48 protein-coding genes and 6 pseudogenes (1 of these 54 only partly in view) are annotated in these 56,325 nt (G+C 69.9%); 34 read left to right on the forward strand and 20 right to left on the reverse strand.

All coding sequences use genetic code 11. The annotated features are described in order from the left end of the window. Positions 1–302: 302 nt before the first annotated feature. Together ACZ5SK_RS42755 and ACZ5SK_RS42760 are read right to left on the reverse strand one after the other, a co-directional pair. Positions 303–1,775 (reverse strand): class I adenylate-forming enzyme family protein, encoded by a 1,473-nt coding sequence (locus tag ACZ5SK_RS42755; RefSeq protein WP_468577650.1) that lies wholly within the window; start codon positions 1,773–1,775, stop codon positions 303–305. A 36-nt stretch (positions 1,776–1,811) separates the two neighbouring features. Next, positions 1,812–2,735, reverse strand: a complete 924-nt coding sequence (locus ACZ5SK_RS42760) for an alpha/beta hydrolase (protein ID WP_468577652.1) — start codon at positions 2,733–2,735, stop codon at positions 1,812–1,814. A gap of 121 nt (positions 2,736–2,856) precedes the next feature. On the opposite strand from ACZ5SK_RS42760, the gene ACZ5SK_RS42765 reads away from it, so the two are divergent. The 7 genes and pseudogenes from ACZ5SK_RS42765 (at position 2,857) to ACZ5SK_RS42795 (ending at position 8,655) form a co-directional block, all read left to right on the forward strand. After that, a complete protein-coding gene (locus tag ACZ5SK_RS42765; protein WP_468577654.1) occupies positions 2,857–3,810 on the forward strand; it encodes a nuclear transport factor 2 family protein in 954 nt (317 codons plus the stop codon). A 258-nt stretch (positions 3,811–4,068) separates the two neighbouring features. After that, positions 4,069–5,007, forward strand: a pseudogene (locus tag ACZ5SK_RS42770) (NADP-dependent oxidoreductase); the annotation flags it as partial. Positions 5,008–5,037: 30 nt separating this feature from the next. Further along, positions 5,038–5,805 (forward strand): annotated as a pseudogene (locus tag ACZ5SK_RS42775) (nuclear transport factor 2 family protein); the annotation flags it as partial. A 38-nt stretch (positions 5,806–5,843) separates the two neighbouring features. Continuing rightward, positions 5,844–6,578, forward strand: coding sequence for an MBL fold metallo-hydrolase (locus tag ACZ5SK_RS42780; protein WP_457495310.1), 735 nt, complete (start codon positions 5,844–5,846; stop codon positions 6,576–6,578). A 59-nt stretch (positions 6,579–6,637) separates the two neighbouring features. Beyond that, entirely contained in the window at positions 6,638–6,979 is a 342-nt protein-coding gene (locus tag ACZ5SK_RS42785) for a transposase (RefSeq protein WP_468417256.1), read from the forward strand. A 45-nt stretch (positions 6,980–7,024) separates the two neighbouring features. Next, entirely contained in the window at positions 7,025–7,501 is a 477-nt protein-coding gene (locus ACZ5SK_RS42790; RefSeq protein WP_334574083.1) for a DUF6924 domain-containing protein, read from the forward strand. A gap of 248 nt (positions 7,502–7,749) precedes the next feature. Then, complete coding sequence (locus ACZ5SK_RS42795; protein ID WP_334574082.1) at positions 7,750–8,655, forward strand: oxidoreductase; 906 nt, start codon at positions 7,750–7,752, stop codon at positions 8,653–8,655. Between the two features lie 381 nt (positions 8,656–9,036). Here ACZ5SK_RS42795 and ACZ5SK_RS42800 read toward each other — a convergent pair whose 3' ends face one another. The 5 genes from ACZ5SK_RS42800 to ACZ5SK_RS42820 form a co-directional block, all read right to left on the reverse strand. Beyond that, positions 9,037–10,248, reverse strand: coding sequence for a cytochrome P450 (locus tag ACZ5SK_RS42800; RefSeq protein WP_334574081.1), 1,212 nt, complete (start codon positions 10,246–10,248; stop codon positions 9,037–9,039). A gap of 40 nt (positions 10,249–10,288) precedes the next feature. Beyond that, the gene (locus tag ACZ5SK_RS42805) at positions 10,289–10,741 is read right to left on the reverse strand and encodes a flavodoxin domain-containing protein (protein WP_334574080.1); all 453 of its coding nucleotides are present in this window, start codon (positions 10,739–10,741) and stop codon (positions 10,289–10,291) included. Position 10,742: 1 nt separating this feature from the next. Beyond that, entirely contained in the window at positions 10,743–12,047 is a 1,305-nt protein-coding gene (locus tag ACZ5SK_RS42810; RefSeq protein ID WP_468417241.1) for an FAD-dependent oxidoreductase, read from the reverse strand. 140 nt (positions 12,048–12,187) lie between these two features. Further along, positions 12,188–13,603 carry an APC family permease gene (locus ACZ5SK_RS42815; protein WP_457495309.1) on the reverse strand — a complete coding sequence of 472 codons (1,416 nt, stop codon included), beginning with the start codon at positions 13,601–13,603 and terminating at the stop codon, positions 12,188–12,190. 242 nt (positions 13,604–13,845) lie between these two features. Then, the gene (locus ACZ5SK_RS42820) at positions 13,846–14,829 is read right to left on the reverse strand and encodes a C-terminal binding protein (protein ID WP_457495308.1); all 984 of its coding nucleotides are present in this window, start codon (positions 14,827–14,829) and stop codon (positions 13,846–13,848) included. A 220-nt stretch (positions 14,830–15,049) separates the two neighbouring features. On the opposite strand from ACZ5SK_RS42820, the gene ACZ5SK_RS42825 reads away from it, so the two are divergent. The 4 genes from ACZ5SK_RS42825 to ACZ5SK_RS42840 all read left to right on the forward strand — a co-directional run bounded on the left by ACZ5SK_RS42825 (position 15,050) and on the right by ACZ5SK_RS42840 (position 20,233). Next, on the forward strand, positions 15,050–15,976 hold the full coding sequence (locus tag ACZ5SK_RS42825; protein ID WP_334574074.1) for a LysR family transcriptional regulator: 927 nt from the start codon (positions 15,050–15,052) through the stop codon (positions 15,974–15,976). 233 nt (positions 15,977–16,209) lie between these two features. Next, on the forward strand, positions 16,210–17,832 hold the full coding sequence (locus ACZ5SK_RS42830; RefSeq protein ID WP_334574072.1) for a flavin-containing monooxygenase: 1,623 nt from the start codon (positions 16,210–16,212) through the stop codon (positions 17,830–17,832). A gap of 33 nt (positions 17,833–17,865) precedes the next feature. Next, positions 17,866–19,236 (forward strand): NAD-dependent succinate-semialdehyde dehydrogenase, encoded by a 1,371-nt coding sequence (locus tag ACZ5SK_RS42835; RefSeq protein ID WP_334574071.1) that lies wholly within the window; start codon positions 17,866–17,868, stop codon positions 19,234–19,236. Between the two features lie 61 nt (positions 19,237–19,297). After that, entirely contained in the window at positions 19,298–20,233 is a 936-nt protein-coding gene (locus ACZ5SK_RS42840; RefSeq protein WP_468158801.1) for a fumarylacetoacetate hydrolase family protein, read from the forward strand. Positions 20,234–20,342: 109 nt separating this feature from the next. On the opposite strand, the gene ACZ5SK_RS42845 is transcribed toward ACZ5SK_RS42840, so the two are convergent. Next, positions 20,343–23,060 (reverse strand): FAD-binding and (Fe-S)-binding domain-containing protein, encoded by a 2,718-nt coding sequence (locus tag ACZ5SK_RS42845; protein ID WP_334574067.1) that lies wholly within the window; start codon positions 23,058–23,060, stop codon positions 20,343–20,345. A 227-nt stretch (positions 23,061–23,287) separates the two neighbouring features. Here ACZ5SK_RS42845 and ACZ5SK_RS42850 point away from each other — a divergent pair, with 227 nt between their 5' ends. The 7 genes from ACZ5SK_RS42850 (at position 23,288) to ACZ5SK_RS42880 (ending at position 31,093) form a co-directional block, all read left to right on the forward strand. Beyond that, positions 23,288–23,938, forward strand: coding sequence for a TetR/AcrR family transcriptional regulator (locus ACZ5SK_RS42850; protein WP_334574065.1), 651 nt, complete (start codon positions 23,288–23,290; stop codon positions 23,936–23,938). 10 nt (positions 23,939–23,948) lie between these two features. Continuing rightward, positions 23,949–24,344, forward strand: coding sequence for a cupin domain-containing protein (locus ACZ5SK_RS42855; RefSeq protein WP_468158802.1), 396 nt, complete (start codon positions 23,949–23,951; stop codon positions 24,342–24,344). A gap of 122 nt (positions 24,345–24,466) precedes the next feature. Then, positions 24,467–25,714, forward strand: a complete 1,248-nt coding sequence (locus tag ACZ5SK_RS42860; protein ID WP_334574061.1) for an MFS transporter — start codon at positions 24,467–24,469, stop codon at positions 25,712–25,714. A 409-nt stretch (positions 25,715–26,123) separates the two neighbouring features. Continuing rightward, positions 26,124–27,800, forward strand: coding sequence for a CocE/NonD family hydrolase (locus ACZ5SK_RS42865; protein ID WP_468577660.1), 1,677 nt, complete (start codon positions 26,124–26,126; stop codon positions 27,798–27,800). Between the two features lie 16 nt (positions 27,801–27,816). Beyond that, positions 27,817–29,358, forward strand: a complete 1,542-nt coding sequence (locus ACZ5SK_RS42870) for a class I adenylate-forming enzyme family protein (RefSeq protein ID WP_468577662.1) — start codon at positions 27,817–27,819, stop codon at positions 29,356–29,358. Positions 29,359–29,375: 17 nt separating this feature from the next. Beyond that, on the forward strand, positions 29,376–30,494 hold the full coding sequence (locus ACZ5SK_RS42875) for a GAF domain-containing sensor histidine kinase (protein ID WP_468577664.1): 1,119 nt from the start codon (positions 29,376–29,378) through the stop codon (positions 30,492–30,494). Continuing rightward, positions 30,488–31,093, forward strand: a complete 606-nt coding sequence (locus tag ACZ5SK_RS42880; RefSeq protein ID WP_334574055.1) for a response regulator transcription factor — start codon at positions 30,488–30,490, stop codon at positions 31,091–31,093. Before ACZ5SK_RS42875 ends, ACZ5SK_RS42880 begins: the two co-directional genes overlap by 7 nt. A 28-nt stretch (positions 31,094–31,121) precedes the next feature. Here the strand turns inward: ACZ5SK_RS42880 and ACZ5SK_RS42885 are convergent, their stop codons facing one another. After that, positions 31,122–31,313, reverse strand: a complete 192-nt coding sequence (locus ACZ5SK_RS42885) for a hypothetical protein (RefSeq protein WP_334574053.1) — start codon at positions 31,311–31,313, stop codon at positions 31,122–31,124. Positions 31,314–31,687: 374 nt separating this feature from the next. Here ACZ5SK_RS42885 and ACZ5SK_RS42890 point away from each other — a divergent pair, with 374 nt between their 5' ends. From ACZ5SK_RS42890 to ACZ5SK_RS42910, 5 genes and pseudogenes are all read left to right on the forward strand, one after another. After that, positions 31,688–32,641, forward strand: a complete 954-nt coding sequence (locus ACZ5SK_RS42890; protein ID WP_334574052.1) for an FHA domain-containing protein — start codon at positions 31,688–31,690, stop codon at positions 32,639–32,641. A gap of 14 nt (positions 32,642–32,655) precedes the next feature. Further along, positions 32,656–33,048 carry a hypothetical protein gene (locus tag ACZ5SK_RS42895; RefSeq protein ID WP_334574050.1) on the forward strand — a complete coding sequence of 131 codons (393 nt, stop codon included), beginning with the start codon at positions 32,656–32,658 and terminating at the stop codon, positions 33,046–33,048. 59 nt (positions 33,049–33,107) lie between these two features. Continuing rightward, positions 33,108–33,507 (forward strand): annotated as a pseudogene (locus ACZ5SK_RS42900) (mycothiol transferase). A 394-nt stretch (positions 33,508–33,901) separates the two neighbouring features. Next, entirely contained in the window at positions 33,902–35,023 is a 1,122-nt protein-coding gene (locus tag ACZ5SK_RS42905) for a DUF4037 domain-containing protein (protein ID WP_334574049.1), read from the forward strand. A 218-nt stretch (positions 35,024–35,241) separates the two neighbouring features. After that, positions 35,242–36,024, forward strand: a complete 783-nt coding sequence (locus ACZ5SK_RS42910; RefSeq protein WP_468577668.1) for a phosphotransferase enzyme family protein — start codon at positions 35,242–35,244, stop codon at positions 36,022–36,024. Between the two features lie 155 nt (positions 36,025–36,179). Here ACZ5SK_RS42910 and ACZ5SK_RS42915 read toward each other — a convergent pair. Next, positions 36,180–36,342 (reverse strand): annotated as a pseudogene (locus ACZ5SK_RS42915) (NADP-dependent phosphogluconate dehydrogenase); the annotation flags it as partial. A gap of 858 nt (positions 36,343–37,200) precedes the next feature. Further along, positions 37,201–37,975 (reverse strand): annotated as a pseudogene (locus ACZ5SK_RS42920) (MBL fold metallo-hydrolase). Positions 37,976–38,104: 129 nt separating this feature from the next. Between ACZ5SK_RS42920 and ACZ5SK_RS42925 the strand changes: the two are divergent. After that, positions 38,105–38,275 carry a hypothetical protein gene (locus ACZ5SK_RS42925; RefSeq protein ID WP_468158810.1) on the forward strand — a complete coding sequence of 57 codons (171 nt, stop codon included), beginning with the start codon at positions 38,105–38,107 and terminating at the stop codon, positions 38,273–38,275. A 197-nt stretch (positions 38,276–38,472) separates the two neighbouring features. Then, the gene (locus ACZ5SK_RS42930; RefSeq protein ID WP_468419165.1) at positions 38,473–41,427 is read left to right on the forward strand and encodes a helix-turn-helix transcriptional regulator; all 2,955 of its coding nucleotides are present in this window, start codon (positions 38,473–38,475) and stop codon (positions 41,425–41,427) included. A gap of 469 nt (positions 41,428–41,896) precedes the next feature. Here ACZ5SK_RS42930 and ACZ5SK_RS42935 read toward each other — a convergent pair whose 3' ends face one another. Next, complete coding sequence (locus ACZ5SK_RS42935; protein WP_361703645.1) at positions 41,897–42,046, reverse strand: hypothetical protein; 150 nt, start codon at positions 42,044–42,046, stop codon at positions 41,897–41,899. Positions 42,047–42,246: 200 nt separating this feature from the next. Continuing rightward, on the reverse strand, positions 42,247–42,996 hold the full coding sequence (locus ACZ5SK_RS42940) for a DUF6585 family protein (RefSeq protein WP_361703642.1): 750 nt from the start codon (positions 42,994–42,996) through the stop codon (positions 42,247–42,249). 286 nt (positions 42,997–43,282) lie between these two features. Between ACZ5SK_RS42940 and ACZ5SK_RS42945 the strand changes: the two genes are divergently transcribed. Together ACZ5SK_RS42945 and ACZ5SK_RS42950 are read left to right on the forward strand one after the other, a co-directional pair. Next, positions 43,283–45,157, forward strand: a complete 1,875-nt coding sequence (locus ACZ5SK_RS42945) for a WD40 repeat domain-containing protein (RefSeq protein ID WP_468577672.1) — start codon at positions 43,283–43,285, stop codon at positions 45,155–45,157. Positions 45,158–45,333: 176 nt separating this feature from the next. Further along, positions 45,334–46,209 carry a DUF3592 domain-containing protein gene (locus ACZ5SK_RS42950; protein ID WP_334574038.1) on the forward strand — a complete coding sequence of 292 codons (876 nt, stop codon included), beginning with the start codon at positions 45,334–45,336 and terminating at the stop codon, positions 46,207–46,209. Here the strand turns inward: ACZ5SK_RS42950 and ACZ5SK_RS42955 are convergent. Genes ACZ5SK_RS42955 through ACZ5SK_RS42970 form a run of 4 tightly spaced genes read right to left on the reverse strand, consistent with a single transcriptional unit; the run spans position 46,202 to position 51,698 of the window. Then, positions 46,202–47,407: a CHAT domain-containing protein gene (locus ACZ5SK_RS42955; protein WP_468577674.1), complete on the reverse strand. Its 1,206-nt coding sequence runs from the start codon at positions 47,405–47,407 to the stop codon at positions 46,202–46,204. The genes ACZ5SK_RS42950 and ACZ5SK_RS42955 overlap by 8 nt on opposite strands. 56 nt (positions 47,408–47,463) lie before the next feature. Further along, positions 47,464–49,125, reverse strand: coding sequence for a tetratricopeptide repeat protein (locus tag ACZ5SK_RS42960; RefSeq protein WP_334574034.1), 1,662 nt, complete (start codon positions 49,123–49,125; stop codon positions 47,464–47,466). 3 nt (positions 49,126–49,128) lie between these two features. Beyond that, a complete protein-coding gene (locus tag ACZ5SK_RS42965) occupies positions 49,129–50,337 on the reverse strand; it encodes a hypothetical protein (RefSeq protein WP_468577676.1) in 1,209 nt (402 codons plus the stop codon). Then, positions 50,337–51,698, reverse strand: coding sequence for a hypothetical protein (locus tag ACZ5SK_RS42970; protein WP_361703632.1), 1,362 nt, complete (start codon positions 51,696–51,698; stop codon positions 50,337–50,339). Before ACZ5SK_RS42970 ends, ACZ5SK_RS42965 begins: the two co-directional genes overlap by 1 nt. A gap of 112 nt (positions 51,699–51,810) precedes the next feature. On the opposite strand from ACZ5SK_RS42970, the gene ACZ5SK_RS42975 reads away from it, so the two are divergent. Together ACZ5SK_RS42975 and ACZ5SK_RS42980 are read left to right on the forward strand one after the other, a co-directional pair. Beyond that, complete coding sequence (locus ACZ5SK_RS42975) at positions 51,811–52,236, forward strand: hypothetical protein (RefSeq protein ID WP_334574028.1); 426 nt, start codon at positions 51,811–51,813, stop codon at positions 52,234–52,236. Continuing rightward, a complete protein-coding gene (locus ACZ5SK_RS42980; protein ID WP_334574027.1) occupies positions 52,233–52,514 on the forward strand; it encodes a hypothetical protein in 282 nt (93 codons plus the stop codon). Before ACZ5SK_RS42975 ends, ACZ5SK_RS42980 begins: the two co-directional genes overlap by 4 nt. 54 nt (positions 52,515–52,568) lie before the next feature. Here the strand turns inward: ACZ5SK_RS42980 and ACZ5SK_RS42985 are convergent, their stop codons facing one another. Further along, entirely contained in the window at positions 52,569–52,697 is a 129-nt protein-coding gene (locus tag ACZ5SK_RS42985) for a hypothetical protein (protein ID WP_334574025.1), read from the reverse strand. 167 nt (positions 52,698–52,864) lie between these two features. Here ACZ5SK_RS42985 and ACZ5SK_RS42990 point away from each other — a divergent pair. Beyond that, positions 52,865–53,128, forward strand: a pseudogene (locus ACZ5SK_RS42990) (hypothetical protein); the annotation flags it as partial. On the opposite strand, the gene ACZ5SK_RS42995 reads toward ACZ5SK_RS42990, so the two are convergent. Continuing rightward, a complete protein-coding gene (locus ACZ5SK_RS42995) occupies positions 53,116–53,328 on the reverse strand; it encodes a hypothetical protein (RefSeq protein ID WP_457495303.1) in 213 nt (70 codons plus the stop codon). The pseudogene ACZ5SK_RS42990 and the gene ACZ5SK_RS42995 overlap by 13 nt on opposite strands. On the opposite strand from ACZ5SK_RS42995, the gene ACZ5SK_RS43000 reads away from it, so the two are divergent. Continuing rightward, on the forward strand, positions 53,327–53,470 hold the full coding sequence (locus ACZ5SK_RS43000; RefSeq protein ID WP_457495302.1) for a hypothetical protein: 144 nt from the start codon (positions 53,327–53,329) through the stop codon (positions 53,468–53,470). The genes ACZ5SK_RS42995 and ACZ5SK_RS43000 overlap by 2 nt on opposite strands. 71 nt (positions 53,471–53,541) lie before the next feature. Here ACZ5SK_RS43000 and ACZ5SK_RS43005 read toward each other — a convergent pair whose 3' ends face one another. Further along, entirely contained in the window at positions 53,542–54,276 is a 735-nt protein-coding gene (locus ACZ5SK_RS43005; RefSeq protein WP_334574019.1) for an SDR family oxidoreductase, read from the reverse strand. Between the two features lie 71 nt (positions 54,277–54,347). On the opposite strand from ACZ5SK_RS43005, the gene ACZ5SK_RS43010 reads away from it, so the two are divergent. The 3 genes from ACZ5SK_RS43010 to ACZ5SK_RS43020 form a co-directional block, all read left to right on the forward strand. After that, positions 54,348–55,295 carry a LysR family transcriptional regulator gene (locus ACZ5SK_RS43010; protein WP_334574017.1) on the forward strand — a complete coding sequence of 316 codons (948 nt, stop codon included), beginning with the start codon at positions 54,348–54,350 and terminating at the stop codon, positions 55,293–55,295. 251 nt (positions 55,296–55,546) lie between these two features. Then, on the forward strand, positions 55,547–55,681 hold the full coding sequence (locus tag ACZ5SK_RS43015; RefSeq protein WP_334574015.1) for a hypothetical protein: 135 nt from the start codon (positions 55,547–55,549) through the stop codon (positions 55,679–55,681). Between the two features lie 561 nt (positions 55,682–56,242). Then, positions 56,243–56,325, forward strand: partial view of a hypothetical protein gene (locus tag ACZ5SK_RS43020; protein WP_334574013.1) — the 5' end (the start) only. The gene runs 442 nt beyond the window's last position; 83 of the gene's 525 nt are visible here — the first part of the coding sequence; it begins with the start codon at positions 56,243–56,245; its stop codon lies beyond the right edge, outside the window.

Raw genomic sequence — 56,325 nt, forward strand, 5'->3', positions numbered from 1 at the left:
ACGGGACTATCCAGGACGGCTCCGACGCCGTGATCACACCAGCCACAGCAAGATCATCTCATCTGTGACCGGCAGTTACGGGACAACCCTTAGGCCGCCCCCTGACCGGGAACGGGCCCGAGCGGGCTGGGCGGTGGCGGTGAGGGTCGTCACAGCCCAGCCCTCAGTCGTACGCCCCCTCCGAGCGAATCCCTGGGAGCCGCCCGCACCGACTGTCGTTCGGAAGGACGACCAGGCCCGTCCCCACCCCGGCACAGTGAACGGCCCCCGGCGTCCAGACGGAGGCCGTTCACCCACATTGATCAGGGCCGGGCCGAGAAGGCGGCGTGGCCGGCCCGCAACGAGGTCTTGTCGATCTTGCCGACCGCGTTCTTCGGGATGGCTTCCACCACGAAGAACGCGGTCGGGCGCTTGTAGCCGGTGAGGCTGCGCGTGCAGAGGGCCTTCAGCGCCTCGACATCGACAGCCGAACCCGGCCGAGGCTGGACGTAGGCGACCACCACCTCTCCCCACTTCTGGTCGGGTACGCCGATCACCGCGGCCTCGAGCACCGAAGGATCGCCGGCGAGCACGTCCTCGATCTCCTTGGGGTAGATGTTCTCCCCACCCCGGATGATCATGTCCTTGGAGCGCCCGACCAGGGTCAGATAGCCGTCGGCGTCGAGATGGCCCACGTCGCCCGTGTGCAACCAGCCGTTGACGATGACCTTGGCCGTTTCGTCCGGGCGGCCCAGATAGCCGCGCATGACATTGGCCCCCCGTACGACGACCTCACCGTCACCGCCCGGCGCCACCTCGACACCGTCGGCGCCGACGATCCGGATCTCCTGGCCGGGGAAGGGCAGTCCCACGGTTCCGGCGCGTCGAGGGCCGGCGACGGGATTGATGGTGGAGCCGCAGGTCCCTTCGGACAGCCCGTACCCCTCGACGAGCGGAAACCCGTACCGGGCCTCGAACCGGGTCAGCAGCTCGGCTGATGCGGGCGCCGCGCTGCAGACCCCGAAGCGCAAGGACGAGGTGTCGGGGCGGACCTCGTCCGGGAGCGCCGCGAGCATGCTGTAGATCGTCGGCACCGCGCTGAAGAAGCTCGGACGCTCCCGCTCGACGAGGTCGAAGAAGGTGCGGGGATCGAACCGGCCCGCGATGACGACGCTCGCCCCCACGAGCAGAGGCATGAGCACGCTGACCACGATGCCGTTGACGTGGAAGAGCGGCAGGATCAGCAGGCACCGGTCGGCCGGCCCGACCTCCAGCGCCTGGCGTCCCATCTCCACCATGGCGTCGATATTGGCGTGGTCGAGCATCACACCCTTGGGCACGCCGGTCGTACCGCTGGTGTAGATGAGCAGGGCCAGCGTGGCCGGGCCCAGAAGCGGTGCCTGATCCGGCTCTACCGTTCCTTCGTACAGTGCGCCGACGGAGAGTACGGCAACGCCCTGCGCCACAGCGGCCGAACCGTCCTCGACCACCAGCAGGCGCGCACCGGAGTCCTTCAGCTGTCGGTCCACTTCGGCGTTGGTCATGCTCGGGTTGACCGGTGTGACGGTGGCGCCGAGCCGCCAGGCGGCGAACAGCAGGAGCACGAACTCGACGCGGTTGGTCAGCTTGAGGGCCACGACGTCACCGGGACCTGTTCCGAGGTCCTGGAGCTGACGCGCCGCCGCTCGGACCCGGCTCAGCAACTGGACGTTGGTGAGGGCCTGGTGGCCGTCGGAGACCGCGGCGCCGTGGGGGTCGAGGGCCGCGCGGCGGTCGGGCAGAGAAGCGAAATTCATGGCGCGGCGTACCTGTCTCGGTGTGATGCGATCCGGTCACGGAGCCGACGCGGCTGCTGCCGGGACCAGTTGGCGGGCGAGGAACTCGGTCTGGTCGCGCACCAGCGCCTCGAAGGTCTCGCCGGTGTAGAAGTCGAAGTGGCCGGCGTCGTACCTCTTGACCTCTCCGCGGGGCGCGGTGCGCGCGTACCGGAGGGTCTGGGCGGGGGGCGTGACCGAGTCGGTGTTGCTGACGCAGAAGAGGATCGGCATGGCGACCTTCTTCGCCGCGCGCCCGGGCCGGTAGGCGGCGATGGTCGGGATCACCCGCGCCGCTACCTCGTTGCGGAACGTCGTCCCGGCGGGCTGCAGTGCCTGGTATCCGGGCAGGGCGTCCGAGGCGTTCATGAGGGCCGGCGAGCCGGGGGCGGCGGCGATGGGAACCATCGCGGGCGCTTTGCCGAGCACTCTGGCCGCCAGGTCCCGGGCGAGTACGGGGGTCATCCTGAGGGAAGCGACCGGGCCGAGCGCGAGTGCGGAGGCGAGACCGTCGGTGAAGGGGCACTGGGCCACGGCCGCACGCAGTTCGGGATGGCGTGAGGCGACCGTGATGGCGTGGCCGCCGCCGAAGGAGCTGCCCCAGACCGCAACGCGTGTCCGGTCGATGTCGGGGCGGGTCTTGACGTGGGCGAGCGCGGCATCCCAGTCGGCGAGCTGACGCCTGATCGACAGGAGCTGGCGCGGGCGGCCGCCGCTGTCGCCGAAGTGCCGGTAGGTGAAGGCCACGGCGGCGATGCCGGCCTGTGCGAAACGCTCCGCGAAGGCGTCCAGCCGCATCTCGCGCGTGGCGCCCAGTCCGTGCCCGAGGACGACGACGGGCGGGGAGGTGACGCCCGTGGGGAGGTAGAGCCACCCCGCACAGCTGCTGTCGCCGGAGGGGAACGTGATGTCGTGACGGGTGAAGGAGTGCACGGTGGTCATCGTCGGCTCACCGTCCGCTCGTCGAGCCGTGCCCGGGCACACTGCCCGAGGCGAGCGCCTGCGCGTAGGTGTCCGGCCTGTAGAGCGGGACCGTTTCCCCCAGTCCGGAGAAGAGACCGCTGTGAAGACCACCGCACCCCTCCGCCGTCGTACCCTCGCCGCCACGCTCATGGCCGTCGCCCTCACCGCGTCCGCCCCCTCGGCGGTCGCCGCCGCACTCCCCGAGAGTCCCGGACACGTCCGAGCGGGGAAGGTTTCCGTCGCCGGGCATGGCGAGAGCGCCCGCCTCGGCTACCAGAAGGCGGTCGTCGTCCAGGTCATGAGGGGCGTGTTCGAGCGGGGCGACACCTCGGTGGTCGACCGTTTCGTGCGGCCGGACTACATCCAGCACAGCCCGCTGGCCCCCGACGGCGCCGAGGCCCTCAAAGCCTTCGGGGCCGCCTTCCGAGGGCAGTACCCGGATGCCAGGTTCGACATCAGGCGGGTCATCTCCGAGGGTGACCTGGTACTCGTGCACTCCCACGTCGTCCTGACTCCCGGCACGCGCGGTATCGCCGTGTTCGACATCTTCCGCTTCCGGGGCGGCAGGATCGCCGAACACTGGGACGTGGTGCAGGACGTGCCGGCGACCACGGCCAACGGCAACGACATGTTCTCCACGATCAGCCGGCTGCAGACCGAGGCGCCGGGCCCCGCGCGGCTCACCGAGTACAACAAGAAGCTGGTCACCGCGTTCGTCGAGCAGTACTTGGTGAAGAAGGATCTGGCCGCCATCGACACCTATGTAGGCCCCGAGTATCACCAGCACAACCCGTACATCCCCGACGGTGTGGCGGGCGCGAAGGCCGGACTGGGTGCCTACTACGCACAGTTTCCGCAGCTGGTGGCCACCCCCAAGCGGGTGATCGCCGAGGGCGACCTGGTGGCCGTCCACAGTCTCACCGTCAACGTGCCCGGCCAGCGAGGCCAGGCGGTCGTGGATCTCTTCCGGGTGCGGGGCGGAAGGATCGTCGAGCACTGGGACGTCGTGCAGGACGTCCCCGCGCACTCCGCGAATGACAACACGATGTTCTGACGGCCGTCGATGAGAGCCGGCCGTTGAGGCGCGGCCCAGGCCCGGGCTCCCGGCCGAGCCCCCCCCGTCCTGCGGTCCGGCGCGGGCGGGGGTCCTCATCTGCTGCGCCTCGCGGGAGGACCAGGGTGTCTTTCAGGCGGGCAGGAGCACCAGGGCGTGATGGTGGCGTGATCCCGTTGAAAGTTGGCATTCATGCCATGGTGGTGAGACGTGGCAGGCGGCGACGCTTGACGCATGACGAACGACACCACCCCCACCATGCGTGCCATCCGCCAGGAGACCCACGGTTCCCCCGAGGTTCTCCAGGTGGCCGAACTTCCCCGTCCCGAGCCGGGCCTGAGCGAGATCCTGGTCGCCGTCCGCGCGGCCGGCGTCAACCCGACGGATTGGTACAACCGCGCTCGGCCCCTGACCATCGACCGTATGCCGCTGGTCCTCGGCTGGGACGTCTCCGGCGTGGTCGAGGCCGTCGGTGTCGGCGTCACCCTGTTCAAGCCGGGCGACGAGGTCTTCGGCATGCTGCCCTACCCGCACGGGGCCGGAGCCCATGCCGAGTACGTGACCGCCCCTGCCCGGGCCTTCACCCACAAGCCCGAGAACATCGACCACGTCCAGGCCGGCGCCCTCCCGCTCGCCGCCCTCACCGCCTACCAGGCCCTCGTCGACACCGCCGACGTCCAGCCCGGCCAGCGCGTCCTCATCCACGCGGCCGCCGGCGGCGTCGGCCATCTCGCCGTCCAGATCGCCAAGTCCCGCGGCGCGTACGTCATCGGCACCGCCAGCGCCGGCAAGCACGACTTCCTGCGCTCCCTCGGAGCCGACGAGCTCATCGACTACCACGCGGTCGACTTCACCGAGGTCCTCAAGGACGTCGACGTGGTCCTCGACCCGATCTCCCTGGACTCCGCGGCCCGTGCCCGCTCCCTGGCCGTCCTTCGCCCGGGCGGCACCCTCGTCTCGATCCTGCCCGTCCCCCTCGAGGCCGACGAACTCGCGAAGATCGCAGAGCTGGGCATCCGCTTCGAGTCCCTCCTCGTCGAGGCCGACCAGGTCGGCATGCGTGCCATCGCCGCCCTCGTCGAGGCCGGCGCCCTGCGCGCCCACGTCGAGGCCGTCTTCCCGCTCGCTCAGGCCGCCAAGGCGCACGCCCCGGGCGAGACCGGTCGTACCACCGGCAAGATCGTGCTGACGGTGGAGGGGGCCCGGCCGGCGGACCTCGTCGCCAGGGTGCTCCGCGCCGCCTTCGAAGCGGGCGACACGAGCGTCATCGACCGTCACATCCGGCCCGACTACATTCAGCACAACCCGCTCGCCGCGGACGGCCCCGAGGCCATGAAGGCCTTCGGCGCCGCATGGAAGCAGCAGTACCCGGACGCCACGTACGAGGAGAAGCGGGCCATAACCGACGGTGACATGGTGCTCCTGCACTCCCATGGCGTCCTGGCCCCCGGCAACCCCGACGTCCCCGAGCTCGCGATCTTCGACCTCTTCCGTTTCCAGGACGGAAAGATCGCCGAGCACTGGGACATCCTCCAGCAGGTGCCCGCCGCCACGGCCGACGGCCACGACCTGTTCTCCACCCTCAGCGAGCCGCGGACCCGCAAGCCCGGACAGCCGTGGCTCACCGCCTACAACAAGAAGATCGTCACCGACTACGTCGAACGGCTCCTGGTGAACCAGGACCTGAGCGCCATCGACGCGTACTTGAGCCCCGAGCGCCACGAGCACAACCCGGGCGTCCCGGCCGGTGCGGCGGAGTTGAAGGCCGGACTGCAGGCGTACACCGAAGAGTTCCCGGAGCTGAGGATCAGCCTGAAGCGGGTCATCGGCGAGGGCGACCTGGTGGCAGCCCACCTCCACGTCGTCAACACCCCCGGCGAGCGCGGCAAGTCGGTCATCGACCTCTTCCGGGTGCGGGACGGAAAGATCGTCGAGCACTGGGACGCATCGCAGGACGTGCCGGAGACCGCCGCGAACGACAACACGATGTTCTGACGGCCGCCGGTTCGCAGCGCCCCAGAGAGGACAGATCCATGACCGGACTGCGGCACGACGTCTTCGTGACGCCCGCTGTCCCGCAGAGCAGCGGCACCCTGAACCTTCCCGACGGGGAGCCGATGGTGTGGTCGCCCCTCGCGACGACCCTGATTCACGGCGAGTACGACGCCGTCCTCGTCGACCCGCCCTTCACCACTGACACCACCCGCGAGGTACTGGCCTGGGTGGAGAAGACCGGCCGCGATCTCACGGACATCTGCATCACGCACGGCCACGGCGACCATTGGCTCGGCGTTCCCGTCCTGCTCGAACGCTTCCCGGAGGCGGTGGTCCGGGCGACGGCGGGAACCAAGGCCCACATGACCGCTCTGGCCACGCCCGAGGCCCGCGGGTCTTCGTTCACTCCACAAGGACGGAGCTCCGCGCGCAGCCGGCGCCTGGGCGCTTGCCGGCCCACGTCGGCTGCGGCCAACGCGGAGCCCGGGAGGGCGCCGGGACAAGCAGCCCGACGGCGTGAGGCTGCCCACCCCTCCTTGTTGCCCGACCGCAGACCATCGGGTTGCGCACAAGCCGACGCTCCGGCCGGGCAACTCCCCGCCCCCCCGTGGCGAGCACCCACTGGGCGACATCTGCAGGCCGACCGTGACGGCTTCCCCGCGAACTGGTCCAACTCCTTCCACCCAACTGCCGTGAGAGAGCGCGATGCCGCATTCCCGATCAGCGTCGGCGTCACCCCTCACGCGAAGACCGTGGTGAGGGGAAGCCCATGAACAGACCTGACGACTCGGACGAGCGACGTGAGGTCGGTGAGAGCCCCCGGGTGGACGCGATGACAACACGCGTCTTCGCAGAAGCCCAGAACGGTCAGCGCACGGACATCACCCGGGCCTGCGACCTCGCCCGCGCCTTCGCCGACCTGGTCCGCCACCAGCGCGGATACCTCCTGCTGAAGTGGATCCGGCAGGCCGAACAGGACGCGCCGAAGCCCATGAAGCGCTTCGCCGGCTTCCTCCGCCAGGACCTCGACGCCGTCACCGCCGGACTCACCCTTCCCTGGAGTTCCGGCGTCGCCGAAGGACACGTGAACCGGGTGAAAAAACTCAAGAGAGCAATGTACGGCCGAGCGTCGTTCGAACTGCTACCGACCCGCATCCTCGAAAACGGCACGTGAGACAGTCGGGCACGGCTCACCGATCGTCACCGAGGAGAAGGATCCATGAGAGCGTTGCCCGCCGTCACCGGCCGTGATGAGTTCGACGTCCTGGTCGTCAGGACCGACTACCACGACGACCAGGCGTGGCAGGACGTGACGGCGGCGCTGATGGAGCCCTGGGGGGACAGGCAGTACGAGGCACACGTCCACTTCATAGACGACCCGGTCTGGGCAGGAGCGACCGTCGACGAGGCGCTGAACGCGGTCCGCGCCGACGAGAACCTGGCCGTGGTCTTCCTCGCCGACCGGACAACCATGCAGGCCGAAAGCCACGCGTTGCTGGCGGTCACCACGCTGACGCGGGAGGAGTGCGTGGACGACGAGGACTACGAGCAACTGACCGAGTTCGGCCGTGAGTTCCGCACTGTCCCCGCAGGGGTCCACGACGTCCACGCAAACCTGAGCATCGGCAACCTGGGCTTCGAGGAGTACGCCGCATGGGCTCACGATGATCCCGAGGGGACCTACCGGCCCTTCTGAACAGGTCTCACGGAATTGCGGACAGAGCCTTGAAATTCCCCACCCTGTACTCAGCTCGGGACGGACCTGCTCGCCTCGTCTCCCCAACTGCGTCCTGACCGGCGCTCTCTCGTCAAGTCCAACGGCTTTGGGACGATGGGTGGTTCCGGATAGGGACGTGATGTTTCGCCCAGTACGTTGACCTGTCGCAGCACACCGAGACGGCCCCATACTCCAGGACCTGACGAACCGACGGGCGAAGGAGCACGGTGAGCGCAGCGGCGACAGCAGGGACCTGGAAGCTCGGGGACCTGGAGGTGAATCGCATCGGCTACGGCGCGATGCGGCTGACGGGCAACGGCATGATGGGGAACTCCGACGGCACGCCGGTCGACCGCGATGCCGCCGTCGACCTGCTGCACAGTGCGTTCGAGCAGGGCGTCAACCACATCGACACGGCCGCCTTCTACTTCTCACCGCTGCGGTCCGCGAACGAGATCATCAACCGCGCCCTCTCGTCCTGGCGCGGTGACGTGGTCGTGGTGACCAAGGTCGGCCCGGCACGCGATCCCTCCGGCGAGTGGCTCTACACGGTCCGACCCGACCAACTGCGCGGCCAGGTGGAGGAGAATGTGCGCCAGCTCGGCCGGGACTACCTGGACGTGGTGAACCTGCGCGCCGGCGGCCCCCGCACAGCCTCGATCGCCGAGCACTTCGGCGCCCTCGCCGAGCTGCGCGATGCCGGCCTTGTCCGGCACCTCGGGCTCTCTGCTGTCCTGCCCGAGCACGTGGCCGAGGCCCAAACCATCGCACCCGTGGTCTGCGTGCAGAACTCCTACGGCCTGGACTGGCGCCGCGCCGACGAGAGTGGGCTGGTGGACCTGTGCGGGGAGCAGGGCATCGCCTTCGTCCCGTTCTTCGCGGTCTCCGGCCTGCGGCGCGAGGCAGCCGCAGGCCAGGAGCAGGACGCGCGCGTCCAGGCCGTTGCCCGCGCCCACAATGCGACGCCGGCCCAGGTGCGGCTTGCCTGGACCCTCCACCGCGGTCCGCACGTGCTGGCCATTCCCGGCACCAGGAACCCGGCGCACCTGGCAGAGAACATCGCCGCAGGAGCCCTGCGCCTGACCGAGGAGGAGTTGGCCCTCCTCGACAAGCCGGACGAAAGCATCGCCTGAGCTTCTGCCTGCATGCTCGGTGAACTACTTCCCAGTCCAGTACGAGTTGCAGCAACCTGGCGCTGTGAGCCAGGAATGGCTCCGGGTCGTCCTCCATGCTCGCCCGGCGCGCCGCCCTGCTGCTGGTCCTCGTCCAGATGCCACAGCCGGGGCACCACGCCGAAAGGCCGACGGCGTTCGCCCGTTCCAGGGTGCCCAGACCGAGGCTGGCATACGTGGCGTACACGGTGACCCGACAGACCCTGGCCGACATGCGCAGGACGACCCATTCCCGTCACGAATGGGTGGCGGACTGCGGTGGTCTCCTCGACGTGGCGTACGACCGCCGGGCGCCGCTCGGCCTCACGGGCGAGCGGCGCCCGGCGGGGTGGACAGTGCGGCTCAGGAGAGCCGGACAGGCAGCTTGTTGAAGGCGACCAGCCGGTCGGTGCGGACCTCGAGCGGATCGCCGGCGAGTTCCACCGAGGAGTACCGCTCGGCGACGAGGCCGAGGATCACGTTGGTCTCGGCCCGGGCCAGCAGTTGTCCGGCGCATGCGTGGGTACCGAGCCCGAACGTCAGGTTCCGGCTCGCGTCCGGCGGTCGGTTGTAGTCGAACTCGTGGGGGTTGTCGAACACCGCAGGGTCCCGGTTCGCAGCTCCGATCGGGTACTTGATGCAGGACCCGGCGGGGATGTGCACGCCTTGGATCTCGATGTCTTCGTCCGGGAAGCGGGTGATGATGAGCTCGACCGGGTTCAGCCGTGCCAGTTCGTTGATGAACGCGTCCCGGATCTCGGGCCGCTGACCGAACTCCGCCATCAGGTCCGGTCGTTCGGCGAACAGCTTGAATCCGGCGCCGATGAGGTAGGCGGGGTTCGGGCCGCCCGACATGTACAGCAGCACGGTGGTCTCCAGGACCTCGCGCCAGGTGAGCTCACCGCGCCCATGGGCCGCGAGGAGTTCGTCGACCAGGCCGTTTCCGGGCTCCTCGGCGCTCTGCTTCTCCCGCACGTACCGCTCGGTCTCGGCGAACATGAAGTTCATGCCGGCCAGCGACTTGGCGTGGATGCCCTCACCGGGTGCGGTGGCGTTGATGAGCATCGCGTCCCACAGCGCCCAGAACATGCCCTCCACGTCACCCACGGGCATGTCGAGGATGCGGCACATCGTCAGGTGGGTCGGCATCACGCCGAGGTCGAAGTGGGCGTCCACCACCTCGCCGGGGGCGAGCCGGTCGAGCGCCTCGACCGTGAAGTCATGCGTCAGCCGGGCCCAGGCGCCGATCCTCTTCGGCGTCAGCCAGCGGTTCGTGAGCCGCCGCATCCTGGTGTGCTCGGGTGCGTCCTTCGACAGGACCGTGTTGTCGAACGCGGTCCACGGGTGCGGCGGCCCCCCGGGGGCGCCGAAGGACGGCGGCTCCGCGATCCGCATACACGGAAGTTTCGCGTTGTGCATGGTGTCCGCGTGGTTCAGCACCACGTAGGTGTTCTCCGTCGTCCGGTGCACCGGCGCGATCGCCCGCGCCCGCTCGTACGTCGGATACGGGTCGGCCCGGAACTCCTCGTCGTTCCACGGGAACAGCGCCGAGGCGTCCTCGATGGTCAGGCTCATCTCCGGTAACTCCTTCGAATCTGGTCTGGCCGGGGCAGGGTCAGACGGCCACGAGCGTCAGGAGGTCACGGGCCCACGCGTCGGCGAGGTCCGTGGCCGGGGTCGTCGAGGCGGCGTCGTGCCTGGCCGTGGTCCCGATCTGCTCCGCGCCGAGCTCCAGGAGAGCCGCACGGAGGGTGTCGATGGCGTTGTTGAACGTTTCGTAGACGCTGTCGCCGAGACCGAACGCCGCGAACCGCAGGCCGGTGAGATCGGGGCGCTCCGCCATGAGCGCGTCGTAGAACGGCGCCGCCGTCTCCGGCAGCCCGCCCTCCCCGTAGGTGGAACTCACGAACACGGCGATCTCCACGGCCGCCAGGTCGTTTACCTCGACGTCGGTCAGTTCCGCGGTGACGGTCTCGAATCCCTGGCCGCCGAACGCGGCGGCGATGTCGTCGGCGACCATCTCCGCGTTGCCCGACTCGGTCCCGAACAGGACGTGTACGACAGTCATCTCACTTCTCCTGGGTTGCCGATGGCCCGGTCGTAGCCAGCGGGATGGAAGACAGGGCATCGGAACCCGCCGCCGCAGCGAGGAGTTCGTCCCTGGTCCTGAACTTCGTTCGGCACCTGTCGGGCCGGGCACGCCGGATCTCCGCGTCGTCGATGCGCCGCCACGCCTCGAAGTCCACCGCCGAGGCGGGCAGCAGGCCGCGCAGACCATCCAGGCCCGTACGGTGGCGCTGCTCCTGGCCGCGGAGGAAGGCGAGGACGTCCTTCGCCGTGTCCGCCGCCAGTCTCCGGTTCTCCGCCAGATTGCCCAGTCGGCCGGTGGCCGGGCCGCCCACCCGGAACACATTCGGGGCCGCAAGGGAGCGGAACAGGGCCACGTGTGCCGCCGAGGAGTCGAATCCGAGCGCCGTGACGACGGTGTCGGCGTCCACATGCTCGATTCGGCCGCTGTCGCCCGCATGGTGCGTCGTCACGCGGATCCGGCCGTCGTGCCGCCGGATGGAGGCCGGTACCTGCTGGAACCGTACGTTCACCGTCGTGCGCGGGGGCGCCGTGGCCTTGTCGAACAGAGACGTGCCGTCCACGCGTACATGGACACCGACGACGTGGGCGAGCTCCTTCACCATCGACGCGTCCCACTTCGCCAGGTGCGACGGACACCGGCCCAGGATGTGGATGGTCCGCACGGGGTTCGGCGCCATGGCGCGCAGTGCGTCGTCATCGACGTCAGAGGCGATGAAGTCGAGGTCGGACTTGGACAGCAGTCGCGCGACGTCCATCGCGACGTTCCCGGTGCCGAGGATGACGACCTCGGAGCCGAGGCTGTGGAGACGGTCTGGCCGGTGGCGCAGACGGGCGTCCGGGTCCGAGTTGAGCAGCCGGATCAGGTCACCGGCGCCGACGACCCGGGCGTCCGGATCCTGGTCGATGCCAAGGCGCCGGTCCGCCCCCAGCCCGGTCGCCAGCACAACCGCGTGGAAGCTGTCGAGAAGCGACTCGAAGCCGACGTCGGTCCCGACGGACACGTTCCCGACGAACTCCACTCCCGGCTGTGCGAAGACCCGCTCGAACTGGCGCGACACGGCCTTGGCGCCCTGGTGGTCCGGCGCGATGCCGTACCGGACCAACCCGAACGGCGTCGGAGTTGAGTCGAGGACGGCGATCTCGATGTCCGGCTGCCCCTTACGCAGAGCCTGGGCTGTGTAACACCCACTGGGGCCGGCGCCGACGACCGCGACCCGGAACGGGACTCCGTCGCCGGTGGCGGCGGCCGATCGGTCCGGCGCTGTCTGTGCCGGAGTTTTCATGGCTACCTCGGTTGCTGCGGAAGAGTTCGACAGATGCAGGGAACAGTAACTAACTAACGCTCGTTAGCATGGCGCGCCGACCCCGACGGGCGAAGGAGGTGATCGCTTGACCGGGGCCGGCCGCCGTCAGCGGGAGGTCGTCACAGTTCCTGACGGCCGATGCGCTGGTAGACCTCGGGGCGCCGGCCGCGCAGAACCCGTGCGTGGACCATCCCGACGAGGAACAGGGCGAAGGTGAAGAACAGGAAGAAGGACGTGAAGAAGCCGGATCCGCCGAGCAGGTCCGAGTAGTTCGCCACCGCGAGGTACGCCACCACACCGATTCCGACGGCTGACAGGAGCGGTGCCACCGCTGTCTTCCATGCGGGCTCGGAGGACGGGTTGCGGCGGAAGTAGAAGAACACCGCCACGCTCGCCGCGAACAGGAGCAGCAGGATCGCGAAGGAACCGATGCCGGACGCCCGCGCGTACAGGACGTTCGGGTCACTGCCCAGTGCCACGAACAGGACCACGCCGATCGCCCACAGCGCCCCGATGAGGGACGCGGCCACGTACGGCGATCCGTGCCTGGGGTGCACCTTGCCCAGTGCCCTCGGCACCACCCCGTCGGTGCCGAGGGAGTACATGTACCGCGCCGTGACGTTGTGGATGGACAGCATCGACGCCAGGATCGAGGTCATCAGCAGGACGGTGACGACGTCCACCACGGTCTTGCCGACCAGCGCGGTCAGCGCGTCGGTGAACATTCCGCCGGTGTTGGCCGTGGCGGCCGACTGAGCCTTGTCGGCGCCGGTGAAGGCGATGTAGGCCCACGCGGCCAGGGCGTAGAAGACACCGATCCCCGCCACGGACAGGTAGGTGGCCCGGGGGATCGTCCGGTCCGGGTCCTTGACCTCCTCACGGAAGATGACGGTGGCCTCGAAGCCGAAGAAGTTGCCGACCACGAACAGGAGGGCGACACCGATGTTGGGGTCGGTGACCCACGGCAGGCTCAGTGAGGCGCCCCCGGTACCGGCCGGGGCCCCGTGCGCGAAGGACGCGACGTCGAAGACCACCACGACGACGACTTCGAGCACCATGACCGCGGTCAGCACCTTCGCCGAGAGGTCGATGCGCCGGTAGGCCAGCGCGGTGGTCACCGCGACGATCGCCAGCGCGTACCAGCCCCAGCCGATGTGGGGACCGCCGAGGTTCTTCTGGACGTAGCTCTGGATGGTGATGGCGAAGAACGGCGGGGCGAAGAACCCGATCATGAAGTAGCCGAACGTCGCCAGGAACGCGCCGCCCAGACCGGCCGAGCGGCCGAGACCCTGCGTCACGAAGGCGTAGAAGCCGCCGGGGTTCGCAACGGTACGACCCATCACGGTGAAGCCCACACAGAAGACCAGGAGTATGACCGTCGCCACGACGTAGATCGCCGGCCCGGTCTTGCCGCCGAACATCAGCAGCACCGGGATGAACCCCGCCACCGTGGTCAGTGGCGCGGAGAACGCGAGCACGCTCATGGCGAGCTCTCCGACGCCCATGTTGCCCTGCAGTCGTCGCGGCTGTTCCACGACTTCCGCCTTTCGTCTTTCACCACTCACGGTGGGGACCTGCTCGTGTCGTGCCATGAGTTTCTCTTCCTGATGGGGCCCACCCGAGCTACCGCGGGGCCGGTTGGGGTTGGTGTCGCCTCCCCGTGGGGTGCCGTCCCGTTCAGGTACGTGCTCACCGCGTGGAGCTCGCTGCGTCGGCGCCGGTGCCCACGCAGACGTTCTGGTGTGGGGGGAGGTGGCCGCCGCGGATCCCGGTCCGGTCAGGTGACCAGGTCCGACAGCGGCCGGCCCGTCAGTGCCTGCCGGGCGCGCAGCACGACGGCCTCCTGGAGCGCGTCCATCGCCAGGTCGGACCGCCACGCGACGTGCGGGGTCATCACCAGGTTCGGCACGCCGCGCAGTACGTGATCCGCCGGCAGCGGCTCGGTCGTGAAGGTGTCCAGACCCGCACCCGCCAGATGGCCGGAGCGCAGCGCGTCCGCCAGCGCGGCCTCGTCGACGAGCCCGCCGCGCGAGACGTTGACGATGACCGAGCGCGGCCGCATGCGCCGGATGACCTCGGCCGACACCAGGTTTCGGGTCTCGGCCGACAAGGGCAGGTGCAGCGACACCACGTCGGACTGTTCGAGCAGTTCCCTCAGTGGCACGGCCGGTACCGAGGTGAAGGTCGCGAACGGGTCGTAGGCGCGGACGTTCGTGCCCAAGGCCGCGTACCACCGGGCGACCTGGCGGCCGATCCGGCCCATGCCCACGACAGCGACGTCCAGCTGGGAGAACCGTGGCGTGTCCATCCCGACGCTGCCCGCCCACTGTCCGGCCTCGATGGCCGACTGCCCCGCCGGGATGCGTCGCGCCAGCAGCAGCCCCATGGTGAGCGCGTGCGACGCGACCTCCTCGGTCGCGGCACCCGGCACGATCGCCACCGGCACGCCCTTCGTCCGGGCGGCCGCCACGTCGATGTTGTCGTAGCCGATGCCGTACCGCACCACGGCGATGCACTTCTTCATCGCGGCGAAGTCCTGGGCCTCCACGGATGCGTACGGGGTCACCATCACGACGGTCGCCTGTGGGATCGAGTCACGGAACGCCTGCCGGTCCGGCGCCACCACGAAGTCCAGCCCGAACTCCTCGGCCAGTGCCCGCTCTCGCTCCAGGCTCGGGTATTGCTGAGGACCGACAAGGAGCAAACCACCGGCAGGAGCGGCGGTGTCAGCCGGGAGTTCGGTGCTGCTTGCAAGAGACATTTCAACAGCCGCCTAAAACTGTTCGCGGGGAAAGTGAAATGAAACGTAAGGACCGCCGAACTGCCAGTCAACGGGTCCCGCGCCATGGGATCGGAATACATCCGAACTGGAAACAGTGTGTTGTCGGAACCGGATTAATCTCGTTGGCACGAGACTCTAGCTAACTAACGGCCGTTAGCATATGGTGGGTGCCGAGCATCACAAGCGGAGGTGTACGACCGTGAACGTGCGACAACTTCAGGCTTTCCTCGCGGTCGCCGAGCACCTGCACTTCGGACGCGCCGCGGAGCAGCTCTTCATGGCCCAGGCGCCCCTGAGTCGGACCATCCAGGCGCTCGAGGGGGAGTTCGGCAGCCGCCTGTTCGAACGCAACACCCGCTCGGTCTCCCTCACTCCTGCCGGCAAGGCCCTCATGGGGCCGGCCCGTGAAGTGCTCGCGGCGGTCGCCGTCGCCGAAGCCGCCGTCGGTGCCGCTGTGTCCGGCGAGTCCGGCGCCGTCCGGGTCGAGTTCTGTGGGGTCGCGGCGCACCCCCTGGTGGCCGCCCTCTCCCGCGGCATGCGTGCCGAGCGCCCCGGCATCCGGCTCGATCTCACCTCGCAGGCCGTCTCCAGGCCGACGATCCGCCGCCTGCTGGACGAAGAGGTGGACGTCGGACTCGGCCGCTTCGACAACCTGCCCCCCGGCCTCGACAGCGAGGTCCTGATCAACGACTCGCTCGTGGTCGCGGTACCCCGGACGCATCGGCTCGCCGGCTGTCAGGTCGTGTCCTTCGCGGACGTGGCCGCCGAGCCGTTCGTGTCCCTGCCCTACGCCACCGGGTCGGTCACCACCGACCGGCTGTGGCGCCTCGGCTACGCACACGGGACCGGCGGCGTCAACAACGTTCAGTTCGCCCCCGACACCTCCTCCTGTCTGGCCCTGGTCGGAGCCGAGGTCGGCTGCCATCTCGCCCTGCGATCCGTCTCCCGCTCGACGGCCAATCCCAACGTCGTCTTCATCCCGCTGGCCCGACGCGAATGCGAACTCGTACCCGATGTCCACCTGCGCGCGGCGTGGCGATCAGGGTGCGCGGACCCGCCCGTCGAGGCCGCACTGGGACACCTGCGCCGCTGTCTGCACCACGGGCGCCCGACCGCCGTCGCCTGAAACAACCGCGTCGCCGTATTGATCGTTTCAGTTCCGGAAACAATCGTCCGCCACCTTCGCATCAATGGCGTCTGGCGATCAATATTTCCCGGACGTAACGTCACGTTGTCGAAATCGCACTCGACTCTCGTCCGGCAATCTCTGTGAAACGAAAAGCGCCGCGTTCAAGCGTGTGCTGTCACCTGCCGACCGAGTCGCTTTTCTGTGCGCGAGATCCCGCAAAGGAGCAATAGATGGGCAGCGAAGAAACGGTGCGTGAGATCGATGCACTCGTCGTGGGAACCGGTATGGGCGGCGTCATGGCACTGCACACCCTCACCGCCGACGCCGGTCTCGACGCGATCGCCATCGACAAGGCGCCGAAGGTCGGCGGTACTTGGTACTGGAACCGCTACCCGGGCGCGCTCTCCGACACGCAGAGCTTCATGTACCAGCTGCCCTACGACCGAGAACTGTTCCAGCGGACCGACTGGCGCACCCGCTACGTTCCCGGTCCCGAGATCCGCCGGTACGTCGAGGACGCCGTCGACTTCTGGGACCTGCGCTCCCGGATCCAGCTGGAGACCACCCTGGTCAGCGCGGCCTTCGACGAGGAGAGCGCGCACTGGCACGTCGCCACCGACAAAGGCGAGTTCCGTGCCCGCTTCCTCATCACCGCCGCCGGTCTGCTCTCCCGGATCAACATCCCCGACTTCCCCGGCATCGACCGGTTCGAGGGCCGCATCGTCCACACCGCCGACTGGCCCGAGGACCTCGACATCACGGGCCTGCGCATCGGCGTCATCGGCAACGGCTCCACCGGCATCCAGTTCATGACCGAGGCCGCCAAGACCGTCGCCCATCTGACCTCGTTCCAGCGCACTGCGCAGTACACCGTGCCGGCCGGCAACCGCGAGTGGTCCGAGGTCGAGCTGGAGCAGTTCAAGGCCACGTGCGAGGACCGCTGGGAGGAGTTTCGCACCTCCAAGATCGGCTTCGGCATCGACGAGACCACGCGCAGCATCTGGAGCGTCTCGGAGGAGGAGCGCGAAGCCATCTTCGAGTGGGCCTGGCGCAAGGGCGGGAACTACACCTTCGCCAACGAGACCTTCTGCGACGTCACCAGCGACCGCGCCGCCAACGAGCTCGCCGCCGACTTCATCAAGAGGAAGATCAAGGAGACCGTCAAGGACCCGGAGACGGCGCGCAAGCTCACCCCGACCGAGCTGTTCGCCCGGCGCCCCATCTGCGACTCCGGCTACTTCGAGATCTTCAACCAGCCCAACGTCACCCTCGTCAGCACCCGGGAGAACCCCATCGAGGAGTTCGTGCCCCGCGGCGTCGTCACGGCGGACGGCACCCTCCACGAGTTCGACGTCCTGGTGCTGGCCACCGGCTTCGACGCCGTCGAGGGCAGCTACCGGAACATGGACATCCGCGGCATCGGCGGCAGGACCCTCAGGGAACACTGGGCCGACGCCCCCCGCAGTCACATGGGCATGACCGTGTCCGGCTTCCCGAACCTGTTCATGGTCCTCGGACCCAATGGCCCGTTCGTCAACAACCCCTCCGCCATCGGCGTCCAGGCCAAGTGGATCGCCCAGGCCGTCAAGAGCGTCAAGGACACTCCCGGCGCCTCCATCTGGCTGCGCGAGGAGGCCGAGGAGAACTGGCTCCAGACCTGCCTCGACGCGCTCAAGGGCTCTCTGTTCCTGGAGACCGGCTCGTGGATCTTCGGAAACAACATCCCCGGCAAGCGCAAGGCCCGGACCGCCAACTTCTACGTCGGCGGCCTCGACCGGTTCATCGCGATCTCCGAGGCCGAAGCGGCCCAGGGATACCCCAGCTACGAGGTCCGCGTCCCCTCCGCGGTCTGACCCCTACCCCCAAGCGGTTTGGAGAAATAACCCATGCCCACCTACCAGACCATCTCGCCGCTCAACGGCGAGGTGCTCGCCGAGTACACGATGATGACCGACGCCGAGGTCGCCGAGGCGCTCACCCGGGCCACCGACGCCTACCGCGACTGGGGCCGGAACGGGGTCGAGGACCGGGTAGCCGTGCTGGCCCGTATCGCCGAGCTGCACCGGGAGCGTAGTGCCGAACTCGCCGAGGCGATGGCGACCGAGATGGGCAAGCCGCTCGCCCAGGCCGAGGGCGAGGTCAACCTGTCGGCGTCGATCTACGACTACTACGCCACCGCCGGCGCCCGGCTGCTGGCCGACGAGGTGATCGAGGTCGGGGCCGGGGGACGGGCCGTCGTCCGGACGGCTCCCACGGGCCCGGTGCTCGGGATCATGCCGTGGAACTTCCCGCTCTACCAGGTGGCGCGGTTCGTCGCCCCCAACCTGCTGCTGGGCAACACGGTCCTGCTCAAGCACGCTCGCTCCTGCACCCGCACCGCCCTCCTCATCGACGCCATCGTCGCCGACGCCAACGCTCCGAAGGGCGTCTACGAGAACCTCATCGTGTCCTCCTCGCAGGTCGGCCCTCTCATCGCCGACGTCCGCCTGAAGGGCGTCTCGCTGACCGGCTCCGAGGAGGCAGGCCGGATCGTGGCCGAACAGGCCGGCCGACATCTCAAGAAGTGCGTCCTCGAACTCGGCGGCTCCGACCCCTTCATCGTCCTGCCCGACGCCGACCTCGACCTCGCCCTCGACCTGGCCGCGACCGGCCGGTTCAGCAACGCAGGCCAGTCCTGCACGTCCTCCAAGCGCATGATCGTCCACAGCGAGGTCTACGACCGTTTCCTCGAAGGGTTCCTCGACCGCGCGAAACAGTGGAACACCGGCGATCCGCTGAACCCGGAAACCCGCATCGGCCCGATGGCGTCCCAGTCCGGCCGACAGGAGATCGCCGAGCAGGTCGAGGACGCCGTAGCCAACGGCGCCGAGCTGCACCTGGGCGGCGTGCTCCCCGACGGCCCCGGCGCGTTCTACCCGGCCACCGTCATCACCGGGGTCACTCCGGACATGCGCGCCCACAGCGAGGAACTCTTCGGTCCCGTCGCCGTGCTGTACAAGGTCGACTCCGTCGAGGAGGCCGTCGAGCTCGCGAACGACTCCCGGTTCGGGCTCGGCTCCGCCGTCTTCACCCGCGACGAGGACCTCGCCGCGGACATCGCCGAGCGCCTGGAAGTGGGCATGGTCGGCCTCAACACCCTCATCCGCAGCCAGCCCGACCTGCCCTTCGGCGGCGTCAAGGCGTCCGGCATCGGCCGCGAGCTCGGCCGTCTCGGCCTGGACGAGTTCGCCAACAAGAAGACCATCCGTCTCTCCTGACCGGTTCCACCCCTCATACGGCGCCCTGCCCGCAACCCTCCCCGGCGGGCAGGGCGCAGCCATGAACGGCACATACACCGCCCTGCGACTCACCCCTGAAGGACATGACATGAAGCTCGTCTCCTACGACCGCGGCACCGGCTGGGAGCCGGGCCTGCTCCACGGCGACCAGGTGTTCGGCCTCAACGCCGCGCTCTGGGCCGCCGGCCGCCGGGCCTCCACGGACCTGCCGTCCGTCCGCGCCTTCCTCCAGGACCACGGCGGCCAGTTGCCCCAGATCGCCGCTGCCGTCGGACCCGTCCTCGACGGCGGTGCCCTGGAACCCGTGGGGGCCCTTGACTCCGTGAAGCTCGGCCCACCCGTCACCGACCCGACCAAGGTTCTTTGCGTGGGCCTGAACTACTCGGACCACGTCGGTGAGACCGGCCGTGCCATGCCGGCCCATCCCGACCTGTTCGCCAAGTTCGCCAGCAGCCTGATCGGCCCCTACGACGCCATCGACCGGTCCGACGTCACCGACAACCTCGACTTCGAGGGCGAACTCGCCGTCGTCATCGGCAGGGAGTGCGGCCGGGTCGACGAGAGCGACGCCCTGTCGTACGTGGCCGGCCTGTCCGTCCTCAACGACGTCACGGCCCGCGACCTCCAGTACCGCGGCACCCAGTGGCTCGCGGGCAAGGCCGTGGACCGGGCAACGCCGTTCGGGCCGACGATCGTCACCCTGGACGAGACCGGTGACCCGCAGGCCCTGGACATCGAGACCTACGTCAACGGCACTCGCGTCCAGAGCTCCAACACCAAGAACATGATCTTCTCGGTCGCCAGGATCATCTCCTACATCAGCCAGTTCCTCACCCTCAGCCCCGGCGACGTGATCGCCACCGGTACCCCCGAGGGCATCGGCGCCAAGCGAAACCCGCCCCTGTGGCTGCGCCCCGGTGACAAGGTCGAGGTCGTCCTGGAGAAGGTCGGGATCCTCCGCAACGAAATCCACTGAAGCGCACCGCGTCGTACGTCTGCGGAGCCGAGCCCTTGGGCCGGCTCCGCAGACGTTTCGCCAGGAACTGACGGCCGCCGCGGATGGCGGCGGCCGAAGTGACCGGATTTCAGACGCGGGATGCGAACAGCTCCGCCAGATGCCGCGTCGGCACCTGGGCCAGGTCGTCGAGCTGGACGCGGCAGGACATGCCGTCCGCCAGGAACACCGCATCCGCGTGGTCGCGCACCGTCGGGAGCAGGTGCGTCTCGGCGACCGCGACGCTGACCTCGTAGTGTCCCTTCTCCACCCCGAAGTTGCCGGCGAGGCCGCAACAGCCCTGCACCTTGACGACCGTGGCGCCGGCCTTTTCCAGCAGCCGCTGGTCCGTGTCCCAGCCGATGACGGCGCTGTGGTGGCAGTGAGGCTGTGCGACCACCTCCACACCGGTCAAGTCGGGCAGCGGCAGGTCGAGTCGTTCGACCAGCTCGGCGAAGCTGAGCACACCCGACGCCACCACATCCACGTCCTCGGCGACGCACAGCTCTCTGGAGTCGCTGCGCAAGGACGCGAGACACGACGGCTCCAGCGCCATCACCGGGACTCCGCTACGGACGTAGGGGACCAGGGTCCGCACGGTCCGGCCGACGATGGTCCGCGCCTGGTCGAGCTGTCCGGTCGTGATCCAGGTGAGGCCGCAGCAGGCGTCCTCCTGGATGACGCGGACCGTGAGGCCGTGCGACTCCAGGAACCGGATCGCCGCCAGGCCGGACTCGGGGAAGAAGTGGTCCGTGAAGGAGTCCGCCCAGATCCATATGTGGGGCGGCGCGGCTTCCGCGTGTGACGTGTCCGTCGCCTTTCTCAGGGTGGGGGAGGCGAACCGTGGTACGGACCGTCTACGGTCGATTCCGGCGGCCCACTTGGCCAGAGCAGCGAGTGGCCTGACACGCAGGAGCAGGTTGGCAGGCCGCGCCAGCGGTGCCGTGAGCCGGGCCCACATCGGGAGCCGCCCGAGGAACAGGTGCGACCGTGGCCGGCGAAGTCCGGCGACGTCGTGCCGCTGGTGCAGTACCTCGCTCTTGTAGGTGGCCATATCGACGCCGCTGGGACAGTCGCTCGAACACCCTTTGCATGCGAGGCACAGGTCGAGTGCCTCGGCCACGGCCGAGTTCTCCAGACCACCGCGCAACAGACCGCCGTCGAGCGCCTCCTGGAGCACCCGGGCACGGCCGCGGGTCGAGTCTCGTTCGTCCTTCGTGGCGAGATAGGACGGGCACATCACCCCCGCGGTTCTCGGCGCCACGCACTTCCCGACACCGGTGCAGCGGTGCACGGCGGTACCCAGGTCCCCGGCGTCGTGCACCAGCCGCAGACCGGAACGCACCGGCGCCTGAGGCCGTACCGGGCGCAGGTCGTCGGTGATCGGAACGGGATCGGCGATGATGCCGGGGTTGAGGATGTCGTCGGGATCGCAGACGGCTTTCACCTGGCGGAACAGGGCGAGGGACGTCTCGTCGTACATCAACGGCAGCAACTCGCCGCGGACCCGGCCGTCGCCGTGCTCTCCCGACAGGGTGCCCCGGTAGTCGCGCAGCCGTGTCGCACAGGCGGTCATGAAGTCGCGGAATATTCCGGCCGAGGCGGGGTCACCGGGCCGGAACGGGAAGTCGATGCGGCAGTGGACGCAGCCGTCGCCGAAGTGGCCGTACGGGATGCCCCGTAGGTCGTGCGCCTGCAGGAGCTCCTCGAAGTCGCGCAGCCACGCGCCGAGGTGCTCGGGTGGAACGGCGGCGTCCTCCCAGCCGCCGTATGCCGGCGTCGGCAGGGACCGGCCCGCGAGCCCGGCGCCGTCCTCGCGGATGTGCCACAGTGCGGCCGCCTCATGTGGGTCGTCGACGAGCCTGGTGTCCAGCGCGGCACCGGTGGAGACCAGTCGCCGCGCCACATCCGTCGCGTCTTCGCCCGCTACCTCCACGAACAGCCAGCCACCTCCCCGCGGCAGGTCGGGCACCGCAGAGCCCTTCTCCCGCACCAGATCCACGATGCGCGCATCCATGCCCTCGCACGCGACGAGACGGCCGGGCGCCGCCGCGAGCAGCGCCGGTACGGCATCGGCCGCGTCGGCCATCGTCGGGTACCCGAGCACCAGCATCCTGCGGTCGACCCGGTCGTCCACCAGACGGACGGTCGCCTCCAGGACCGTGGCCAGTGACCCCTCGCTGCCGACCAGGAACCGCTCGACGCGGCGCCGCTCGGGCAGCAGGTGCTCCAGGCCGTAGCCGCTGACCTGGCGGCCGAAGCGGCCGAACTCGGTACGCAGGTGAGCCAGGTTGGCGTCGCCGACGGCCGCCAGCCGCGTCGCGGTCTCGCCGACGGCGCGGCCGCCCTGTTCCCGGGCGAGTTCGCCGTTGCCGTACAGCACGCGCAGCGACTCGACGTTGTCCACCGTCCGGCCGTAGCCCAGTGCCCGCGAACCACAGGCGTTGTTGCCGATCATTCCGCCGATCGTGCAGCGGCTGTGCGAGGACGGGTCCGGCCCGAACCGCAGCCCGTGCAGGGCCGCCTCGCGCTGCAGGTCCGCATGCACCACGCCCGGTTCCACCCGCGCCGTGCGTGCGACCGGGTCGATGTCGAGCACCCGGTTGAACCGACGGGTGTCGATGACGATGCCGCTTCCGACCGCGTTGCCGGCGATGCTGGTGCCCGCGCCGCGCATGGTCACCGGGATCCGCAGCTCCCGCGCCACCTCATGGGCCGCGATCACGTCGTCGTCGCTGCGCGCCTTCACGACTGCGGACGGCACGACGCGGTAGAGGCTCGCGTCCGACGAGTACAGAGCTCGTGTCAACGCAGAGGCGTCGAACTCGACACCCGCGGAGCGGAGAGCGGCGGCGAGGTCATCGCGGGACCCCGTCGACGAGTCGTCCGGGATCCCGCGGGATGGTGGCTGTGCTTGAACGGGCATACTTCAGGCTAACTAACGTAAGGTAGTTTCGCTACTGCCCGGGGCCGTGGGAGGCTGACTAACGTAAGGTAGTTTCCCGGGTCGTGTCGCATGCAGGCGAAGGAGGAGCCGTGGCCGAGGAGTGGTGGCCCCGCGCGGTCGAGGAGTTCGACAAGCACCTCGGCGAGCTCGACTGGAGCCGCCAGAGCGCCTCCCGGCGGGCGATCCTGGAGGCGTTCCTCCGGCTGGCCACCGAGAACGGGTTCAACTCGGTCACCATGCGGATGATCGCCAAAGAGATGTCCATCAAGGCCCCGAGCCTGTACAACCACTTCCCGGACGGCCGCGACGAGATCGTGGCCGAGTCCCTCCGCTGGCACTTCTACAAGTTCGGTGTTGCCGTACTCGACGAGGTGCGCACGGTCTCGGACCCCAGAGAGGGCTGGCGCCGGATGGTGCACGTGCACCTGACCCGGCAGATCGAGCTTCCCGAAAGTAACCTGTGGGACCTGCTGGTGGCGACCGACCAGGTGGTGCACTTCCTTCCGTCGGCGCTCCGTGAAGAAGTCGACGCCTGGGTCGATCTGTACGAGGCGCTCTACCGGGCCGCGGCCGAGGACATGGGCTTCGGGCCGTCCGTCCAGCAGGTCAAGCTCGTGATGACGGTCCTCGAAGGCGCGAACCGCTGGGCAATGTGGGACGGCAAGCGACGGTCGCTCGCACCGCTGGTCGAGAAGGCGAACAGCGCGACCCTGGCCCTGCTGGAACTCGCGAAGGAATGAAGGGACGACGATGGCGCCGCGGAAATACCCCTCCAGCCCCCTCGTCCGCCGGGAAGGACGGCCGCAAGGTCACGCCTTCGTGCCGCCAGGTGAGGGCAGTCGGCCGGGAGTCGCCCTCATGGAGTGGGAACTCCGGGGCGCGTCGTGGACGGACGAGCATCCTCACGACGAGTTCAACTACGTCCTGGAGGGCCACCTGTTCGTCGCCTGCGACGGTGAGACCGTCGAGGCCGTGACGGGCGACGTCGTCCAGGTGCCGGCCGGAAGCGTCGGCCGCTACTGGGCGCCCGAGTACGCCCGCATGCTCGCCGTCTACGGCCCGAACCCGCGGGGACTTGAAAGCCGCGTGCACGCCTACACGCGCTGGGAGACGCCGACGGAGGACTCCAGCGGATCCGCCTCATAGAGCGCCACGTCAATGTGAAAGCGCTCTCTGCGATGCTGAAATGGCATGTACATTTATCCGAGCCGGGTGGGGTACCGAGGCCCGGCCGGGAGCCGCCCCACTCCGGACGGAGAAGCATTCTCATGGATCAGGCCGTGCGTCGGCGGCGACACGCGCTGTTCCTGCTCTTCCTGCTGGCCGGCATCGCGATGTCCTCCTGGGTGACACGCACGCCCGCGATCAGGGACCGGCTGGAACTCTCCACCGCGCACATGGGGTTGGTGCTGTTCGGGTTATCGCTCGGCTCGATGGCGGGCATCACCTGCTCGGGACATCTGGTGTCCAGGTTCGGGACGCGGCCCGTCATCGTCTGGGGGACATGGCTCCTCATCGCGGGGATGGCCACGATCTGCTGGGGAAGCGGTTCCGCGTCGGTTCCGACGGTGACCGCGGGCCTGTGCGCCTTCGGCGCCGGGTTGGGCGTCGGCGACGTGGCGGTGAACGTCGACGGCACGGACGTCGAGCGGGTCGGCGGCAGGACCACCCTGCCCGCTCTGCACGGCTGCTTCAGCCTGGGCACGGTGCTGGGCGCCGGGGCGGGCATGGCGGCGACGGCGGCCGGCGTGCCGGTGCACTGGCACCTCGCGGCGGTCGTCCTGCTCACCGCCGGCCTCCTCCTCTACGCGCTACGTGCCATCCCGGAGGGCACCGGCCGTGCCGCGCCCGAAGAGGCGCACGAAGCGGGCGTTGGCAGGCATCGCCCGGCGGTGTGGAAGGACGGGCGGCTTCTGCTCATCGGCGCGATCGTTCTCGCGATGGCGCTGGCCGAGGGATCGGCCAACGACTGGCTGCCCCTGCTGATGGTCGACGGCCACGGCATGGACGCCACGGCAGGCTCCCTCGTGTACGCCGGTTTCGCCGCCGCGATGACGCTGGGCCGCTTCGCCGGCAGCTTCTTCCTCGACCGCTTCGGCCGCACCGTCGTCGTACGCGCCAGTGCCCTCTCCGGTGCGCTCGGTCTGCTCATCGTCATCGTCTCCGACAACGCTGTCCTGGCCGGAGCCGCCGTACTGCTGTGGGGACTGGGCGCATCGCTCGGCTTTCCTCTCGCGCTCTCGGCCGCCGGGGAGTCCGGCCCGGACCAGACGGCCCGGGTCAGCCTGGTCGCCGTCATCGGCTACATCGCCTTTCTCGTCGGACCACCCGGACTCGGCTCTCTCGGCGGCCAAGTCGGACTGCGCCCCGCCATGCTCGTCGTTCTGGCCTGTGTCGTATGCGCCGCCTTTCTGGCCCCGGCGGTGGAGACCGGGGCCCACGCCAAGGGCCCGGCCGCGAGGCACGCCACCGATGCCGACGTCCCCGCCACCGCCGACGACGCGGGCTCGGCGTAGACCGCACTCAACACCAGCGGCGCGGACAGGTCGGGGCTCGCGGGCCGGTGTTCGTCAGCGTCGTACCCACGCCACGCCTCGCCAGGCGAGCGGCAGCAGTCGTCGCCTTCGGGTGAGACTCTTCTGAAGGGAGGCCGCCCTCCTGGCTCCTGAGAGTTGGCCGTCGGAACCTGTGAGGCTGTCGCCCTCAAACAGCGGCGAGGGCCAAGTCATGGACCAGAATGTGCACTCCCGTCGAACATTACTGTCTCCAGCTGACCCTTGACGCGGGCTGAAGGATTGCCGAGCCGATTCGGCAGCGTCACCGCCCGAAGACCGCCGTGGTCACACCCATTCGGGTGTGGTGCGTGTGGCAGCCCCGGCTCGACCATGTCGCGAGACCGCGTCGTGGCAGGCAAAGGAGCAGCACATGGCGGAGATCCAGATCGAGTTCGATGTCCCTGCGGAGATGCGTGACGGCACCGTGCTGCGTGCGGACGTCTACCGTCCCGGCGGCACGGGACCGTGGCCGGTGCTGCTGACACGGCTGCCGTACGGCAAGCAGTCGCCCATGGTGGCCTTGATACTCGATCCCGTGGCGGCGGCGAAGCGCGGCTTCATGGTCGTCATCCAGGACACCCGCGGCCGGTTCGCTTCCGAGGGGGAGTGGGAGCCGTGGACGTACGAGGAGAACGACGGCTACGACACCGTGCGGTGGGCCGCCGCCCTGCCCGGCTCGAACGGCTCGGTCGGCATGATCGGTGGCAGCTATTTCGGCAACACGCAGTGGATGGCGGCGCTGTCGAAACCGCCGGAGCTGAAGGCGATCGCCCCGCTGATCACGTGGTCCGATCCTGACGACGGCCTGTGGGCACGCGGTGGCGCCATCGAACTCGGCATCACCGTGCCCTGGTCCCTCATGCAGGGCGCCGACACCCTGATGCGCCGTCACCGCACCGACCTCGAGGGGCTTGTCAGCGGCGTCACCGGGCTCGTACAGAATCTCGACGGGCTGGCCAGCGGCGGTTACGGGGAACTGCCCGCCGGGCGGTTTCCCGCGTTCGCCCGGCACGATCTTCCCGAGCTGGGCTACGAGCGTTCCCGGCGGGAGCCGGAGTGGGCGCGCTCCTGCCGCGTCGCGGGCCGGCACGACGAGGTCGACCTGCCCACCTTCCAGGTCGGCGGCTGGTACGACATCTTCACCCAGGGCACGCTCGACAACTTCGCCGCCATGCGCCGCGCCGGCCGGTCCGCCACGCTGGTCATGGGCCCGTGGACTCACACCAACTGGCGCAACGTGGTCGGCGACGTCAACTTCGGGTTCGCCGCGAACTCTGACTTCATGGGCATGCGGGGACGTCTGACCGACATGCAGTTCGACTGGTTCCAGCGCACGATCGGCGACGGTGAGGCGCTGGAGCCGGACACGGGCCAGGTGCTGCTGTTCGTCATGGGGATCAACCAGTGGCGCGAGGAGACCGAGTGGCCTCTGTCGCGGGCGGTGGACACGGACTTCCACCTGCGCGCCGACGGACGCTTGACACTGGAGCCGCCGTCCACCGCCGAGCAGCCCGAGGAGTTCACCTACGACCCCATGGATCCGGTGCCCACCACGGGCGGCGCGCTGCTGATGGCCGACGAGTTCCGTCCGGGGCCCCTCGACCAGGCAGTGGTGGAGGCGCGCGACGACGTGCTGGTCTTCACCACTGAACCGCTTGCCGAGGACACCGAGGTGACCGGCCGGGTCCGGGCGGTGTTGTTCGCCTCCACCGACGGGCCCTCGACGGACTGGGTGGCCCGCCTGTGCGACGTCGACGAGCACGGCGTCTCCCGCAACGTGGCCGACGGCATCGTGCGGGTGCGCGCGGCGACTCCGGGCGAGGCGGCCGAGCACGTCGTGGACCTGTGGTCGACCAGCATCGTCTTCCGCGCCGGCCACCGCATACGGGTCCAGGTCACCTCCAGCAACTTCCCCCGCTGGGACCGCAACCTCAACACGGGAGAGCCCGAGGAGACCGCGACCACGGCCCGGGTGGCCCGGCAGCAGATCTTCCACGACCCCGACCGCCCCTCCCGCATCGTCCTGCCGGTCGTCGCGGCCCGATAGGAAGCGCGGGATGCACATGGCCGACGTCATTTCGCCGGGGGCGATTCTTCCCCTGGCCGCGGCACGTTTCGGGGACAAATCCGCTCTGGTGACTTCGACGCGGACGCTGACCTTCCGCGACCTCGACACGGAGAGCGACCGGGTCGCGGCGGCGCTGATCGCCCGCGGGGTACGGCCCGGTGATGTGGTGTCGTTGTACGCCCAGAACCGGTGGGAATGGATCGTGTCCTACCACGCCGTGCTCAAGGCCGGCGCCGTCGTCAATCCGGTGAACGTCATGCTCACCGCGGAAGAGCTGACGTTCGTGCTGCGCGACTGTGACGCGGCGGCGGTGTTCACCAGCGCCGAGCAGGCCGCCGACGTCGTTGCCCTGACGCGGGATCTTCCTCGCCTGTCCGTCGTCGTCGCGTTCGGGGAGGCGGGGGAGGCGCCCGAAGGCGCCGTCGCCTTCGCGGATCTGACGGCCTTCGACGGACCGGTCCCTGCGGCCTTCGGCCCCGACCCGGTCGCGCCGTGCACGATCGGCTACACCTCCGGCACCACCGGCTACCCCAAGGGCGCAGTGCAAAGCCATCGGGCGGTGGCGCTGAACTGTGCGCTGACCGCGACGATGCACGGCCGTACCGAGCGCGACGTCGTGGTCACCGCGCTGCCCGCCGCCCACGTGTACGGCAATGTGGCGATCAACGGGACGTTCCTCGCCGGTGGCACGGTCGTGCTGATGGAGCGCTTCACGCCCGGCGAAGCGCTGCGGCACATCGAGGAGCACTCCGCCACCATGTTCGAGGGTGTGCCGGCCATGTACGCGACCATGCTCGCCGACCCCGCACTGGAGTCGGCCGATCTGTCCGGTCTCACCCGCTGCACCGTGGGCGGGCAGACCATGCCCGTGTCCACCATCGAGCGCTGGCAGGCCCGCAGCGGCGCCCCACTGATCGAGCTGTGGGGGATGACGGAGATCTCCGGTCTGGGAACGACCCACGCCGTGCACGCCCCGCCCGTGCCGGGCTCGGTGGGGGTGTCCCTGCCCGGGATCGAGGTACGCATCGCCGATCTGTCCGACGTCACCAAGGAGGCGCCGCGCGGCGAGGCGGGCGAGCTGATGGTCCGCGGTCCGCTCGTCATGCTCGGCTATCACGGCAACCCCGAGGCGACCTCCGAGGCCATCGAGCCCGACGGCTGGCTGCACACCGGCGACATCGCCTCGATGACCGACACCGGGCACGTCTTCGTCGTCGACCGCCGCAAGGACATGATCATCACCGGTGGGTACAACGTCTACCCGGCCGAGATCGAACGGGTACTGGCCGCACACCCGGCGGTCGCGATGGTCGCCGCCGGACCCATCCCGGACCCGGTCAAGGGCGAACTGGCCTGCGCCTATGTGGTCCTCGGCGAGGGCGCGAAGGCGACCGAGGAGGAGCTGATCGCCTTCGCTGGCGAATCCCTCGCTGCCTACAAACGCCCCCGCCTGGTCCGCTTCGTCGACGACCTTCCCAAGACCTCGACGGGCAAGATCATGCGGCGCGAACTCATCAAGTACGGCGGCAGCGGGTGACACGGCGGAGGGCGCAGGTGTCTGATGGCGACATGCCCGACCAGCCGCTCGCCGACCTCGCGGGACAGTACGCCGAACTCGTCGCCGTACTCGACCGCGGTGAAGTCCTGCGCAAGGCGATCGCGGCGATGGCGGGACCGGGCGAGGCGGCCTGGGCGGCGTCTCCCACCGCGTTCGGGCCGCTGAGCCTGGACCACGTCGTCGGCGACCGGACGGGCCTGCTGCGCGGCCTGGAGGTGCCCCCGGGGACGGGCCTGACGGGCAAGGTCCACCGCGGCGGAGGCCCGGACTGGGTGGACGACTACTTCCGCAGCTCGAAGATCACGCATACGTTCGACGAGCACATCCGGGCCGAGGGCCTGCGGCGGGTACTGGCGGTGCCGCTGATGCACAACGGATCGGCGATCGGTGTGCTCGCCCTCGGACGACGCGTGGACGGCGCCTTCGGCGGCCGCGACGTCGAACGGGTCTCGGCGCTGGCCGCCCAGGCGGCGCTCGCCGTCTCCGTCGCCGAGCGCGCCCGACTGGCCCGGGAGATAGCCGTGCACGAGGAGCGCGAGCGCCTCGCCGCCGCACTGCACGACAGCGTCGGCGCCCTGCTCTTCGCGATCGGATCCGGGATGCAGGACCTCGCCGAAGTCGCCCACGACGACCACGAACTGCGGGAGAGGCTCGACCGGTTGCGGCGACAGGCCGCCGACGCGAGCAGTGCGCTGCGCGAGTCGCTGCGCACCCTGCGCGCCTCACCCTCGGCGCTCGCGCTGGGGGTCGCGCTCCGCGGTGACTGTGCGGCGTTCTCCGACCGCACGGGCATTCCCGCCGAGCTCGTCGTCCTCGACCAGGCCCCGCCCGCATTGCCGCCGTCGCGCTCCGAGGCCCTGGTCGCCGCCGTACGCGAAGCACTGCTGAACGTCGAGAAACACGCGCGGGCGGGTGCGGTCGTGGTCACCGTGGGGCGGTTCGGGTCGTCGCTCACCGTGGCCGTCCACGACGACGGGGTGGGGCTCGGCCACCACCATCGGCCCGGGCTCGGACTGACCAGCACCGCCGAGGCCCTCGCCCGCCTGGGCGGCTCGCTCACCGTCGAATCCGAAGCCGACGGCGGCACGGCCTGGCGGGCGCGGCTGCCATGTTGACCACCACGCCCATCCGCATCGTCGTCATCGACGACCACCCGGTCGTCCGGGACGGAGTCGCCGCGCAACTCCAGCACCACCGCGACATGACGGTCGTCGGATACGCGGCCACCGCCGCCGACGGACTGCGGGTCTGCGCTTCCGAGCGCCCGGACGTCGTCCTCCTCGATCTCCGCCTGCCCGACGCCCCCGCCGCGGAAGTGGTCACCGCGCTGAACCGCACCACCCCCGAGTGCCGCGTACTGGTGTTCACCGCCTTCCCCGAGCATGCCGCCGTCGCCCCCACACTCGCCGCAGGAGCCTGCGGGCTACTCGTGAAGGACGCGAGCGGCATCACCGTCCGCGACGCCATCCGCAGCGTCGTCCGCACCGGCACCTACCAGGCCGCTCACACCGCGTCCTCCGTCTCACCCGTCTCCGCCCGCGAGTACGACGTCCTCCGCCTCGTCGCCTCCGGCCACACCAACCCCGAGATCGGGGCCGAGCTGAACCTGTCCGTCAACACCGTCAAGACCTACCTGCGCGAGGTCATGCACAAGCTCGGCGCCCGCAACCGCGCCCAACTCATCATGAACGCACGGTCGAGCGGATTGCTCTGATCCCCTTTCGGCCTGGCCGGCTGCGGGATCAGGTCCGGTCACCGTTCCTCTGGGGCTTTGCGCACGAGGTGCGCAAAGCCGTGGTGGGCTTGTTCGTGGCGTCGTCGGCTGTGCTCGCGGTAGTACCGCTCGCCGGCGCCGACCAGAGCGAGACCGTCGCCTGCTGCGGTCCTTTGCCGCCCAGCATCCCGTAGAGGTCGCCCACCTGTACCTGCCTCACGCTGCTTGTGGCACTGGTGCTGCACCGGATCACCGACGCCGACTTGGCTGCCTGACGAGCGGGCCGAGGCGAGCGGGCAGGCAGTACAGACGGTGACCTGACCCGCGGCCCAGCCTTCGGCGCGATCACGGCGGGCGGCCGGACGGACACGGGCCGGAGTCGCGGAGACCGGCCTGTCGGGATCGGAGGGCTGCGGACCGAGGGGACGGCGGCCGAAGACACTGCCGAGGCCCGGCCGCCCGGGACGCTGTGGCAGGACGGGACCGATCGGCCTTTACTGGAAGGTGAGGATCACCAGAAGAGGCGTTCACCAGAAGAGGCGACCGAATCATTTCGCCGACGCCGGATGCTTCGCCAAGGCGGGAGGTCGTGCCATGGACCCACCTCCGCGAGAACGCAACGTACCGCACCTCGTGGTCGATCGCCCGGACCGGCTGCGCGGCCGTGTCTTCGTCCTCGACGACCAGCCGATGCTGGTCGGGCGGGACTCCACCTGCCAGATCCAGGTGGGCGATCCGGGCGTCAGCCGGCGGCACGCGGTGGTGTGGCGGGCCTCGGGCCGGACCACCGTCGAGGATCTCGCCTCCACCAACGGCACCATGCTGAACGGTCACCCCGTGCTCGGGCAGCAGGTGCTGCACTCGGGCGACGTGCTGGATTTTGGGCCCTTCGAGGTGCATTACGAAGAGCCGCGCCCCGCCGACCGGACCGTTCAGGCCCCGAAGTCCGGAGCCGGCGGCACCCCGGGCGGTACCTCGGACACCATGCCGGGCTGGGGCCCCGCTGCTGAGCCCGGGCCCACGCCTCACGGCGCCGCCGCCGCAGGGCCGCCACCCGCTGGCCCGCCGGGCCGCCCGGCACCGCGCGAGGCCGGCCGTACGCCGCCCGGCGGCGAGCGGCGGTTCGACATCGAAGGGCAGGAAGCCGACTGGCTGAGCAACGTCGCCGGGGACCAGTACAACTACGTTCAGCAGGCGCAGCGCGAGAACTTTTTCAAGGAGATCGCCGCGACCCGTACCAGGGCGCGACACCTGATCATGCTCGGCTTCCTGCTCTTTGTGGTCGGGGGCGGGATCTACGGCTGGGTGATCATTCGATTCATTGCCAGGAGCAACGACGATTTTTCGTCGGGGAGTTCGAACTTCGACTCCTCCCCGGAGCTGCTCGGACCGAAGGTGGCCGGGGTGCCGGTAGGGGCGGTCGGGTTCGCGATGGCGGCTATCGGGACGGTTCTGACGATCATCGGGATCGTTCTGCACATCGTGACGACGTCCCGGCGCCGCCGCTTCGAGGATGCCGAGCGGCAGGCGTCCTGGCGGCAGCGGTGAGGAGATGGGGAGCCATGTCCTTCAACATCGGCAACCAGCAGGGCGGCGTGGTCAACAACGTCGCCGGGAACCAGACCGTTCACGGTGGCCAGTCGGCCGTCTTCACGGCAGGCGGGCAGGAGGTGCGCGGCCTGGTCCGGGATCTGAGGGCATCGATCGAGCGGACGGCGCTGCCGCCGGCAATCGAGCCCGAGGTGCGGGCCGAGCTGGACTCGCTGGACGAGGAGGTCGCCCGGCCGGAGCCGGGCCGGGAGGCCGTGGCGGGCCGGCTCGGCCGGATCACCCGGCTGCTGTCCTCGGCGGGTGCGCTGGCCACGGCCGGCACCGGGCTGATCGGGCCGCTCGGAGCGCTCGCGGGCTGGCTCGGCGCACTCGGCCAGCCGATCTTGCGGGCGATCGCAGGCTGATGGGAGGAGGCTGACGGGGAGGGCATTGACCCACCCGGGTTCGGTCCGCCCGTGACGCTCTGTTGTGGAATCTCGAAGGGCTCTCGGAGTACGACATCCGTCGTCCGCCGACACTGACCGGCACCAACCTGCTGGGCCTGGTGAAACACGTGGCCGGCATGGAGCTGGGTTACCTTGGCGATGCCTTCGGACGACCGTCCGGCGAGCCGTTGCCCCGGCTTGAGGCCGGTGCCGAGATCAACGCGGACATGTGGGCTACCGCCGAAGAGTCACGCGAGTACATGGTGGAGCCAGACGCACCAGCACGCCGGACACGCCGACATTGTCCGGGAGCTCATTGACGGTGCCCTAGGGCTGACCAAGGACAACGCGAGCATGGCGCCGGGCGACTCGGAGTGGTGGGAGAACTACCGAAGCCGGCTGGAGCGTTCAGCTCAGGAAGCCGACCGAGACGCGTGACTTCGTACCGGATCGTCGACGGGACAGGTACACAGGACCGTTGGCCATGGGTTGCGTCGAGCCCGTATCGGCAGGACGCGGCGGGGCAGAGGCCGGGACTTGTCGCCGGCGCGGTGCGAGGAGATCATCGCCGGAGACCGGGAACTCATCGAGGTCGACACGAAGATGCGGTTTGCACCACTCAATAGCAGGGATGAACAGGACGCACAGGCAGCTGTCCGGGTACGCCACGATGTCCCCAAGTGCGTACGGATGAACGCGGTCGGATTCTGATGTCGGGCGGCGGGTAGTTGCCGTTGGCGGCTCGGGCTGGCCGTACGCATAGTCGACCGTGGTCTGCTGGGAGTGGAAAAGCCTTCGACCGGTCACACGCCGATCCGGCACCCTCCTCAGCATGACCACGCCGTCTTTCATCCCCGGACTGCAACTCTCGCGTCGCTTCTACCTCGAAGCCGTACGGCCCCTGTTGGACAAGGCCGTCCCAGGGATGACGCACTCCGCCGCCCGTCTCGGCAGCGGCTCGGAAGTCCTCGGATTCGACACCGCGCGCTCCGCCGACCACGAGTGGGGGCCCCGCCTGCAGGTCTTCCTGCACCCGCAGGACATCACCCGTCACGGAACGAAAATCACGGCACTGCTCTCCGACCGCCTGCCGAAGACCTTCAGCGGCTACCCGACTCACTTCGCCGCCACCGGCGAATCGGGCATCGGCGTCATGCGGGCGACCGACGGGCCGGTGCATCACCGAGTCGAAGTCACCGACCCGAGCACCTGGTTCACCGCGCAACTGGGCTTCGACCCGGGCAAGGACATCACCTTGGCGGACTGGCTGGCCACCCCCACCCAGCGCCTCGCCGAGGTCACTGCCGGTGCCGTCTTCCACGACGGACTCGGCCACCTCGTACCGGCCCGAACCGCCCTCGACTGGTACCCCCATGATCTATGGCTCTACCTGCTCGCCTGCCAGTGGCAACGCATCTCCCAGGAAGAAGCCTTCGTCGGGCGCTGCGGCGAAGTCGGCGACGAACTCGGCTCCGCCGTCGTCGCCGCCCGTCTGGTGCGCGATCTGATGCGGCTCTGTCTGCTCATGGATCGCCGCTACCCGCCCTACAGCAAATGGATCGGCAGCGCCTTCGCCCGTACTCCTCAGGCACCCGCCCTCACCCCGGTCCTCACCGCGGCCCTCGCCGCCAACGACTGGCACACCCGCGAACATCACCTCGCCCGCGCCTACGAGACCGTCGCGGCCACGCACAACCAACTCGGCCTCTCCGACCCTGTCGACCCCGCCACACGGCCCTACCACGACAGGCCGTTTCAGGTCCTGCACGCCGAACGCTTCGCCGAGGCGCTGACCACCCGCGTCACCGACCCGGCCATCCGCGCCCTGCCTACGATCGGCACTGTCGACCAGTTCATCGACAGCACCGACGTCCTCAGCCGTCCGGAACTGACACGCGCGGCCACCCGCGCAACGGTCAGCTCTCCCCCTGAAAACTCCGCCTCCAGGCAATAAGGGAAGAGCGCGAAGCGGCCTGACCGTTGGGGATGTTCATCTGTACACGGCTGCGGAGCAAAAACCGTACGCCGACAGCAGCCCCGCTTCACGTGACACGCCTACGGCGGATAGTGCCGCACACCCCACACCCCACACCCCGCTCCGGGTCGGGTTTGTCGTCTGACGCTCCCCCTTAATGGGGTGATCATGACGAGCTGATCCGACACACTGGTTCGATGCGGCACGATGATGAACAGCCTTTGTCCGGCGGCAACGTCAGTGATGGTGTCGTTCGCGTCGGGGACACCGTTCGCCGTCCGGCCGGACCATGGACTCCCGCTGTGCATGCCCTGCTCGCCCACCTGCACGAGGTGGGATTCGGCGCGGCGCCTCGTCCGCTCGGCATTGACGATCAGGGGCGTGAGGTCCTGACCTTCATGCCGGGAGATGTGGTCTGGCCCGACCGGTTCTCGCTGATGGAACCCGCTCGACAACTGGCTCGTGTGGCACGGCTGATCCGGGACTTCCACGACGCCGTGCAGGACTTCACGCCGCCCTCCGATGCGCGGTGGCAGACGCTGATCCCCGCTGAGGGCAGTGACATCGTCGCCCATAACGACCTGGCCCCCTGGAACCTCGTGGTCGCAGAAGAGGCACGGTGGGCCTTCATCGACTGGGACGCTGCAGGTCCCGGCTCGCGCCTGTGGGATGTCGCATACGCCATTCACGGGTTCATCCCGCTGTCCGCGCATCCGGACTGGCAGAGCCCGGACGCGGCGGACCGACTGCGAGTCTTCGCCGACGCCTACGGTCTGGCTGAGTCCGAACGCCGTCGGTTGGTCCCCCTGCTGGGGCGCCGTACGCGTTCCATGCACGACTTCCTGCGCGACCAGGCAGCCCGAGGAGCCCCGCCCTGGGCAAGGCTGTGGGCCGAAGGCCACGGCGACGCCTGGCGAAACGACGCCGAATACATCGAGCAACGCGAAGAGCAGTGGATGCAGGCTCTGCTCGTCGGCTGAGGCATCAGTGCCCGTGCCTGGCTCCCGGCGTCGAACGACACCTCGAACTGGATCACTCACCTTGGCGTTCGCCGGGCATTGAAGCGGCCTTCGCCTGATCATGTGCTCCGACCAAGGTGCACCCATCGAGACGAAGGCCGTGAGGGTGAGTCTGCTGCCTGACGCCAGGGCGGTCTGCACGGTCCAGCGGCCGGGGCCCTTCTGACCGGCGGCGTCGGCGACGATGTCCACGAACGGCTTGCGGGTGACGGCGTCGGTGTGGGCGAGGACCTCAGCGGTGATCTCGACCAGGTAGGAGCCGAGTCGGCCGGCGTTCCAGAGAGCAGCCCGAGCCTCACCCTGCTCTTCTGGGCGCGGGCCCGCCGCGTGGTGATCGACAGGGGCGGACGCGGGCCGTTGTCCCCTGCAGAACGGGGGCCTTGCCCTGGCGTCGAGCTGGTGCTCGGCGTGGTGCCGGGTCGGGCACCGTCCTCGGTGACGACTAGGCCGTTGCCGTTGAAGCCGGCGTCGTAGTCGATCGGGGAGCTGCTCAGGTCCATGCCCCCGTGCAGCGGCTGCCGGACGGGCTTGCCCTGCAGTTGCGCGGCGGTGATGCGCCACAGCGCCGGATAGGTGGAGTCGGAGATATAGACGTCGCCGTTCGGGGCGAGGGCCCCATCGTTGAGGAAGCCGTCGGGACGGCCGGTGCCGAACACGTGGAGCAGGGCGCGGGTACGGGTGTCGTAGACGAACACCTTGCCCGTGGCGCCGCCGGCGACGATGAGCCGGCCCGCGCGGTCGGTCTTCATGCCGGCCACGGAGGTGCGCCCGTCCTCACCGCCCGGCACGAACACCTTGGTCTCGGACTGGTGGACGTCACCGCGGTAGATGGTGCCGTCGCTGGTGCTGCCGACGTAGAAGTAGGGGTGCCGTGCTGGCGGGCTATGCCCTCGGGGTAGGTCTTGCTGCCGGGGATCGTGTAGCTGCTGGGCAGGGGAGAGCGGTGGTGGGCCGCGGCGACGGCCGGCTTCCCGGCCGGGTCGGCGGCGGCGAGGGCCGCCGGGGCCGCCGCACCCAGGACGAGGAGTGAGGCCACCGCGACGGCTGCGGTGTGCGGGTGGCGAAGACGGGCTGGTGACATGACAGGTCTTCCTGCGGGGTGTGAGTCAGGGGTGGGGAAGAGAAGCGGGGCCGAGGTCAGCGGTCGGCGGGGAACAGCGACCGGTTGGCGATGTCGATGATGAACGTGCCGACATGCGACGGGTAGCGGTCCACGATCGCCTTCTTGTACGCCTCGCCGTCCTCTCCGAGCAGTTCGCGGGCGTCGGCGAGGTAGCGGTGCACCTCCTCGTAGACTTCCGGCCCCGTGGGCAGGCCGTGGCCCGCCAGGATCGTGTCGTAACCGGACTCGGCGGCCAGCGCGTCGACGGCCTGCTGCCAGCCGATGACGTCGTTGTTGCCCAGGTAGAGGTGGACGTCGTTGTAGACGAGGTCCTGCGCGACCAGGACGCCCTGGGCGGGCAGCTTGATGAGGAGTTCGTCGGCGGCCTCGCCGCCGGAGACGGCCTCGAAGACGAACGGGACGCCGTCGATGACCTCGGTGCCGGGGGTGAGTTCCACGGCCGGGGTGAAGTCGGTGACCGGGATGACCTGGCCGGTGGGCAGTTGGCTGTCGCCGCGCGCGACGATCTGCTCGCGCACCTCGGCCAGCGCGTGGACGGGGACGCCGAAGCGGGCGGCGCCGTTGGTCCGGGTGGGCGTGAGTGACGATCAGCCGGTCCAGCGGCTTGCCGAGCCCCTTGGCCTAGGCGACGGCCTCGTCGGCGTAGGCGGAGGTCAGCTGGGCGTCGACCGCGATGATCCGGGCCGGAGTCTCGATCAGCTGGGTGGTGGTGTGGAAGGTGTCCGCCGGGGACATGTAGCTGTGGATGCGGACGACGCCCTTGTCGAGGACCGTGACCGTGCCGTGCATGGGAGTGCTCCTTGCGGTACGGGCGGCCTTGCGCCGCCTCGACGTCCTCTACTCTCGCCGCGAAACCGCAGGCAGGCGAGATACGCTGGAGACCCGGCATGGTAAATCGAGGACATTCAGGAGACCGTGATGATCTCGGCGGATCTTGACGAGGCCGGACTTTCCCGGGGCGGCGCCATTCCTCGGCTGGACTTCAACCCGCCCGAGGAGCGGGTCCCAGGCTTCGAGATCATCGATCTGGCCACCCTGCACGAGCGGCGCCGGCGTCGGCGCAGTCGGCCAGACCTCTTGACGCAGTGACTGGTTGATCGGCACGGCGGTGCGCAGCGCACCATAAAAGCGTTGCCGAGCTGCGGCATTTGCCGACTCCGGCCCTCCCGCAGGGCACCCACCGTTCCAGGCGGAAGTCGGCCAACGGGATGGCCTAATATCCGAATTGACCGGCAACAGCTGGTGTCCTCGTTCGTGTGCACGTCCATGGGAAGGGAGAGGGCCACTTGCCCCCCAAGGATCGGGCCCATGAGAACGGCGCCGTTCTCGTCGGCAGACAGGCGCAGATCGAGTGTCTTTCCGCGGTTGTCAAGGATCTGGCCGACGGCCGGGGAGCGATCCTTGAGGTCACTGGAGAGCCGGGGATCGGCAAGACCACGCTGCTCGGCCTGCTCGCCGAGCGGGCTGCCGAGGCTGGGGTGCTGGTGGTGCGAGCCCACGCCGCGCGCGGTGCGACACAACCCGGCCAGGTCATCACCGAGGTGCTGGACGCTCTGGAGGTGCGGGATCCTTCGATCCCCCGGGAGTTCGGCGCCGGGGCGGATGCCGAGGTGCGGAGCGTGCTGGGGCGCTGGGCTGCGCGGCGCGGCGGCGTGCTGGTCCTCGACAATGTGCATCTGTGCGACGAGCAGTCCGCGAGACTGATCGCGCAGCTCGTGCGGAGACCCCCACCCGGCCCGTTCGTCCTGGCGCTGGCACACCGCCCGCGGCAGTCAGGCCTGGTGCTGAGAGAAGCGCTCGAGCACGGAGCCGAGACCGGCTCGGTCATCCGCCTGGCCCTCTCCTCCTTGGACCTGCGGGCGACATCCACCTTGCTCGGCCACGGAGGGTCTCACACCGACACCACCTCCCCACCCGCCTTCTCCCACTCGGCGCGTGACCACGCGTACACCGAGTGGCGCGCCTCTCCCGCACCCGTGGTCGACGGCACGTACGCCGAGCAGTTGCACGCCGCTTCCGGCGGCAACCCGCGGATGCTGCGGATCCTGGTCGCGGCGCGGTGGGACCCGGACGAGTGGCCGCTGAGTGCCGGTCCGGACCGGGACGGCATGCTCCGGGAGGCCGTCTCCGTCGTCACCGAGATGGACTCCCTCACCGCTGACGCCGCGCTCTCGGTCCAGGCCGCCGCCGTTCTCGGCGATCCTTTCCTGCCGGACGACGTCGCCGCGGTCTGCGATCTCGGTCTGGAACGGACCCTCATAGCGTTCACCGAACTCGTCGAAGCGGACTTGATACGGCCGTTGCCCTGGGGCGGCGGCTACGTCTTCCGGCACCCGGTGCTCGGCCACGTCGCCCTGGAACACGCTTCGCCGTCCCTGCGCGTCAACGCGCACAGGCGGGCCCTGGATCTACTCACCACGCGAGGAGCGTCAGCGCTCCGACGTGCCCGCCAGGCCGAGCATCTGGTGGGCGCGGGCAGTGCGGAGGCCCGGCAGGTTCTGGTCGAGGGCGCGGCGGAGGCGATGGCCAAGTCCCCGGCCGCCGCTGCCCGCTGGCTGCGCCTGGCGCTGGACCACCTGCCCGCCGGAGAGACGATCAGCGCCTCCCGGGTCGTTCTGGTGCTCGACCACTGCCGGGCCCTGAGTGCCGTGGGCCGCCTGCAGGAAGCTCGTTCCCTGGGGCACGATCTGCTCCGGCACCAGTCGGATCTCGCGGAGGACCTGCGGCTGAGCGCCTACGCCGTGTGCGGAGAGCTGGAGCGGTTGCTGGGCCGCCACCAGGAGGCCGAAGCCGTGGTCCGGACGGCACTCGACCTCCTACCCCGTCCGCTGCCGGTTCCGCTGCCGGCGCCGGCGGCCGAACTGATCACCGCATACGGGCGAGTGCAGTTGTTCCGGGGCGCCTACGGCGAGGCACGTGACCTGGTCCGAGAGGCGGCGAAGGCTGCCGGAGCCGTTGGCCCGGCGGTGCCCTATTTGCGGGCCCTGGGCGCCCTCGGCGACACCCAGCTCGGGCTGCTGCCCGAGGCCGTCGCAGAGGTCACCGAGTGTGCGCGGATCGTGGACGCCCTGCCGGACGCCGCTGCCGTCACCATGCCCGACGTCCTGGCGATGCTCGGCTGCGCGGAGTTGTTCCAGGAGCGGTTCCATGACGCCTATCGGCATCTGGAACGAGGACTGCAGGCGACCACGGGTGCCACCCGGAGGTTCATCCGGATCAACCAACTGGTGGCCCTGTGTCACCTCGACCAGCTGACGGGTCGTCTGGAGCCGCTCTGTCGCCGTGCCGAGGAGGCCGAGCGACTCGCCCGGATGAGCGGGGTCGACGAAGCCGCCGGGATCGCCATGATCCTGCGGGCGACGGGGCTGCTGTGGACCCGTCCGCGGCGGGACACCGACAGGTTGCTCGAACTCGCCGGGGAAGGGCTCTCCCTGGCCTTGCGCCAGCGGGGTTGGCGGGCAGCCGTAGCGGTCGGCCTGCGCGCCCAGGCCCAGTTCCTCGGCGGAGACCCGGCAGGCTGTCTGCGCACCCTCGTCGAGGAGGGCGGCCCGCAACTGCAACGGCTGCTGCGGGCCTGGCAGCCTTCTCTCCTGGCCCTCGCCTCCGTCGCGGCACTGCGTTGCGGTGACATCGACGCCGCACGCGACTGGGCGAAAACGGGGGAGACCGTGGCCGAACAGCTGGGGCTGCCTCTGCAACAGCAACACGTGCGCAGAGCCCGGGCAGAGCTCCACGCCGCCGAGGGAGAACACCGCCTGGCGGCAGGGCTGTTTCACGAGGCCGCGGAGTCGTTCCGCCGCGCGGGCCTGCCGGTGGAACACGCCTGGACCCTGGTGACCGGTGCGCCTTCGGTCCACGCGGCCCACGGCACCGGGCAGGCGCTGGAGTGGCTCGACATGGCGGGAAAGGCCGCTCGGGCCTGCGGCGCACAACGGATCCGTGAGGAGGCGGCAAGGGTCAGGAACCTGCTGCCGGCGTCCTGCGCCGCCAACGGTGCGGTGGTCGCAACGACGCAGGAGGCGAGCGCCCGGGCGACGATGGCTCTTCTCACCGAGCGAGAGCGGGAGATCGCGGAACTGGCGGCAGGAGGCAAACGCACCAAGGAGATCGCAGAGCAGCTCTTCGTCAGCACCAGGACGGTCGAAGCCCACCTCGGCCGTATCTACCGCAAGCTCGGCATACCCTCCAGGGCGGCACTGTCGCGCGCACTCGGCGGAGTGGTCCCCCGGCCGACCGTCTGACTGGTCGCTCTGGTCCCATCCCGTCGTCGCGGCTCCGCCGTCTCGTTCTGCGGCCGTGTACGGGTTTCCACGAATATGCCCGCGCCCGGGTGCGGCAGGCCGGCCTGGCGTCGGCAGCCCGTGAACAAAACCTTGTCACCCGGCGCCGGTCGGGACGGGAGGACAGCCGCCGCCTCCGGTGCGAGCGCCACCCGGTCGGCGGCCGACACAGGGCACGAGCATCGCGGCGTCGCCTGCGTTGCCTGCGTTGCCAGGGTGAGCAGATCGACAGCGGTGAGCCGCGGCTGTCACCGCCAGGTGGACTCTGGTCGGCTGGTCCGCCGCGCGACCGCGACCGGGGCCCTGACGCACCGCCGGCCTCGTCGCGTAGGTGATGCCATGACCGTGCTGACGAGTCTCCTCGTGTCCGTCCTGGCCCACGGCCCGCTCGCCGCCCGGACCGACGGCCGAGCCGTCTGTTTGCTCCCGGTCAGGAGCGCAGCCTGGGCAGCAGCGTCCGGACGGCGTCCGCCATGGCCGGCCAGGCCGCCGTGACCTGTTGATCCGTCAAGGGGCCAAGGCTCTCCTTGATGTTCTCGTAGCGGAAGGCCTCCGCGCCGAGGCCCGGCTCCTTCACCACCGGGCCTCGGGCCTCCTGCGGGGCCGAGGCCAGCCGGTACTTGTACAGCTTGATCGCGGTGGCGACGTCCTTCCACGCCGTGCAGTAGACGGTCGAACGGCCATCCGCCTTTGTCCCGGCCGTCCTGAAGGCCTGCGGGCATGCAGCGCCGCTGCCGGTCGCCGGATCGGAGCCGGTCCGCTGCCCCGACGGCTGGAGCGTCAGGCGGCGGACTGGTCGTGCAGCCTGCGGGCGACCGCCAGGAACAGGTGCAGGTTCGTGATCTGCTCGGCCAGGTGGTTGGACCAGAGGACGGGGCCACCCGATGAGTCGGTGGTCATGATGCGGACCAGGCCGCCCGCGGCATGCACCTCCCGGACCTCAGACCAGGGCAGGTTGCCCTTCCCGCCGGCGTACACGGCCGTGCGGGAGAGCGAGAGCGCTCCGAACGACACCGTGTCGCCCTCGCGGAGCGTCTCCAGCACGCCCGGTCCCTGCGCGTGCATCACCGCGTCCTGCATCCGGGGACCCCAGACGTCGGGATCCTCGTAGAACTCCGTGATCCGTATCGATCCCTGGCCGGGAGCGCTGGCCGAGTAGACGTATTTGGTCGGTGCTTTAACCCCGTTGATGACCAGCTGGACGATCTCCTGCTGGAGACGCAGTGAGTCCCAGCGCAGGGCGACCGGCTCGCCGCCGGACGGCGGGTGCACGACCAGCCCCTCCTCGAACAGGTGCAGCCGCTGGGCAGCCCGTTTCCGGCTGAAGTCGGGGAAGCGGCGCATGCTGAACCAGTAGTACAGCAGCCCGGGGACCAGGAAGAACATCATGAGCATGATGCAGTTGAAGACATGGGCGACGAACACCGTCCGACGGAGGCGCTTCGGCGCGAACGTGCCCTGGAGCGCCCCCAGCCGGTGGCGGGCGGCCAGGTCGGCGACCTCGGGCGATACGGAGGTGAGGGGAGTCATGATGCAGAGCGTCCGAGACGCTTCGACGTGTGACAACCGTGGATCTACGTAAATCCGTTACGTAATGGTCGGGGTGTGCCGATGACTGATGCGCAGTGGGCGCCGGATCGAGATCCGCCCCGATGGGGGGTGAGCCGGGTTTGTGCCCGTGGGGCCGGTTACCGTACTGGTCATGTCTGATGCTCTTCGGGATCACGGCACACGAGAACCGACCCTGGTGTGGGAAAGGCCGGCGGGCCGGGTGCGGCCTTCGGTGACGTTGCGTGGATTCAGGGACGGTTTGGGTGTGGCGGTCGTCGTGCCCGTCGGGGACGATCGCGTCCTGTTGGCCGCGACAGGCGATGACGAGGAAGACGACGTGGTGCGGCTGTGGGACCCGGTGACCGGCGAGCAGGTGGGTGGCCCTCTCCGGGAGAACTCGAAACAGGGTGGGCGTGTCACGGCGATGGTGGCTCTGCCGCTCGCCGGTGGGCACACCCGGCTTGCCACGGCGCACTACGACGAGGACGACGACGGGCATGTGGTGTACCTGTGGGACACGGTCACCGGCGAGCAGGTCGGCGGGCCGCTGCCAGGCCCGGAACCGGCGTCGAATCTGGTGGCCGTACCCACGCCGGACGGGCGGAACCTGCTGGCCGTCACCCCTCACGATGAGGAAGGGCTGTGGCTGTGGGATGCGGCCACAGCCGAACGGGCCGTCGGTCCGCTGAGCGCCCCGGCGGGCGTGGAGGACCCGAGCGCGATGGCGGCGGTGACGCTCGCTGATGGCCGCACGATGCTTGCCACTGCCCATGGTCACGGGGAAAGCGCCGTGGTGTGCCTGTGGGACCCGGTGACGGGCGAGTTGGTTCAGACACTGCTGTGCCCGCACGAAAGTGAGGGCTGGCCGAGTGAACTGGTGGCGGTGCAGCTGCCCGACGGAGGCAGGCTGCTGGCCTTGTCCTTCGATGACGACGATCACGAGACGGTGCGGCTGTGGGACGTGGCAACCGGTGCTCCGGTCGGCGAACCCATCACCGGTCTCGGGCTGCGTCCCGTCCCCATGGCCGACGGGACGACACTGCTGTCGATCGGGTCGGGACTGTGGGACCCGGCATCCGGGCGCCGAATCGGTGACCTGGGGGCGAACCGCGTCCCAGCCGCGGCGGCAGCGGTTCCGTTGCCGGACGGCCCCACACTGCTCGCGGGAGAAGTGCCCGGTGGTGCGGTCTGGTTGTGGGATCCCACCGCAGTGGAGCCACCGGCCGAGCCGGAGGACGTCGGCTGGGCCGGCCTTGTGGCGCCTGTGACGGTCCCCGACGGGCGAACGCTGCTCGCCACCCGCAGCGACACCACCGTCTGGCTGTGGGATCTGCGTACCGGCGCAACCGCCGGGCAGCTTCACACGGGCGATACGGATGTCCTCACGGCGATGGCGGCGGCGCCCCTGCCGGACGGACGCACCGTTCTCGTCACCGCCCACAGGAGCGGTGCCCTCCGGTCATGGGATCTGGCGACGGGCGGACTGGTCGGTTCGCTGCCGCCCGGCCGCACCAGCGAGATCCGCACCATGGTGCCGATCGCGTCGCCCGACGGGCGGATACTCCTGGCCACCGGTAGTCACTCGGGCATCATCCGTCTTCGCGACCCCGCGACCTGCGAAACCGCGAGTGATGTGTTCAACCGGCCCGAGCGACCGCCGCTGGCACTGGCCGGTGTACCGATGCCGGACGGACGCACCCTCCTGGCAAGCAGCGAAGCCACCCCCGCCCGGGGCGGCACGAGAGCTGTCCGGCTGTGGGACCCGGCCACGGGACTACCGGTCGGCGCCCCCTTCGAAAACCACAGGTACGTGGAGCACTTCGCGGCGATCCCCTTGGCGGACGACCGGACTCTCCTTGCAGTTCGGGACTTCGACGACTCGATCCGCGTCTGGGACGCCGACAGCCGACAGCTCGTCGGCGAGCTCACCGGCGGGCCCATGGCCGCGATCGCCCCGTCCGGCGGGCGCCCCCTGCTGGCCATCGCAAGGCGGGGCGCGATCGAGCTGTGGGATCCCCTGACCCGCCGGTGGGTGGACTCCCGTCTCCTGGAGCGACCGATCACGGCCCTGGCCGGTGTCGGGTCGAGTCTGGTCGTCGGATGTGCCGACGGCCTCGGCGTCATCGGCCTCGCCAGCTGAAAGTCCCCAACTGCCGTCAAAACCAAGCGACATCACCAAGGCGCTGCATGTCAGACGTTTACGCCAAGAAGCTGTTGCCGCGCGTCGGCCTGCCGGCTCGAAAGGGATGGCCCACCCGACCCTTACCGAACCGAACCTGGGATCGGTAGGAGTCCCGGCAGAGAGAGCCTCGCCGTATGGACCTGCAGAAGATGCTCGGGCTTTGGTGGACGGTGCCCGCTGGGCTGGCGTTGGTGGGTTATGCGTGTTCGCTGGCCGGGCTGACCCGGCCGCAGCGGGCGGTGTGGGTGACGGCTCGGGTCGTGGCGGTGCATCCGCCGGGACACGGTGAGCCGGGGAACCACGGGATTCCGGTCACGATCGAATACCAGGACCCCGGCACCGGGCGGGAGTTCAGGCTGCGGCACGAGAACAAGCGTGGCGACCGGGTCCAAGTGGCCTGGGTGGGGCAGGAGTTCCCGATCCGGTTTCCGCGGCGGCGGCCGGAGCGGTTCTATCTCATGCTGGACAGCGAGGGGCGGACCTCTGGTGTCGGTGGGCCGAACTGCATGGTGATCCTGCTGGTGTTGGGGCTGGTCGTCCAGTCGTTCTTCGCGTGGGGCTGGCAGTGGGGGCTGATCTGCGTCGGTGGCCTGCTGCTCCTCGTCGTCGCGCTGAGCCGGGACGGCGAGTACGCCCGCGCCCGCGCCGCTCAACTGGCCGAGGGCGTCACCGTCCAGGGCCGCGTGGTCGCCGTCACCAGGGACGTCCACTCCGACGCCGAAGGCGGCGAGAGCGTCAGCCACGCCTGCGTCGTCGCCTTCACCACCCATGAGGGCGTAGAGGTCACCGCGCTGTGCACGCAGGGCATCCGGAACATCGCCAGGTCCCTCGGCCGTGACATTCCCCTGCGTTACGCGCCCGCCGACCCGTCCCTCCTCACCGCCGACCCCGACCACGAACGCCGTGAACGCACGTCGCACATCAGGTTCGTCGTCTCCCTGCTGGTCACCGGGATCGCCGCGATCGGGGTGGGCGGTTACTGCCTCCACCACCCCTGGCCCTTCACCTGACGATGCAGGTCAGGGCCGCCCAGAGGAGGGGCGAGTGCTCGATCCGGCCGTCGGCGCGCCACCGGTCGAGCTGCTGTCGCTGCCAGGCGCCGAGATGGCGGACCGGGTCCTGGCCCTCGTGGGCCGCGTCCACGGCGACCACGGCCTCCGTGAGGGGCCGTACGGACTCCGGCAGACCGGCCAGGCGGTGGAAGGCGAAGCTGGTGGGGAGCACCCAGCGGGTGGCGGTGACCAGTTGGGCGCCGTTGTGGATCATCGCCGTCGCCAGGCCGAAGGACTCGGCGAAGCGGAGATCGCCGCCGCTCTCGCAGGCGATCAGCGCGACGCGCGGCGGTGCGGGCCAGAGTTGAGCGCCCGGCACGCCGTCCGCGCGCAGCGGGAGTGTGCCCAGGAGAAGGTCCTTGGCGGACAACGGGCGGTGGGTGCGCACCGGTTCGGTCATCCCCGTGGTCTCCGGGCCGCAGCACAGATGGAGGGTGACGTCCTCGCTCTGCCCGCCCTCGACGGGGGCGCCGCTGACGTGACCGACGTACATCAGGCGACGGGCACCCTTGCGCAGCACCTCGCCCAGCCAGCCGCGGTCGAGGTCGGTGCGGCGGAAGGCATCGGCGGGGGTGGCGAGGGACGGTACGACGGTGCCCGCGTCGAGCCTCCGCTGCACGAGGGACAGCAGCGCCGGGTCCGAGCCGGGCTGCCCCAGGACCGAGCCGAGCGGGGAGTCGGCGCGGAAGCCGGGGACGCGGGGGTCCAGGACGAGAACCACGGCGTCCGAGTCCGGGTCCTGATCGGTCGGAGCGATGCCTGCCCGTCGTAGCGATGCCGGTGCCGTGGTGGCGATGTCCACGAGGTCGATCAGCCGTACGTCGCTGTCGTCACCGTCCACGGCGAGCAGCTCCCACGGGACCTGGGCGACCCGGGGCGACGGCTGAAGCCGCATCAGCGGACGGCCCAGCTGGGCAGATACCTCACGGACCTGGTCGGTCAGGCCCGGCGGCCACAGCACCTCGGCCAGCATGCGGGAGAGGCGGCGCTCTTCCTCGTGCGTGGCCAGCGCGCCGGACTCGAACGCGCGCCGCATGCCTTCCGTGCCGTCGCCCGGAAGTTCGGCGGCCAGCGCGCGGATGGCCTCGTCCACGTCCGGCCCCGGGGTGTACCCGGTGCCGAAGCCCTGGGCCCCACGGGCCCATGTCCAGGTCATGTGCAGGTCACCGGCATCGGCGAGGCGGACCTGGACCACCGGACGGTTCGGGTCGGTCAGATCGTCGGCGGACAGAACGGCACCTCTTCCTCGCTCACGATCCGCCGGTGATAGCGGAACTCAGCTGCCTGGACGTACTCCTGGAGCGCGGTACGGCCGCCCGCCTCCGCCGACATCACGATCTTCGGTGGCGGTGCCACCCGCAGGCCGACGGAGGCGGCGGCCTCGGCCGCAATACCGCCCAGCGTCGGGGGAGCGTCGCCATCGGGGGCGTACGTCTTCATGGCGGCGTCCGGGAAGACCGCCCCCGCCCTGTCGGCGGTGTTCGTACGGCTCAGCGCCAGGGAGGCACCCGCGCACCGGTGTTCCACCAGTTCGAAGATCAGCCCCTGGTCGTTGCTGCGGAGGGCCAGACGGAAGACCAACCGCATGGCTTCGTCGGCCAGTTGGAGCCACTGGCTGCGGGCGTGGGCGGTGGCGAAGTCGTAGCGGGCCGCTTCCAGCGTCAGGGCGGCGGGCAGGGCGAGAGAGAGCGCGCCTGCGAGCGAGGCGCGTTCGTGGACGCCGTGGTCGGTGCGGTTCAGGTTGTCCTCAAGGGTTCGCGCGAGCATCAGGTCCACCTGGGCGCACCGCTCGTACACCCCGCGCTCCTGGTACACGTCCCGCGCGCCCTGGGCGAGCCGCTTCATCTCGTCGATGTCGCCCCGCTCGTACGCGTGCCGGGCGCCCATCAGCATGGTGTCGGCGGCGGCGATCGCGGCACCGACCCGCTGGAAGCGGGCCAGGCTGGACGCTGTCAGAGCGGCAGCGCCGGCCGCGTCCCCGCGGTGTGCGGCGATGGCGGCACGGGCCTGTTCGCACACCGCCAGGTCCTCAGCCTGGCCCTGCCGTTCGAAGATCTCGGCGGCCTGCGCGTACAACTCCTCCGCGCGGTCCAGGTCGCCGGCCTGCAGCGCCGCGTACGCCCGATGGGAGAGCACCTGTTGGCGCCCGGCGCGGTGGCCCAGCGTCAGATAGGCCTCCTCCGCGCGGGCGAAGTAGTCCTCCGCCTGCTCGAACCGCACGGTCGAGGCGCAGACGACCCCCAGACAGTCCAGCAGATACGGCTCGGCCAACGGCGCGTCGGCCAGCAGCGCGGAGGCCAGTTCCTCGGCCGCGCCCCACGCGCTGCGGTCCATCAGCAGATGCACCCGGCTCAGGCCGATCTCGGCGGTGCGCAGCCCCTCGATGTCGTCGAACTCCGACAACAGGGCCGACGCCTCGTCCATCGCCTCCTGCGCCTCGTCGAACTGCCCAGTCCTGCGCAGCAGTTCGACCCTGGCCAGCAGTGTCTTCAGCAGGATCTCCAGCCACAGCCGGCGGCCGTTCGGTCCCATCGGCACGGACGCGATGCCCCGCACCAGGTCGAGGGACCGCTCGATGGACAGGGCCGCGCCGGGCAGATCCGTGGCCGCGAGCCGAACCGTCCCGATGTCGGACAACAGGTGCCCGCGCAGAAGTCGTACGTCGGGGGAGTCCTCGAACGACTCGGCCACGGCGAGGAGTTCGCCGTAGACGGCCAGCGCCGCCGGGAGATCCGGGGTGAGTTGATGCTGTTCGGCGAGCGCGAAGCCGCTGTCGAAGGGCTCGCCGTAGCTGAGCCCCGCCGCCTGCTCTTCCTGTTCCGCCGCGTCTTCCGCGTCTTCCGGGCTTTCCAGGTCTTCCGGGTCTTCCGGCATGGGCTAGAAGTCCTCCTCCACGGCAGCGGCAGCCGCGAGCTCGGCGAGGAACGGCTCCGGGTGTGCGGCCTCGCTGTCGTGCGGTGCCGTCGCGACGCCGAGCCGGTGCCAGGCCAGGGCTCGTACTGCCTCACGTGCCGCACGGTCATCGGCGCCCGGTCCCGGGTCGAACCCCGGCAGCAGGATGCCGACTTCGATGCTCGGTGTCGTCGAGGCCGGGATGTCCAGGTCCGCCCGGCCGGTCCACACGTCGTCCCGCCTGGCCAGCGGAACGCGGTTCGGCGGGCTGCCGTCCACGTGGACCTCCGCCGCGAGGTGCACCCCGCCCACGGGGGCCGCGATGTCGGCGACGACCTCGACCTCGATCCGCCGATCGGCACCGAGCGCGTACGCGGTCCAGGACACGGCGTTCTCGGCCGCGTCGACGAAGCCGGGCGGATAGCGGCACCAGTCGTTGGTCCCCGAACCCCGGGCGATCACTCGGCCGGTCGCGGTGCGGAGACTACCTGCAGCGAGAGCGAACTCCTGCTGCGGTACGAAGAGTTCGGTGAGGTCGAGCGGCGTGGCTGTCGGCCTTTGGTCCTGGTCCAGGGCTGACCGGAGGTGCCGTAGCGCCTCCCCGTCCAGCCCGGCGTTGTCGGCCGCGTCGTCGATCAGCCGCAGGACACGGTCCAGCTGGCGAGGGGGGTCCGCCGACTGCCGCCAGCGGATCAGCGGATCGAGCGCGGCCAGGTGCTCCTCCAGCAGCTCGATTCCCTCCAACTCCCCTGACTCGTCCAGGAGCTGCTGGCATTCGTGGGTCAGTGCGGCCAACTCAAGGCCCAGCACGTCCGGTTCGAGCGCGGGAATCCCGTCCAGGTACGACGTCGGCCACCAGCGGGCCGCCCAGTGCCCGAGGGCGAGGCGGGCGGCACCCTCGGCGAGGGCGGTCGGCTGCTCGGGCAGCGTCAGCTCGGTGGCCGGGGTGCCCGACGCCAGGGCGTCGACAGCGGCGGCCGTGCGCTCGCCGTAGACCGCCCACAGCCACTGCTGGGCCTGCCCCACATCGTGAATCTCCGCCGCCGGCAGACCTGTTGGGCCAAGCACGGGCCAGGTCAGGACAGCGCCCGCGACTTCGAGAACGGCCCGGGTGAAGGCGGGACCGGCGGAGGGTCCCGCGATGCGTACGCTGCCGTCCTCGGCCCGCGTGACGGCACAGCGCCGTTCAGGCATCACGCGCTCCTCGGCTCGGCGGCGGCCTCGGCGGTCGCCGACAGGGTGCGCAGTGCCGCACGGACTCGTGCGCGGTGGTCCATCATCACCGAGCGGGCGACTCCGTCGAGCACGCCCCAGGCCGATACCGCGTCGGGCAGTGCCGCGTCGCGGACGTCGCGCCCGTGCAGCCTTACCCAAAGGCGCCGCATGTACGCGGCCCACGGGGTGCGCAGGTCCTGGGCGAGGGCGTCCAGCACACCGCCGTCCGGGTCGGGGCGGGGGGAGACGGTCATCCTGCGGGCTCGGAGGACCGAAGCCTCCCGCTGCCAGCGGCTGTTGACGATGCGGTGTGCCGCCGTCGACCCCGCCACGGAGGTCCCGGCGCCCAGCGGATCGAGGCCCACCGCGAGTCGGCCGCCGAGCACGACGGTGACGCGCAGGGTCTCGTCGTACAGGCCAAGCGGGGCGCAGCTGCGGTCGACCTCCCGCCGGACGAGCTCCGGCACGGTCGGCAGTTGCTCGCGGTGGGCCGACGCCTGGAGCACGGTGAAGAGCCGTTCGAAGAGCGTGCGGTCGAACGGCGCGGGGAGTGTGGCGGTCGAGGCGCTCCGGCCGACCTCGGGGCGTGGGGGCACGCGGTGCGCGGTCAGTCCGAGGTGCGGGGGTACGTCGGCGCGGTCCCAGACGTCGGCCGGGTGCGCGCCCCACAGGGCTCGCCCGACCAGGCTGCCGTGCCCGGCCCGGACCATGGCGGCGAAGGCCGTCGAATCAACCCCCGCCGCACCGCAGGCCTCGAGAACCTCGGCCGCCAAGCGCGTATCGGCGGCGCCCGGTACCGCTCCGCGTCCGTCCCACGCCGCCGCCAGCTCGGCGTCGAGCCGCGCGCGCCGGGCGGCGTCCGCCAGATGCTCCTTCAGCGCCTCCACCGTCCGTCCGCCGGAAGCATCCACGACGTCCTCGAGTACCGCCCTCGCCACCGCGTCCGCGCCGGGCCCCGGCGCCCCGTGCTCGGTCGCCAGCTCGAAGCACCGCTGGAAATACAGGTCCTGGGGGTTGCCCGCCACGATCCCCAGTGCCCGGCGGGTCTTCTTCAACAGGGTGAACCACCGTGCAGTCGCTTCCAGAACCGCACCGGACTCCCGTATCAGCGCGTCGAGTCGCTCCGCCTCCCGCGCGTCGAGGAAGTCGGCGGCAAGCTCCGGACGCAGCGCGGGCCGGACGATCAGCGGCAGCACGATCAGCTTGACCGTCCGGGTCAGCGGCGCGCCACCGGGCCCGCTCAGCGCCTGGGGACCCGGTCCGAGGCCGCGCCAAGCCCTGTCGATGACCATGGCGCGCGGACGGCGCTCGCCGGTCGACGGCTGGCTCGGGGACGGCATGGGCAGAGCGTACGTCCTGGGGAACTGGCGGTCGAACCTGGGATCGGTAGGCGCTGCCCGCCTCCTAACGTCCACACCACCAGGCAGAACGGACCGGAAGGGCAGGCACAGCATGGGAATCTTCGGCAAGGGCAAGAGCCGTGAGGAGAAGGCCGCCAAGATCGCGGAGCAGGTGGCCGGCGGCAAGGGCTTCTACGGCCGTATGACGCGCGCGACGCTCGGCCGCGAGGACTACGCCAAGCTCCGGCAGTCGATCGGCGCCTACAACTCCGGTGCCACTGTGCGGCAGTTGCTCGCCATGGGCGTACCGACGGTCCCCGCCGTCGTCGTGTCGATCAGCGACACCGGCAAGCTGGTCAACTTCGACCCGGTCGTCGACCTGGTCCTCCAGCTGACCGGGGTCACCGCCGACCCGATCACGCTCCAGACCATCGTTTCGAAACTGCGCATCCCCCGCGCCGGTGATCAGGTACTACTGATCGCGGACCCCGCCAACCCCGGCGGTTACCTCTACGCGGGAGACGGAGCGACGCCGTGACGACACCGCCGTACGAAGTGCGGGCGAACGACACCACCCTGCTCACCTTCGACGGCCGGGTGCTGGAGTTGTTCGGTTTCGGCGGCGCGCACCGCCTGCACATCTGGCAGGAACCCCGGCTGGAGTTCGGTACCGGCCGCAAGCCCACGATGGCGGTCACCATTGGGCAGCCGGGAGTGCCCCGCCACCACTTCCCCTATGACCCGGGGCGCCTTGACGCCCTGCGTGCCTTCGCCGTGCAGCTGGCGCGGGGCGTGGCCGAGAGACCGCGGCTCTGATGTGACCGACGGGGAGAACGGACCCGCGCCGACACAGGTGTCGAAGGGTGCTCGTCATCGCGCATACGGTGAGTTCGTCCCGCTCGGCCCGGCCTCCGCCAGCTGCTTGGTCAGATGTTCTTCGAGTTCGTCCAGTTCCGCCCGCCGCGCAGTGATCCGTTCCAGCCGCTCGGGATCCAGCATGCACCGGACCGTAGATGGCCGCCCGGCCCCCACGAGCAGGAACCACCGAACTGTCCGGCTCCGTCAGACGAGCTACTCCGGAGACTGCCGCCGACGACCAGTGCGAGTACCCCGAGACTCAGTCACACCAGCCCTTTGACCTGTGATTTCAAGTTGGCGGAGGCTCAATGCGCGGCATTGACGAGTGCATGCGCGGCTCCGGCCGGGTGATGCGGGCCGGTTTCCGGAAGAGTTGGACACCTGGCACCCGCACGTCTGCGATTTCGCCAAGCCCGAGGTGACGGACCAGTGGGTCACCGCCAACCCCCATGAACGAAATGGTCACCAAGGAGTCCTTCGACGACGTCGACCGCGGCGTGTTCGTCGCTGCGTGGTCTGATCGGCGAAGCCCTCAGTCCCCGAGGACGCGGTGGCCCTGTCAACTGCCCTGACTCCCCGCCGCGCCCCCGGCCTTCACGCCCACCCCGCACGCTGACAGGTATCCGCCATGCAGTGCCTGGACCCCATAGGAGATCACGGCCGAGCCGCGGATACCCCAGGCCCAGCGGCTGCGGCAGATAGCCATCGGCACCCGCCAGCGCGGCAAGACGATCGGTGGCGCGGGCGTCACCGACGAGTCGATGCTGTCCATGGCCCTCCACCTGCGCGAGCAGGAGATGAGCCTGGGCGAGCAGGAGATGAGCCTGGGCGACATCGCCGAACGCCTCGTCATCATCACCGGCACGAAGAAAGGTCAGCACCCCCTCCCTCACCTGCCACCGTCATGCGCATGAGGCCAGTGATCGTCACGGCGGAGGTTGAAAACACTTCGGCAGGCTTCGGGCGGAGACGGCGCGGCATGGTCTCACCAGGCAATCGGCCCGTCCTCGGCCAAAAAGGCGCCCGTCGGGCCGTCCTCGCCCGCAGTCGCCAGATCAACCGCCACGGCCGCGCCCTCCTCCGCCGTGCGTATCCCGGAGTGACGGTTGAGGTCGGTCGCGCAGTAGCCGGGACTCACCGCGTTGACCAGGATCCCTTCGGCGCGCAGTTCATTGGCGTAGAGCACGGTGATTGCGTTCAGCGCGCTCTTCGAGGTGCAGTAAGGGAGGAGCACCGAGGAGTAGGCGGACCACGGGCTGCCCGGGTCGGCCAGGTGGGCGAGGGAGCCGAGTTCGCTGGACATGTTGACGATGCGTGCGGCAGCGGAGCGGCGTAGCAGGGGGAGCATGGCGTGGGTCACCGCGATGACGCCGAACACGTTGGTCTCGTAGACCTGCCGGACGGTGGCGGCGGGGGTTTCACTCGGTTTTTGCCGTCCGGCGGCGATCGCGGCGTTGTTGACGAGGATGTCGAGGCGGCCGAACGTGGCGTCGATGTGCTTGGCGGCGGCCTGGACCGAGATCTCGTCGGTGACGTCCAGCGGTACGAACCGTACGTCGGCGCCGTCGGCGCGAAGCTCCTCGGCCGCCGCCTCGCCACGCTCGGCGTTGCGGGCACCGATCAGCACGGTGATGCCGAGGGCTGCGAGCCTGCGCGCCGTTTCCATGCCGATGCCCTTGTTCGCGCCGGTGATCAGAGCAGTCTTCTGCGAAGTCGTCATGGCACCCAGCCTCCCCTCACCCATGGGCGTCAGGGAAAGACCAGAAGACTCTGGATCTATAGTCCACAGATATGAGTGAGCTAGAGGTGCGGGAGCTGAGGTACTTCATCGCGGTCGCCGAGGAACTGAACTTCAGCCGGGCCGCGCAACGCCTGGGGATGGCGCAGCCCCCGCTGTCGAAGGCGATCGCTCAGATGGAGTCCCGGCTCGGCGTACGCCTGCTGGAGCGCACCACCCGGCAGGTGAGGCTGACCAACGCCGGTCAGGTGCTGCTCGACCAGGCCCGGATCGCGGTCGACGCGGTGCACGCGGCGGCCCGGCGAGCACAGCGGGCCGGTCAGCCGGCACCCCAGCTCGTCGTGGCGGTCAAACCGGGAGGCGATGCCGGGCTGCTGCGGGAGATCCTCGCCGCCTACCGGGGAACGGGTTCGCATCTGCCGCCGCCTGAAGTCGTCGTCGGCGGCAGCGGAGAGCCGATCACCATGCTGCGGGACGGCCGTGCCGACGTAGCGCTGCTGCGCAGCCCGTTCGACGGTCAAGGGCTGGATTCCCAGACGCTCGTGGTCGAGCCGCGACTGGCCGTCCTCCCCGCCGCGCACCGCCTGGCCGGACGCCGGCGACTGCGGCTGACCGACCTCAAGGGCGAACCGATCCCACGCTGGAAAGGGGCCGCCCCCTCCACCACCGCCTACTACACAGGATGCGACGGAGCGGAAGCAGGCGACGGCCACACAGGCTTGGCATCGGCGGACACTCCTGAGGGGCCGCTCGTGGCCAGCGTCGAGCAACTCCTGGAGGTGGTCGCACTGGGCCAGGCGGTGGCGTTCCTGTCACTCTCCACCACCAAGCGGCACCAGCGCCCGGACATCGCATACCGGCCGGTCACCGGCCTCAGCCCCAGCGCGGTCATGGTCGCCTGGCCGGAGACCTCGCGATCCGCAGCCGTCGCCGCCTTCGTCCAAGCCGCCCACGACGTCGCCGCCCACCACCCCGACCACATGACCGCACTGGCCTACTGACCGGGGGCACTCACCCTCACGTTCTGGGACGGCTACAAGGTCCACCTGACCGAGACCTGCGAGCCGGACCGCCCGAACTTGATCACGCACGTCGCCACCACCGACTCCACCGTCCAGGACGTGCGGCTGGTCGCCCCGATCCACGCTCATCTTGCTGAGCGCGATCTACTGCCGGACCGGCACCTGGTCGACGCGGGCTACGCGACGGCCCGCGAAGTGGTCACCCCCCGCCGGGACCACAAGGTCGACCGATGGGGCCGATCCTCGCGTCGACCAGCCGGCAGACCAAGGACGGCGGCGGCTTCTCCCAGGCCGACTTCACCATCGACTGGGACAACCAGCAGGTGACCTGCCCCAACGGCATCACCACCAGCAACTGGCGGTAAGGCCGCTCCCAGTACGGGGCAGCCGTGGTCCGGGCACGGTTCCCGACGGCTGCCTGCCGGCCCTGCACGGCGCGAGAGCCACTTGGACGGCCTGACGGGCGCCAAGGCTCCGGCAGCGTTGGAGCCGGCCCGCATGGGCGCTTCGCATCCGATGACGTAGCGGACGGCGAAGGACACCGACGGCATGGAGAAGCCGATGTGGCGCTGCCTCCTGGGCCCATTGGAGGCCGTGGCGGGCCGCGGCCGGTGGAGCGTACAGCACCCGGGCTCCCGTGCGGGTCGCCTGGCCGCCGACTTTCGCGCCCATGGCGCCGGGATGCAGAAGCGTCAACGTGGTCTTGGGGCTCACGTTATGAGGGGGCCGTCACCGGGCCCCGCGCGCGATGCCGACAACCATGCGCGGGCCATGACTTGCCCTCCGTCAGTCCCGTCGTATTCAAACATTCAACAAGGAATCTTCGCGCCTGGCAAAGAGCTCTACCCGCATAGATGATCCCGGTGCTGTCATGCTCACGACCGCCCGGAATTCCTGCCGGGCAACGCTCCGGGAGATCCCCCCCCATGCCCCGAATATCCCGCTCCCTGGTCACCGCCCTGTCCTCCCTCGCCCTCGCCGCCGCCGGCCTCACCGTCGCAGCCGGCAC

It is taken from the genome of Streptomyces sp. NPDC031474 (assembly GCF_055581185.1).

Excerpts from the sequence above, each read along its gene's own strand:
- ACZ5SK_RS42790 (WP_334574083.1), top strand. The coding sequence starts at position 7,025 with ATGAGAGCGTTGCCCGCCGTCACCGGCCGTGATGAGTTCGACGTCCTG.
- ACZ5SK_RS42975 (WP_334574028.1), top strand. The coding sequence starts at position 51,811 with ATGGGAATCTTCGGCAAGGGCAAGAGCCGTGAGGAGAAGGCCGCCAAG.
- ACZ5SK_RS42955 (WP_468577674.1), bottom strand. The coding sequence starts at position 47,407 with ATGACCTGGACATGGGCCCGTGGGGCCCAGGGCTTCGGCACCGGGTAC.
- ACZ5SK_RS42760 (WP_468577652.1), bottom strand. The coding sequence starts at position 2,735 with ATGACCACCGTGCACTCCTTCACCCGTCACGACATCACGTTCCCCTCC.
- ACZ5SK_RS42870 (WP_468577662.1), top strand. The coding sequence starts at position 27,817 with ATGGCCGACGTCATTTCGCCGGGGGCGATTCTTCCCCTGGCCGCGGCA.
- ACZ5SK_RS42950 (WP_334574038.1), top strand. The coding sequence starts at position 45,334 with ATGGACCTGCAGAAGATGCTCGGGCTTTGGTGGACGGTGCCCGCTGGG.
- ACZ5SK_RS43010 (WP_334574017.1), top strand. The coding sequence starts at position 54,348 with ATGAGTGAGCTAGAGGTGCGGGAGCTGAGGTACTTCATCGCGGTCGCC.
- ACZ5SK_RS42925 (WP_468158810.1), top strand. The coding sequence starts at position 38,105 with ATGATCTCGGCGGATCTTGACGAGGCCGGACTTTCCCGGGGCGGCGCC.
- ACZ5SK_RS42960 (WP_334574034.1), bottom strand. The coding sequence starts at position 49,125 with ATGCCGGAAGACCCGGAAGACCTGGAAAGCCCGGAAGACGCGGAAGAC.
- ACZ5SK_RS42865 (WP_468577660.1), top strand. The coding sequence starts at position 26,124 with ATGGCGGAGATCCAGATCGAGTTCGATGTCCCTGCGGAGATGCGTGAC.
- ACZ5SK_RS42805 (WP_334574080.1), bottom strand. The coding sequence starts at position 10,741 with ATGACTGTCGTACACGTCCTGTTCGGGACCGAGTCGGGCAACGCGGAG.
- ACZ5SK_RS43015 (WP_334574015.1), top strand. The coding sequence starts at position 55,547 with ATGGGGCCGATCCTCGCGTCGACCAGCCGGCAGACCAAGGACGGCGGC.
- ACZ5SK_RS42890 (WP_334574052.1), top strand. The coding sequence starts at position 31,688 with ATGGACCCACCTCCGCGAGAACGCAACGTACCGCACCTCGTGGTCGAT.
- ACZ5SK_RS43000 (WP_457495302.1), top strand. The coding sequence starts at position 53,327 with ATGGCCCTCCACCTGCGCGAGCAGGAGATGAGCCTGGGCGAGCAGGAG.
- ACZ5SK_RS42965 (WP_468577676.1), bottom strand. The coding sequence starts at position 50,337 with ATGCCTGAACGGCGCTGTGCCGTCACGCGGGCCGAGGACGGCAGCGTA.
- ACZ5SK_RS42840 (WP_468158801.1), top strand. The coding sequence starts at position 19,298 with ATGAACGGCACATACACCGCCCTGCGACTCACCCCTGAAGGACATGAC.
- ACZ5SK_RS42830 (WP_334574072.1), top strand. The coding sequence starts at position 16,210 with ATGGGCAGCGAAGAAACGGTGCGTGAGATCGATGCACTCGTCGTGGGA.
- ACZ5SK_RS42910 (WP_468577668.1), top strand. The coding sequence starts at position 35,242 with ATGCGGCACGATGATGAACAGCCTTTGTCCGGCGGCAACGTCAGTGAT.
- ACZ5SK_RS43005 (WP_334574019.1), bottom strand. The coding sequence starts at position 54,276 with ATGACGACTTCGCAGAAGACTGCTCTGATCACCGGCGCGAACAAGGGC.
- ACZ5SK_RS42940 (WP_361703642.1), bottom strand. The coding sequence starts at position 42,996 with ATGACTCCCCTCACCTCCGTATCGCCCGAGGTCGCCGACCTGGCCGCC.
- ACZ5SK_RS42785 (WP_468417256.1), top strand. The coding sequence starts at position 6,638 with ATGACAACACGCGTCTTCGCAGAAGCCCAGAACGGTCAGCGCACGGAC.
- ACZ5SK_RS42800 (WP_334574081.1), bottom strand. The coding sequence starts at position 10,248 with ATGAGCCTGACCATCGAGGACGCCTCGGCGCTGTTCCCGTGGAACGAC.
- ACZ5SK_RS42880 (WP_334574055.1), top strand. The coding sequence starts at position 30,488 with ATGTTGACCACCACGCCCATCCGCATCGTCGTCATCGACGACCACCCG.
- ACZ5SK_RS42995 (WP_457495303.1), bottom strand. The coding sequence starts at position 53,328 with ATGGACAGCATCGACTCGTCGGTGACGCCCGCGCCACCGATCGTCTTG.
- ACZ5SK_RS42820 (WP_457495308.1), bottom strand. The coding sequence starts at position 14,829 with ATGTCTCTTGCAAGCAGCACCGAACTCCCGGCTGACACCGCCGCTCCT.
- ACZ5SK_RS42860 (WP_334574061.1), top strand. The coding sequence starts at position 24,467 with ATGGATCAGGCCGTGCGTCGGCGGCGACACGCGCTGTTCCTGCTCTTC.
- ACZ5SK_RS42835 (WP_334574071.1), top strand. The coding sequence starts at position 17,866 with ATGCCCACCTACCAGACCATCTCGCCGCTCAACGGCGAGGTGCTCGCC.
- ACZ5SK_RS42855 (WP_468158802.1), top strand. The coding sequence starts at position 23,949 with ATGGCGCCGCGGAAATACCCCTCCAGCCCCCTCGTCCGCCGGGAAGGA.
- ACZ5SK_RS42810 (WP_468417241.1), bottom strand. The coding sequence starts at position 12,047 with ATGAAAACTCCGGCACAGACAGCGCCGGACCGATCGGCCGCCGCCACC.
- ACZ5SK_RS42905 (WP_334574049.1), top strand. The coding sequence starts at position 33,902 with ATGACCACGCCGTCTTTCATCCCCGGACTGCAACTCTCGCGTCGCTTC.
- ACZ5SK_RS42985 (WP_334574025.1), bottom strand. The coding sequence starts at position 52,697 with ATGCTGGATCCCGAGCGGCTGGAACGGATCACTGCGCGGCGGGCGGAA.
- ACZ5SK_RS42895 (WP_334574050.1), top strand. The coding sequence starts at position 32,656 with ATGTCCTTCAACATCGGCAACCAGCAGGGCGGCGTGGTCAACAACGTC.
- ACZ5SK_RS42780 (WP_457495310.1), top strand. The coding sequence starts at position 5,844 with ATGACCGGACTGCGGCACGACGTCTTCGTGACGCCCGCTGTCCCGCAG.
- ACZ5SK_RS42755 (WP_468577650.1), bottom strand. The coding sequence starts at position 1,775 with ATGAATTTCGCTTCTCTGCCCGACCGCCGCGCGGCCCTCGACCCCCAC.
- ACZ5SK_RS42970 (WP_361703632.1), bottom strand. The coding sequence starts at position 51,698 with ATGCCGTCCCCGAGCCAGCCGTCGACCGGCGAGCGCCGTCCGCGCGCC.